Source organism: Methylobacterium sp. J-030 (assembly GCF_022829545.1).
GTDB lineage: Bacteria > Pseudomonadota > Alphaproteobacteria > Rhizobiales > Beijerinckiaceae > Methylobacterium.
Window position 1 is genome coordinate 1 of the sequence record NZ_JAKSYM010000175.1, and the last position, 55,695, is coordinate 55,695.

The 55,695-nt window shown below is 70.5% G+C and carries 51 protein-coding genes and 2 pseudogenes (1 of these 53 only partly in view); 25 read left to right on the forward strand and 28 right to left on the reverse strand.

The genetic code is table 11. The annotated features are described in order from the left end of the window. A pseudogene (locus tag MKK75_RS11755) lies at window positions 1–322 on the reverse strand (oxidase); the annotation flags it as partial. A 76-nt stretch (window positions 323–398) separates the two neighbouring features. After that, a complete protein-coding gene (locus tag MKK75_RS11760; protein WP_244042753.1) occupies window positions 399–1,703 on the reverse strand; it encodes an MFS transporter in 1,305 nt (434 codons plus the stop codon). A 279-nt stretch (window positions 1,704–1,982) separates the two neighbouring features. On the opposite strand from MKK75_RS11760, the gene MKK75_RS11765 reads away from it, so the two are divergent. The 6 genes from MKK75_RS11765 to MKK75_RS11790 are packed head-to-tail and all read left to right on the forward strand — an operon-like array spanning window position 1,983 to window position 7,812. Continuing rightward, the gene (locus MKK75_RS11765) at window positions 1,983–2,798 is read left to right on the forward strand and encodes an IclR family transcriptional regulator (protein WP_244042754.1); all 816 of its coding nucleotides are present in this window, start codon (window positions 1,983–1,985) and stop codon (window positions 2,796–2,798) included. 15 nt (window positions 2,799–2,813) lie between these two features. Beyond that, window positions 2,814–3,971, forward strand: coding sequence for a CaiB/BaiF CoA transferase family protein (locus tag MKK75_RS11770; protein ID WP_244042755.1), 1,158 nt, complete (start codon window positions 2,814–2,816; stop codon window positions 3,969–3,971). Window positions 3,972–3,982: 11 nt separating this feature from the next. Further along, window positions 3,983–4,699, forward strand: a complete 717-nt coding sequence (locus tag MKK75_RS11775) for an enoyl-CoA hydratase/isomerase family protein (RefSeq protein ID WP_244042756.1) — start codon at window positions 3,983–3,985, stop codon at window positions 4,697–4,699. Between the two features lie 25 nt (window positions 4,700–4,724). After that, window positions 4,725–5,552 carry a CoA transferase subunit A gene (locus tag MKK75_RS11780; RefSeq protein WP_244042757.1) on the forward strand — a complete coding sequence of 276 codons (828 nt, stop codon included), beginning with the start codon at window positions 4,725–4,727 and terminating at the stop codon, window positions 5,550–5,552. Further along, window positions 5,545–6,300, forward strand: coding sequence for a CoA transferase (locus MKK75_RS11785; protein WP_244042758.1), 756 nt, complete (start codon window positions 5,545–5,547; stop codon window positions 6,298–6,300). The genes MKK75_RS11780 and MKK75_RS11785 overlap by 8 nt, the downstream gene beginning before the upstream one ends. Window positions 6,301–6,336: 36 nt before the next feature. Further along, window positions 6,337–7,812, forward strand: a complete 1,476-nt coding sequence (locus tag MKK75_RS11790; protein ID WP_244042759.1) for a class I adenylate-forming enzyme family protein — start codon at window positions 6,337–6,339, stop codon at window positions 7,810–7,812. Window positions 7,813–7,867: 55 nt separating this feature from the next. Here MKK75_RS11790 and MKK75_RS11795 read toward each other — a convergent pair whose 3' ends face one another. The 8 genes from MKK75_RS11795 to MKK75_RS11830 form a co-directional block, all read right to left on the reverse strand. Further along, window positions 7,868–8,734: an IclR family transcriptional regulator gene (locus MKK75_RS11795; protein WP_244042760.1), complete on the reverse strand. Its 867-nt coding sequence runs from the start codon at window positions 8,732–8,734 to the stop codon at window positions 7,868–7,870. Window positions 8,735–8,816: 82 nt separating this feature from the next. Further along, a complete protein-coding gene (locus MKK75_RS11800; RefSeq protein ID WP_244042761.1) occupies window positions 8,817–9,422 on the reverse strand; it encodes a glutathione S-transferase in 606 nt (201 codons plus the stop codon). A gap of 26 nt (window positions 9,423–9,448) precedes the next feature. Then, window positions 9,449–10,027 carry a cysteine dioxygenase gene (locus MKK75_RS11805; RefSeq protein WP_244042762.1) on the reverse strand — a complete coding sequence of 193 codons (579 nt, stop codon included), beginning with the start codon at window positions 10,025–10,027 and terminating at the stop codon, window positions 9,449–9,451. A 66-nt stretch (window positions 10,028–10,093) separates the two neighbouring features. Then, window positions 10,094–10,834 carry an enoyl-CoA hydratase/isomerase family protein gene (locus tag MKK75_RS11810; protein WP_244042763.1) on the reverse strand — a complete coding sequence of 247 codons (741 nt, stop codon included), beginning with the start codon at window positions 10,832–10,834 and terminating at the stop codon, window positions 10,094–10,096. After that, window positions 10,831–12,381, reverse strand: coding sequence for a class I adenylate-forming enzyme family protein (locus MKK75_RS11815; RefSeq protein WP_244042764.1), 1,551 nt, complete (start codon window positions 12,379–12,381; stop codon window positions 10,831–10,833). Before MKK75_RS11815 ends, MKK75_RS11810 begins: the two co-directional genes overlap by 4 nt. A gap of 2 nt (window positions 12,382–12,383) precedes the next feature. Beyond that, a complete protein-coding gene (locus MKK75_RS11820) occupies window positions 12,384–13,346 on the reverse strand; it encodes a Bug family tripartite tricarboxylate transporter substrate binding protein (RefSeq protein ID WP_244042765.1) in 963 nt (320 codons plus the stop codon). Window positions 13,347–13,405: 59 nt separating this feature from the next. Then, window positions 13,406–14,605, reverse strand: coding sequence for a mandelate racemase/muconate lactonizing enzyme family protein (locus MKK75_RS11825; protein ID WP_244042766.1), 1,200 nt, complete (start codon window positions 14,603–14,605; stop codon window positions 13,406–13,408). A gap of 57 nt (window positions 14,606–14,662) precedes the next feature. Then, window positions 14,663–15,622 (reverse strand): D-2-hydroxyacid dehydrogenase, encoded by a 960-nt coding sequence (locus MKK75_RS11830; protein WP_244042767.1) that lies wholly within the window; start codon window positions 15,620–15,622, stop codon window positions 14,663–14,665. 298 nt (window positions 15,623–15,920) lie between these two features. Here MKK75_RS11830 and MKK75_RS11835 point away from each other — a divergent pair, with 298 nt between their 5' ends. The 4 genes from MKK75_RS11835 to acdA are packed head-to-tail and all read left to right on the forward strand — an operon-like array spanning window position 15,921 to window position 19,824. Further along, window positions 15,921–16,376 (forward strand): tripartite tricarboxylate transporter TctB family protein, encoded by a 456-nt coding sequence (locus tag MKK75_RS11835; RefSeq protein ID WP_244042768.1) that lies wholly within the window; start codon window positions 15,921–15,923, stop codon window positions 16,374–16,376. Window position 16,377: 1 nt separating this feature from the next. Beyond that, entirely contained in the window at window positions 16,378–17,958 is a 1,581-nt protein-coding gene (locus MKK75_RS11840; protein WP_244042769.1) for a tripartite tricarboxylate transporter permease, read from the forward strand. A gap of 55 nt (window positions 17,959–18,013) precedes the next feature. Beyond that, a complete protein-coding gene (locus MKK75_RS11845) occupies window positions 18,014–18,619 on the forward strand; it encodes a peroxidase-related enzyme (protein WP_244042817.1) in 606 nt (201 codons plus the stop codon). Further along, complete coding sequence (acdA, locus tag MKK75_RS11850; RefSeq protein ID WP_244042770.1) at window positions 18,616–19,824, forward strand: 3-sulfinopropanoyl-CoA desulfinase; 1,209 nt, start codon at window positions 18,616–18,618, stop codon at window positions 19,822–19,824. The genes MKK75_RS11845 and acdA overlap by 4 nt, the downstream gene beginning before the upstream one ends. Here acdA and MKK75_RS11855 read toward each other — a convergent pair. The 4 genes from MKK75_RS11855 to MKK75_RS11870 all read right to left on the reverse strand — a co-directional run bounded on the left by MKK75_RS11855 (window position 19,757) and on the right by MKK75_RS11870 (window position 24,260). Next, on the reverse strand, window positions 19,757–21,031 hold the full coding sequence (locus MKK75_RS11855) for a YbfB/YjiJ family MFS transporter (protein ID WP_244042771.1): 1,275 nt from the start codon (window positions 21,029–21,031) through the stop codon (window positions 19,757–19,759). The genes acdA and MKK75_RS11855 overlap by 68 nt on opposite strands. A 19-nt stretch (window positions 21,032–21,050) precedes the next feature. Further along, window positions 21,051–22,205, reverse strand: coding sequence for an LLM class flavin-dependent oxidoreductase (locus tag MKK75_RS11860; RefSeq protein WP_244042772.1), 1,155 nt, complete (start codon window positions 22,203–22,205; stop codon window positions 21,051–21,053). A gap of 40 nt (window positions 22,206–22,245) precedes the next feature. Further along, the gene (locus tag MKK75_RS11865; RefSeq protein ID WP_244042773.1) at window positions 22,246–23,634 is read right to left on the reverse strand and encodes an MFS transporter; all 1,389 of its coding nucleotides are present in this window, start codon (window positions 23,632–23,634) and stop codon (window positions 22,246–22,248) included. 122 nt (window positions 23,635–23,756) lie between these two features. Next, window positions 23,757–24,260, reverse strand: coding sequence for a flavin reductase family protein (locus tag MKK75_RS11870; protein ID WP_244042774.1), 504 nt, complete (start codon window positions 24,258–24,260; stop codon window positions 23,757–23,759). A gap of 335 nt (window positions 24,261–24,595) precedes the next feature. Between MKK75_RS11870 and MKK75_RS11875 the strand changes: the two genes are divergently transcribed. Then, window positions 24,596–25,489 carry a LysR family transcriptional regulator gene (locus MKK75_RS11875; RefSeq protein ID WP_244042775.1) on the forward strand — a complete coding sequence of 298 codons (894 nt, stop codon included), beginning with the start codon at window positions 24,596–24,598 and terminating at the stop codon, window positions 25,487–25,489. Window positions 25,490–25,822: 333 nt separating this feature from the next. After that, on the forward strand, window positions 25,823–26,386 hold the full coding sequence (locus tag MKK75_RS11880) for an SAM-dependent methyltransferase (RefSeq protein ID WP_244042818.1): 564 nt from the start codon (window positions 25,823–25,825) through the stop codon (window positions 26,384–26,386). Here the strand turns inward: MKK75_RS11880 and MKK75_RS11885 are convergent, their stop codons facing one another. Together MKK75_RS11885 and MKK75_RS11890 are read right to left on the reverse strand one after the other, a co-directional pair. Continuing rightward, complete coding sequence (locus MKK75_RS11885; RefSeq protein WP_244042776.1) at window positions 26,387–27,715, reverse strand: APC family permease; 1,329 nt, start codon at window positions 27,713–27,715, stop codon at window positions 26,387–26,389. Between the two features lie 146 nt (window positions 27,716–27,861). Then, window positions 27,862–28,185, reverse strand: a complete 324-nt coding sequence (locus MKK75_RS11890) for a hypothetical protein (protein WP_244042777.1) — start codon at window positions 28,183–28,185, stop codon at window positions 27,862–27,864. Window positions 28,186–28,510: 325 nt separating this feature from the next. On the opposite strand from MKK75_RS11890, the gene MKK75_RS11895 reads away from it, so the two are divergent. After that, complete coding sequence (locus MKK75_RS11895; RefSeq protein WP_244042778.1) at window positions 28,511–28,789, forward strand: hypothetical protein; 279 nt, start codon at window positions 28,511–28,513, stop codon at window positions 28,787–28,789. A 100-nt stretch (window positions 28,790–28,889) separates the two neighbouring features. Here MKK75_RS11895 and MKK75_RS11900 read toward each other — a convergent pair whose 3' ends face one another. From MKK75_RS11900 to MKK75_RS11920, 5 genes are all read right to left on the reverse strand, one after another. Further along, complete coding sequence (locus tag MKK75_RS11900; RefSeq protein ID WP_244042779.1) at window positions 28,890–29,579, reverse strand: SDR family NAD(P)-dependent oxidoreductase; 690 nt, start codon at window positions 29,577–29,579, stop codon at window positions 28,890–28,892. After that, a complete protein-coding gene (locus MKK75_RS11905; protein WP_244042780.1) occupies window positions 29,576–30,643 on the reverse strand; it encodes a phosphoesterase in 1,068 nt (355 codons plus the stop codon). The genes MKK75_RS11900 and MKK75_RS11905 overlap by 4 nt, the downstream gene beginning before the upstream one ends. Window positions 30,644–30,803: 160 nt before the next feature. Continuing rightward, window positions 30,804–30,995, reverse strand: a complete 192-nt coding sequence (locus MKK75_RS11910) for a helix-hairpin-helix domain-containing protein (RefSeq protein ID WP_244042781.1) — start codon at window positions 30,993–30,995, stop codon at window positions 30,804–30,806. Window positions 30,996–31,131: 136 nt separating this feature from the next. Continuing rightward, on the reverse strand, window positions 31,132–32,031 hold the full coding sequence (locus tag MKK75_RS11915; RefSeq protein ID WP_244042782.1) for an NAD(P)H-hydrate dehydratase: 900 nt from the start codon (window positions 32,029–32,031) through the stop codon (window positions 31,132–31,134). Continuing rightward, window positions 32,028–32,792 (reverse strand): histidine phosphatase family protein, encoded by a 765-nt coding sequence (locus MKK75_RS11920; protein ID WP_244042783.1) that lies wholly within the window; start codon window positions 32,790–32,792, stop codon window positions 32,028–32,030. Before MKK75_RS11920 ends, MKK75_RS11915 begins: the two co-directional genes overlap by 4 nt. 488 nt (window positions 32,793–33,280) lie before the next feature. Between MKK75_RS11920 and MKK75_RS11925 the strand changes: the two genes are divergently transcribed. From MKK75_RS11925 to MKK75_RS11945, 5 genes are all read left to right on the forward strand, one after another. Next, complete coding sequence (locus MKK75_RS11925; RefSeq protein WP_244042784.1) at window positions 33,281–33,703, forward strand: DUF2852 domain-containing protein; 423 nt, start codon at window positions 33,281–33,283, stop codon at window positions 33,701–33,703. A 326-nt stretch (window positions 33,704–34,029) separates the two neighbouring features. Beyond that, complete coding sequence (locus MKK75_RS11930) at window positions 34,030–35,244, forward strand: ABC transporter substrate-binding protein (protein ID WP_244042785.1); 1,215 nt, start codon at window positions 34,030–34,032, stop codon at window positions 35,242–35,244. 30 nt (window positions 35,245–35,274) lie between these two features. After that, window positions 35,275–36,033, forward strand: coding sequence for an SDR family oxidoreductase (locus tag MKK75_RS11935; protein ID WP_244042786.1), 759 nt, complete (start codon window positions 35,275–35,277; stop codon window positions 36,031–36,033). A 149-nt stretch (window positions 36,034–36,182) separates the two neighbouring features. Beyond that, window positions 36,183–36,644 carry a hypothetical protein gene (locus tag MKK75_RS11940; protein ID WP_244042787.1) on the forward strand — a complete coding sequence of 154 codons (462 nt, stop codon included), beginning with the start codon at window positions 36,183–36,185 and terminating at the stop codon, window positions 36,642–36,644. After that, entirely contained in the window at window positions 36,644–37,819 is a 1,176-nt protein-coding gene (locus tag MKK75_RS11945; protein ID WP_244042788.1) for a glutathionylspermidine synthase family protein, read from the forward strand. The genes MKK75_RS11940 and MKK75_RS11945 overlap by 1 nt, the downstream gene beginning before the upstream one ends. A 212-nt stretch (window positions 37,820–38,031) precedes the next feature. On the opposite strand, the gene MKK75_RS11950 is transcribed toward MKK75_RS11945, so the two are convergent. Genes MKK75_RS11950 through MKK75_RS11960 form a run of 3 tightly spaced genes read right to left on the reverse strand, consistent with a single transcriptional unit; the run spans window position 38,032 to window position 42,240 of the window. After that, window positions 38,032–39,648 carry an efflux transporter outer membrane subunit gene (locus tag MKK75_RS11950; protein WP_244042789.1) on the reverse strand — a complete coding sequence of 539 codons (1,617 nt, stop codon included), beginning with the start codon at window positions 39,646–39,648 and terminating at the stop codon, window positions 38,032–38,034. Between the two features lies 1 nt (window position 39,649). Continuing rightward, window positions 39,650–41,224: a DHA2 family efflux MFS transporter permease subunit gene (locus MKK75_RS11955; RefSeq protein WP_244042790.1), complete on the reverse strand. Its 1,575-nt coding sequence runs from the start codon at window positions 41,222–41,224 to the stop codon at window positions 39,650–39,652. Next, the gene (locus tag MKK75_RS11960) at window positions 41,221–42,240 is read right to left on the reverse strand and encodes an HlyD family secretion protein (RefSeq protein ID WP_244042791.1); all 1,020 of its coding nucleotides are present in this window, start codon (window positions 42,238–42,240) and stop codon (window positions 41,221–41,223) included. The genes MKK75_RS11955 and MKK75_RS11960 overlap by 4 nt, the downstream gene beginning before the upstream one ends. 549 nt (window positions 42,241–42,789) lie before the next feature. Between MKK75_RS11960 and MKK75_RS11965 the strand changes: the two genes are divergently transcribed. Continuing rightward, complete coding sequence (locus tag MKK75_RS11965; protein ID WP_244042792.1) at window positions 42,790–43,467, forward strand: TetR/AcrR family transcriptional regulator; 678 nt, start codon at window positions 42,790–42,792, stop codon at window positions 43,465–43,467. A gap of 112 nt (window positions 43,468–43,579) precedes the next feature. Then, window positions 43,580–44,089: pseudogene (locus MKK75_RS35700) on the forward strand (leucine zipper domain-containing protein). Here MKK75_RS35700 and MKK75_RS11975 read toward each other — a convergent pair. Together MKK75_RS11975 and MKK75_RS11980 are read right to left on the reverse strand one after the other, a co-directional pair. Next, window positions 44,073–46,340 (reverse strand): TonB-dependent siderophore receptor, encoded by a 2,268-nt coding sequence (locus MKK75_RS11975; RefSeq protein ID WP_244042793.1) that lies wholly within the window; start codon window positions 46,338–46,340, stop codon window positions 44,073–44,075. The pseudogene MKK75_RS35700 and the gene MKK75_RS11975 sit on opposite strands and share 17 nt — an antisense overlap. An 816-nt stretch (window positions 46,341–47,156) precedes the next feature. Next, window positions 47,157–48,401: an alpha/beta hydrolase gene (locus MKK75_RS11980; protein WP_244042794.1), complete on the reverse strand. Its 1,245-nt coding sequence runs from the start codon at window positions 48,399–48,401 to the stop codon at window positions 47,157–47,159. Window positions 48,402–48,665: 264 nt separating this feature from the next. Between MKK75_RS11980 and MKK75_RS11985 the strand changes: the two genes are divergently transcribed. Then, window positions 48,666–48,830 (forward strand): hypothetical protein, encoded by a 165-nt coding sequence (locus tag MKK75_RS11985; protein ID WP_244042795.1) that lies wholly within the window; start codon window positions 48,666–48,668, stop codon window positions 48,828–48,830. A 100-nt stretch (window positions 48,831–48,930) separates the two neighbouring features. On the opposite strand, the gene MKK75_RS11990 is transcribed toward MKK75_RS11985, so the two are convergent. Together MKK75_RS11990 and MKK75_RS11995 are read right to left on the reverse strand one after the other, a co-directional pair. Further along, on the reverse strand, window positions 48,931–50,568 hold the full coding sequence (locus MKK75_RS11990; RefSeq protein ID WP_244042796.1) for an acyl-CoA synthetase: 1,638 nt from the start codon (window positions 50,566–50,568) through the stop codon (window positions 48,931–48,933). Between the two features lie 176 nt (window positions 50,569–50,744). Beyond that, entirely contained in the window at window positions 50,745–51,332 is a 588-nt protein-coding gene (locus MKK75_RS11995; protein WP_244042797.1) for a PAS domain-containing protein, read from the reverse strand. Window positions 51,333–51,675: 343 nt separating this feature from the next. Here MKK75_RS11995 and MKK75_RS12000 point away from each other — a divergent pair, with 343 nt between their 5' ends. The 4 genes from MKK75_RS12000 to MKK75_RS12015 form a co-directional block, all read left to right on the forward strand. Then, the gene (locus MKK75_RS12000; RefSeq protein WP_244000953.1) at window positions 51,676–52,323 is read left to right on the forward strand and encodes a ParA family protein; all 648 of its coding nucleotides are present in this window, start codon (window positions 51,676–51,678) and stop codon (window positions 52,321–52,323) included. Next, on the forward strand, window positions 52,307–52,645 hold the full coding sequence (locus tag MKK75_RS12005) for a ribbon-helix-helix domain-containing protein (protein ID WP_244042798.1): 339 nt from the start codon (window positions 52,307–52,309) through the stop codon (window positions 52,643–52,645). Before MKK75_RS12000 ends, MKK75_RS12005 begins: the two co-directional genes overlap by 17 nt. A 386-nt stretch (window positions 52,646–53,031) precedes the next feature. Next, window positions 53,032–54,438 (forward strand): septal ring lytic transglycosylase RlpA family protein, encoded by a 1,407-nt coding sequence (locus tag MKK75_RS12010; RefSeq protein ID WP_244042799.1) that lies wholly within the window; start codon window positions 53,032–53,034, stop codon window positions 54,436–54,438. Window positions 54,439–54,590: 152 nt separating this feature from the next. Further along, on the forward strand, window positions 54,591–55,695 hold the 5' portion of the coding sequence (locus MKK75_RS12015; protein ID WP_244042800.1) for a D-alanyl-D-alanine carboxypeptidase family protein. It continues 125 nt past the right edge of the window; the window shows 1,105 of its 1,230 coding nt (coding positions 1–1,105); its start codon is at window positions 54,591–54,593; its stop codon lies beyond the right edge, outside the window.

Here is a 55,695-nt window from a genome sequence, read left to right on the forward strand (position 1 = left end):
GCCGCTCGACATGGCCCGTCACCGCGACCCGGAACGTCTGCGGGTCGATCGCGGTGGGGATGTCGGCGAGGTGGTAGCGGACGAAGAACGCGTCGTTGGGCGTGATCGCGCCCTCGTCGAACACCCCAAACGGCGTCTCCAACTGCGGCGGGCGCGCGGTCATCTGTAGGAGCGGGCGCTTGCCCGGATAGGCCACCAGCCGACGCGCCCCGTTGCCAAACGGCAGCATCGCGGTCTCGTCCGCCGACGCGCGAAGCGGCGCCAGGACCCGGCTGCCCGCCCCCGCGGCCAGCGCGGTCAGAAGAGTGCGCCTGTCCATCATGGTTCGCGTCGCTCCCGGTGGCGTGCCGTTCAGGATCTGATACCGGCATTGCCGGCGTTTGCGTACGGGTCCGCGCTCAAGCCGGCGTGACAGCCGCCCCGCGCCGCGAGATCTGCACGTTGCGGTAGAGGGTCAGCGCGCCGACGATCGAGAAAAGCGCCGCGCAGGCGAGCCACAGACCCGGCATGGCGCGGTTCCCCGTCGCGTGGATCAGATAGGTGCATACCGCCGGCGTGAAGCCGCCGAAGATGGCCTGCGCGAGGCTGTAGGCCAGCGAGAAGCCGGTGGCGCGCACCTCGGCCGGCATGATCTCGGTCAGCGTGACGACCATCACGCCCTGGTAGCCGCCGTACAGGAACGACATCCACATCAGGGCGGCCAGCAGCCGGAGGAACGACGGGTCCGACACGAGCCAAGCCATCACCGGATAGGCCGTGAGGGCGATCAGCACCGAGAAGGTCAGCAGCACCGGCAGACGCCCGATCCGGTCCGACACCGCCCCCATGACGGGCACCCAGATGAAGTTCGCGACGCCGACGCAGATGGTGACCACGAAGCTGTCATGGGCGCTCAAACCCAGCACCTGACGGGCATAGGTCGGCGTGTAGGCCGTGATCATGTAGAAGAAGACGCTCGTCAGCGTGACGAGCAGGACCGCCTTGAGCACGATCGCCCAGTTCTGCAGGAGCGACCGGTAGATCTCGCCGAGCGTGGCGCGGCGATGCCGGGCGCGCTTGGCGAACGCCTCGCTCTCGTGCATCGAGCGCCGGATCCAGAACAGGACCGGGATGATCAGGCAGCCGATCAGGAACGGGATGCGCCATCCCCAGGCGAGCATCTGCTCCTCCGTGAGGACGCCGCGCAGCGTCACGCCGATGATGGCGGCGAAGATCACCGCGACCTGCTGGCTGGCCGATTGCCAGCTCACGTAGAAGCCGCGGTTCCCGGGTGTGGCGATCTCCGACAGGTAGACCGAGACGCCGCCCGATTCCGCCCCCGCCGAGAACCCCTGCAGCAGGCGGCCGGTCAGGACGAGGATGGGGGCGGCGATGCCGACCGACGCGTAGGTCGGCGTGAACGTGATCAGCACGACGCCCACCGACATGATGGCGAGGCTCATGACCAGGCCGGCCCGCCGGCCGTGCCGGTCGATATAGGCGCCCAGCACGATGGCGCCGAGCGGGCGCATCAGGAAACCGATCCCGAAGGTCGCCAGCGACAGCATCAACGAGACGTACTCGTTGTCGTTGGGGAAGACGGCCTTCGCCACCGCGGCGGCGTAGAAGCCGTAGACCATGAAGTCGAACATCTCGAGGAAGTTGCCGCTGACGACGCGGAACACGTCCCCCTTGGTGGGCGGGCGTTGAGCCGAAGCGTCCATGGTTCCTCTCCCGTCGGCAGAGCGGTCGCTGTCCGCAGACGCCGACCACGTGTTCGAGACGGTGCCAGATATTCTATTATTTAGAACACCGTCTCATTTGACGATAGGCTAGGAAGGCGGCTGGCCATAGTCAACATCGAATCTGCGGACCCGACGATCTTCGCGGGTGCGCGTGGCCGACGATCGACCCGAGGCGGCGCAGGTCGGCGGACGCGCTCTTGACGCAGGACGGCGCAAAGCGATAGGTCTTGATGGAACGCTGTTTCGGATATTAGAACGATGGACAGCACGCTTCTCAAGGGATTGATGGTCCTGGAGCACTTGGCCGGCAGCGAGACGCCCCGCGGTGTCAGCGAGCTGGCGCGCGCGCTCGGCCTGACGAAGAGCAACGTCCACCGCACGCTCCAGACGCTGGTGGCCGCCGGCTACGTGCGCGCCCATCCCGGCGGAACCTACGCCTGCACGCTCAAGCTGTTCGAGCTCGCCAGTCCCGTGGTGGCGCGGATCGACGTCCGGCAGGTCGCCGAGCCCTACATGCGGACGCTGGCCGAGCACACGCAGGAGACGATCCACCTCGCCCTGCTCGACAGGGCGGACGTCATCTACCTGCACAAGATCGAGAGCCCTCAGCCGGTCCGCGCCTATTCGTCGATCGGCGGCCGCGCCCCGGCCTACTGCGTGGCCTCCGGCAAGGCGCTTCTGGCCTACCAGGACGAGGCGCTGGCCCATCTGCCGGAGGCGCTCCCGATCCACACGCCGCGCACGATCCCGTCCCTGGACCTGCTGCGGCGGGAGCTGGAGCAGGTCCGGATCCAGGGCTTCGCGATCAATCGCGGGGAGTGGCGCGAGGGCGTCTGCGGCCTCGCCGCGATCGTCCACGATGCCATGGGCCGGCCCGCGGCCGCGCTCGGCATCTCCGGTCCGGCCGATCGCCTGAATCCGACGGCGTTGCGCCGCTTCAGCGACGTGGTCGTCGATGCGGCGCGCGGCCTGTCGCGCGCCCTCGGCTACAACCCCATCGCCGTCTCATCCCATCCCGCGCCGCGACACGCCCGAGGCCCCGTGCCCGCGCGTGCGCCGGTGACGGTTGACTGACCGAGGAGCAAGCCCGTGCGCCCGTTATCCGGTATCCGCGTGATCGAGTTCTGCAGCGTCGCGGCCGGGCCGTTCTGCGCCATGCTGCTCGCCGACATGGGGGCCGACGTCGTCAAGGTCGAGAACCCGGACGGCGGCGATTCGATGCGGGCTTGGCCGCCCCTCAATCAGGGATTCAGCGAGAACTTCGCCTCGCTCAACCGCAACAAGCGCTCCGTGACGCTGGACCTGAAGGATCCGGCCGACAAGGCACGCGCCCTGGATCTGATCGGCTCCGCCGACGTGGTGCTGGAGAACAACCGGCCGGGCGTGATGAAGCGGCTCGGCCTCGACTACGCGAGCGTCGGCGCCGGGCGGCCCGGCCTCGTCTACTGCTCGATCTCGGCCTTCGGCCAGGAGGGGCCGCGCTCGGCCGAGGCCGGGTTCGACCTGACGCTCCAGGCGATGAGCGGCGTCATGAGCGTCACGGGCGAGCCCGGCGCGCCGCCGGTGAAGTGCGGCGTGCCGATCTCGGATTTCGGCACCGGCCTCTACGCGGCCTACGCGATCGCGGCGGCTCTGCTCCAGGTGCGGGCGGGCGGGACCGGCGCGCACATCGACGCCTCGATGTTCGGGGCCTCGCTGGCGATGGGCGCGCTCCAGACCAGCGAATATTTCGGCAGCGGCCGCGATCCGAAGCGCCTGGGCTCGGCCCACCCGCGCAACGCGCCCTACCAGGCCTTCCGCGCCCAGGACGGGTACTTCGCCATGGCGGCGGGCAACAACGCGCTCTACCGCGCCGCCTGCGCGGCGATCGGGCGCGACGACCTCGCCGAGGATCCGCGCTTCGCCTCGACCGCCCTGCGGGCGCAGAACCAGGGCGATCTCCTGGCGATCCTCGAGCGCGACTTCGCCGACCTCACCTGCGCCGACCTGCTCGCCCGGTTCCGCGCCGCGGGCGTGCCCTGCGCACCGATCAACGGCTACGCCGACGCCCTGGCCGACCCGCAGGTCGAGCACATGGGCTGGGTCCAGCCCCTGACCCTCGCCTCCGGGGCCGAGACCCGCACCTTCGTGTCGCCGCTCAAGTTCTCGGGCGAGGGCTTCCCGATCTACCGGGAGCCGCCGGCGCTGGGCCAGCACAATGCCGAGCTGTTCGGCGCGGCCGCGCCGGCCCGCGCGCGCACCGCCTAGGGAGCCGCGCCATGGACGAACTCCTGACGGACCGCAGCGGCGACACGCTGACCCTGACGCTCAACCGCCCCGAGAAGATGAACGCCCTGTCGGCCGCCCTGGTCGACGCGCTCCTCGACGCCGTGGCGGCGGCGGCCGGAGACGGGACCCGGCTCCTCGTGCTCAAGGGCGCGGGCCGCAACTTCAGCGCCGGGTTCGATTTCGGCGGCTGCGCGGACCAGTCGGAGGGCGATCTGCTGCTCCGCTTCGTGCGGATCGAGCAGCTCCTCCAGGCGCTGGCCCACGCGCCCTTCGACACGCTGGCGCTGGCGCACGGGCGCAACTTCGGCGCCGGGGTCGACGTGGTCTGCGCCTGCGGCCGGCGGGTCGGCGACCCGGCCGCCACCTTCCGCATGCCCGGCCTGTCCTTCGGGCTGGTGCTCGGAACCCGGCGCTACGCCGAGCGGGTCGGCGGCTCCAAGGCCCGGCTGGTCCTGCAGGCGGGCCGGGTGTTCGATGCCCCGGAGGCCCTGGCCGACGGCTTCCTCACCGCCGTCGCGGCGACCGAGTCCTGGCCCGACACCGTCGCGGCCGCGTCGGAGGCGGCCACGCGCCTGTCCCCCTGGGCCGGGGCCGCCCTCAACCGCGCCACCGTCCGCGACACCCGCGCGGACGACCTCGCCGACCTCGTCGCCTCGGCCGCGCGCCCGGGGCTGAAGGACCGCATCCGCGCCTACCGCGCGGCCTGACACGTTTCCGACCGGAGGACGCCCCGTGAGCGCCGGAACCCAGAAGATCATCCCCCTCGCGGACCTCGCCGCCCGGGTGCCGGACGGCAGCTCCCTGGCGCTCGGCGGCAGCTTCCTGCACCGCGGCCCCTTCGCGTTCGTGCGCGAACTGATCCGCCAGGGGCGCCGCGACCTCGAAGTCGTGAAGCAGTCGCCCGGCTACGACATCGACATCCTGTGCCGCGCCGGCGCCCTGTCCCGGGCCAAGGCCGGGATCGTCGCCATGGAGGGCAATTTCGGCCTCGCGCCCTGGTATCGCCGGGCGATCGAGTCCGGGCACGTCCGCCTGGAGGAGCATGCCTGCGCCAGCCTGACGGCCGGCCTGCGGGCGGCCGCCTTCGGCGTGCCGTTCATGCCCTGCGGCGGGATCCACGGCTCCGATCTCCCGGCCCTCAACGGCTGGAAGACGATCGAGGACCCCTACGGCAGCGGCGAGGCGGTCTACGCCATCCCGCGCATCCAGCCGGACTTCGCGGTGATCCAGGCCAACGAGGTCAGCGAGTCGGGGGACGTGCGCGTCTACGGGACCTCGCATTGGGACCGGATCATGAGCCGCTCGGCCAAGCGCGTGCTCGTGGTGGCCGAGCGTGTCGCGCCGGACGCCTCCTTCCGCGACCAGCCGGAACTGACGCTGGTGCCCCACTTCCTCGTCGAGGCGGTGAGCATCGTGCCGAACGGGGCGTGGCCCGGGTCGCTCTGGCCCGATTACGCGATCGATTACCCGGCCGTGGAGGCCTACATGGCCGACGATCCGGGCGTGCTCGACGCCCACCTCGCCGCCGGCCCCGAGGCGCGGGAGGCGGCCCATGTCTGAGGCTGTATCCGGTGCGCGCGGGGATTGGTCGGGCTTCTCCTACATCGTCACCAACCTCGCCCGGTTCGTGCGGCCGAACGAGATCACCTTCAGCGGCGTGAACTCGGCCCTGCCGATGCTGGCCTGCCTGCTCGCCAAGCGGGCTTACCCGTTCGCCTTCACCTACATCAACGTCGCCGGCGGGGTCGATCCGAACCCGTCGGCGGTGCCGATCTCCTCCTCCGACCCGGTGCTCGCCGAGGGCTCCCGGGCGATCTTCGCCAACGAGGATTTCTACGACCTCTGCACGCGCGGCCTGATGGACCTGTGCTTCCTCGGCGCCGCCCAGGTCGATGGGCTGGGCCGCACCAACGTCTCCTGCATCGGCGACTGGCACGCCCCGCGGGTGCGGCTGCCGGGCGGGGGCGGGGGCGCCGTGATGCTGCCCACCGCCCGCCGGGCGGTGACGTGGCGGACCGAGCATTCCCGGCGCACCCTGGTCGAGACCCTCGACTTCGTCACCGCGGCCGGCGGCATGCACGGCGTGGTCACGCCGATCGCCGTCTTCACCAAGCGCGAGGGCCGGCTCGTGCTGGCCTCCTGGCATCCGGAGGCGAGCCTCGACGAGGTCCGCGACCGCACCGGCTTCGCCTTCGCGGCGGACGGCGCCGCGCCGACGCCGCCGCCGACCCCGGAGGAGCGGGCGGCGCTGGCGGCCCTCGACCCGGAGGGCCGGTTCGAGGCCGATGCGGGCATCCGCCTGCGCTGAAGGCGGGGCCAACCAACGGGACAGGAGATCGCCGCCATGATGGCTGCCAGGTCGGACTCGATCAGCGCGCGGCTGCGCGCCGCCATCGCGGGTCACGCCGAGGCGGGCCGCACGGCCCTCGTGGGCCCGGAGCCCGTGTCGTACGCCGCGCTCGGCGCGCGCATCGACGCCGCCGCGGGCGCGGTCCGGGACTGGGGCGTCGCCCGGGGCGACCGGGTCGGGCTGATCGCGCCCAAGGGCGCGGCGGCGATCGCGGCCTATTTCGGCGCCCTGCAGGCCGGCGCCTGCGTCTGCTTCCTCGAACCCGGGCTCGCGCCGGAGGTGGTGGCCGAGCAGGCCGCGCTCGTCGGCATGCGGCACCTGATCGTGGCCGAGGCCGACGCGGCGCACGCCGCCGCGCCCGCCTTTGCCGGCCTGGACGTCCGGACGCTGGACAGCCTCGGCGGCGGCGCGGCGTTCGTGGCCGAGATCGGCCCGCGGGACGAGGCCATGCTGCTGTTCACCTCGGGGAGCACCGGCCGGCCGAAGGGCGTGCTGCTGCGCCACGCGGGGCTCATCTGCAACGCCGTCGGCGTGCTCCGCCACACCGGCACGGGGCCCGCGGACCGGCTCCTCCACGTCATGCCGCTGCACCACACGAACGGCGTCAACAACCAGTTGATCGTGCCCCTCCTGGCCGGGGCCGGGATCGTGCTGATGGAGCGCTTCCAGGCCGAGGCCGCCCTCGGCGCGCTGCGGTCCGGCGGCATCACCTACATGACCGGCGTGCCGACGATCTACGCGCGGATGCTGCCCCTGCTGCGCCCGGGCGAGCGCTTCCCGGGCCTGCGCTTCCTGCGCTGCGGCTCGGCACCGATCACCCCGACCCTGCACCAGCAGATCGAGGACGCCTTCGGCGTGCCGCTCCTCGTCTCCTACGGCCTGTCGGAGGCCACCTGCACCTCGACCATGAACCCGCCGGATCGGCGCCGGATCGGCACGATCGGCACCGTGCTGGAAGGCCAGAATGTGGACCTGTTCGATCCCGTCACGGATCGCCCGGTCGAATCCGGCCGGGAGGGGGAGATCCGCATCGCCGGCCCCGCCCTGATGGCGGGCTATCTCGGCAGCGCGGATCAGCCGATCGTGGACGGCTGGCTGCGCACGGGCGATCTCGGCCGCTTCGACGCCGACGGGTTCCTGTCCATCACCGGCCGGATCAAGGACGTGATCATCCGCGGCGGCGAGAACATCTCGCCCGCGCTGATCGAGCGGCAGCTCGCCGCCCATCCGGCGATCCGCGATTGCTGCGTGGTCGGCGCCCCCGACGCGGATCTCGGCGAGGTGCCGGTGGCCTTCGTGGTGCTGCGCGAGGGCACGGGCCTCGACGAGGGGGCGTTGAAGGATTTCGTGCGGGGCTCGCTCGCGCGGATCTACGTGCCCGCGCAAATCCGCCGCCTCGACGTCCTGCCGGTCAACGGGGTCGGCAAGACCGACCGCAAGGCGCTGCGCGGCCTGCTGGCCGCCCCGTGACGCGCGGGCCGTCCGCCGATCTCCGACCGCGCCGCGTCCCGGAGGTCCGCCGCGCTCAGGATCCGGCCGTCCGCGACCGGCCCGGACCCGGCGGCGGTACGGCGGACGCCTGACAGGGTTTGAGCGTCGCGGCGGTCCGGCGGCCGGAGCCCGGTCGCCCCGGCAGGGCCGGCATGCGCAGGGCCGGGTTGTGGCCGAGCGCGCGCGAGAGGTCCCGGGCGGTGTCCACCACGACGGCGCTGAAACGGCGCAGCACGGCGAGCTTCAGGCGGTCGGCGGGACCCGAGATGCTGATCGCGGCCACCGGCTTGCCCATCCTGTCCTGCACGATGGCGCCGAGCCCGCAGACCGAGTCCCGCCACTCGCCGCGGTTGATCGCGAAGCCCCGGGCCCGGACCTGCTCCAGTTCGCCGCGCAGCCGTTCCAGGGAGCCGATCGAGCGCGGCGTGAAGGTCGGCAGCGGGTCGTGGAAATGCCGCAGGGCCTCGTCCTCCTGGTAGGCGAGCAGGGCCTTGCCGGAGGCGACGCAATGGGCCGGCGCGCGGCCGCCGATCGACGAATAGGCCCGGACCGGGTGCGGACTCTCGACCTTGTGCAGGTAGATGACCTCGGTCCGGTCCAGCAGCGAGAGGTGGATGGTCTCCTGGGTCACCGCCGCGAGGGCATGCATGAACGGGTCGGCGACCTGCCGGACGTCGATCCGCGCGACCACGGGGCTCGCGAGTTCGAACAGCTTCAGGGTGCAGGCGTAGCCGCCGGGCTCGGCGCGGACGTAGCCCGCCGCCGCAAGCGTCTGGAGCGTGCGGTGGACGTTGCTCTTCGTCAGGCCGAGCGCGCGCGCGAGATCCGTCAGGCCCCGCGGCGCTTCGCTCTGCGCGAGATGTTCGAGAACCGTCAGTCCCTTGAGGAGTGTGGTGTCCACCGTACCGCCGTTCGCCTTCCCGGCACTCACCTTGTGCCGGCGTGAGGCCCGTCAAGACCGGGTCTCGACGGGCAGGAACCTGTCAATCGCGCGGCTGCGTCGCCACCAGGGACGGGCGTTCCGCGAAGGCCGCATACCACGCGGCCGCGGCCGGATGGTCGCCGCGCCAGTCGCGCGACGGATAGCGGAAATCCAGGTAGCCCAGCGCGCAGGCGAGCGTGATCGTGGCGATGTCGACCCGGTCGCCGAATTCGGGCGCGGTCCTGTCGAGCACCGCGAGGACGTCGGTGACCTTGCTCATCTGCCCGTCGGTCCAGTCGCTCCAGCGCAGGGCCTCGGGCCGCACGGCCCCCTCGTAGCGCGCCAGGAGCGCCGCGTTGAGCAGCCCGTCGCCCATGGCCGCCCCGGCCAGATTGCGCCAGCGCGTGGCGCCGGTTCCGAACAGGGCGCCGCCGCCCTGGGCGTCGAGGTATTCGCAGATCACGCGGCTGTCGAACAGGGCGAGGCCGTCGTCGGTGATCAGCGTCGGCACCTGTCCGAGGGGGTTCTCGGCGCGGATCGCGGCGTCGCGCTTGACCGGATGCGCCGCGGCGGGCTGCCGCTCCAGCCGGTCGACCAGCCCGAGTTCATGGGCCGCGATCATCACCTTCCGCACGAAGGGCGACGACGGAGAGTAGAAGAGCTTCATGTGAGAGACCTTGTTTGCCAGTACGATCACTGCATCGACCAGATATTGGGCACGACGTCGCTGTTGTATCCGGAGACGAACGGCTTACTTGTCCCCGTATCCGCATCGTAGACGTTGCGATGGACGCGGCCGATGTTCGCTCCATAGACGTGGATGCTGATCGAGGCGCGATCCGCGAAGGCGTTGGCCACCTGGTGGATGTCGCCGTGCGTCGGCGAGACGACGTCGATCTGGCCCGGATGGAGCATCTCGGTCCCGGCCTCCGTCAGCGCGTCCCCGGTCCGCTCGAAGCGCCGGGAGCGCTCCTCGCCCCGGAGCATGCCGACGAGGCCCCAGACCGTGTGGTCGTGGATCGGGGTCTTCTGTCCCGGTCCCCAGACGAAGCTGACGATGGAGAACCGCTCGAGCGGATCGCAGTGCAGCAGGTACTGACGGTAGAACTGCGCGTGCGGAACGGTCGCGAAGTCGGGCAGCCAGTCATCCTGGGCGATCAATCGCCCGAGGATGTCCTGCCCGCCCGCGATCATGGCCTCGGGATCCGCGATCGACCGGTCGGCCAGGCGGGTAAGGTCCTGAACGCAATCCCTGAGGCGTCGGATGCTCATCGAAATCTCCTGTCGCTCGTGCGGGTTAGGCCGGCCACGGGGCCGGGATGGTCGACGGTCGAAGGCTCACGAACCGGTATAGGTCGGCGTCCGCTTCTCCCGGGCGGCGGCGAAGCCCTCGCGGAAGTCCTGGCTCGCCGCCACGGCCTCGACCGAGCGCATCGCGTGGCTGACGCGCTCGATCGGCGAGCGCGGCACCGTCTCGGCCGACAGCTCCTTGAGCATGGCGAGGACGAGGGGCGCGTTGTCGGCGAGCCGCCGCGCGTAGGCCCTGGCGGCGTCCATCACCTCTCCGGGCGGGACGATCCTGTTCACGAGGCCGACCTGATAGGCGCGCTCGACGGAGAACTCCTCGCCGAGCAGCATGATCTCCATGGCGACCTTGTGGGGGATCCGCCCGGCGAGGCCCGCGATCAGCCCGCCCGCGAAGCCGAGCTTCGGCTCGGGGTACATGAAGCGCGTGCCGGAGCCGGCGACGCAGAGGTCGCACATCTGCACGAGGGTCATCGCCCCGCCGATGCACCAGCCGTTGACCGCCGCGATCACCGGCTTGGTCACCGGGATGTCGAGGCCGGGCAGGAAGCGCCGGTAGTTCGGGAACGCGTCGGAGGTCGTGTCCTTGCCGACCGAGAAGGCGCGCTCGCCCGCCCCGGTCAGGATGGCGACGCGGTCGTCGCCCGCGCTGAACCGGCGCCACGCCTCGGCGAGCGCCGTCTCGATGCCCGGGTTGATGGCGTTGAGCTTGTCCGGCCGGTTCAGGGTGATGGTGGCGATGCCGTCGGCGGAATCGTAGAGAAGGTCGCTCATGGAAGCCTGTCCCTGGCCAGAGTCTGCAACTGTGCCTTGAGGACCTTCCCGTTCGCCGCCAGCGGCAGCGCGGGAAGGACGATGAGGGCGGTCGGGTGCTTGTAGGGCGACAGCGCCGCGCGCAGGTGGTCGCCGAGATCGTCGGGGACCGCCGAGCCCGGGCCGCTCAGTTCGAGGAAGGCGACGATCTCCTCGTTGCCCTCGACCGCACGGCCGATCACCGCGGATTGCGCGACCGCGGGGTGGCGGTTCAGCGCCGTCTCGACCTCAAGCGGGTAGACGTTGAACCCCGACCGGATGATCACGTCCTTGGTCCGGCCGACGATGAACACCCGGCCGTCCGGCCCGATGCGCGCGAGGTCCTGGGTGTTGAACCATCCGTCCTCCGTCAGGCACCGGGCGGTGAGGTCGGGATCCCGGAAGTAGCCGGTGGTGACGTTGGGCCCGCGCACCCACAGCTCGCCGGTGCCGCCCGCCTCCACCGCGCCGCCATCCACGGCGGCGACCCGCACCTCCACCCCCGGCAGGGGCGGCCCGACCGAATCGTCGGGCGTGCCGTCCTCGAAGCGGGTCCAGCAGATCGCGGCGGCCTCGGTCAGCCCGTAGCCGTTGTGGAGGGTGGTGCCGAAGAGATCCTCCACCTTGCGCTTGACCGTGAGGTCGATCGGGCAGCCCCCGGCGGCCGTGAAGCGCAGGCTGGCCGGAGCCCGCCAGCCGCGGGCCCGCCCGCGGCTGGCGAGCTTGGCGAACATCGCCGTCGCGCCCTGGAGCGCGGTGATCTGCAGGGCGTCGATCGCGTCGAGGCACTCGTCCGCCGCGAACCGGGCCCGCAGGTGAAGCGCCCCGCCGTTGCGCAGGGTCCCGAGGAAGACCGAGGCCAGCCCCATGATGTGGGTGATCGGCAGGATGCCGTAGACCCGGTCGGCCGGGCCGATGCGGCGCAGCCGCTCCATCATCGTGGCGATGAAGACGAGGCTCTCGTCCTTCAGGATCACGCCCTTGGGCGTGCCGGTCGTGCCGGTCGTGTAGATCATCACGCCGCCTTCCTCGCCCCGCCCGTCCGGCTCGGGGCGAGACTCGGGGCGAGAGACGAAGGCGAAGCTGCCGACCGCCGGATCCGCCCCGGGCTCCGCGGCGAACCCGGCCGCGTGGCGGGCCGCGTCCTCGGAGCCCTCGGTGACGAAGATCACGGCGCGCGGCCGGCAATGCGCGACGATGCCGGCGACCTCCGGTCCCACCCGCCGGGCGTTCTCGAGCACGAGCCGGGCGCCGGCCCGATTGACGGCAAGCAGGAGCGCGGCCAGCGCAACGCCGTTCTCGCCCACGACCATCACCCGGTCGCCCGGCGCGACGCCGCGCGCGCCGAGCTGGCGCGCGAGGCGCTCGACCGCCTGGACGAGGGCCGCGTAGGTCAGCGTGCGCGTCCCGTCCGCCACCGCGAGGGCGTCCGGCGTCCGGGCCGCGGCGGCACGGATCAGGTCCACGAACCGCACCGGCCCCGCGCCGGGATCGATCTGAACGTCGTCGCAGATCTGCGCTGCGCTCATGGTCAATACTCCAGCTTCAGGCCGATCGTCTTGATCAGCGCGCCCCACTTCGCGGTCTCGGAATCGATGAAGGCGGCATAGTCGGGCCCGCACCGGACCTTGGTCTCGGCGCCGAGGCCGGCGAGCTTCTCCTGCACGCCGGGATCGGCGAACGCCGCCGCGATCGCGGTGCGGAGCTGCGCGACCACCGGCTCCGGCGTGGCCTTGGGCGCCCAGAGCCCGTACCAGGAGGTGATGTCGAAGCCGGGGATCGCGGCCTCGGCCACGGTCGGGATGTCGGGCGTCACCGCAGAGCGCGTGCCCGAGCTGATGGCCAGCGCCCGGAGCTTGCCGCCCTTCACCTGACCCAGCGCCCCGTTGTCGAACATGTAGGCGATCCGGTTCGCCATCAGGTCGAGCTGCGCGGGGCCGCTGCCCTTGTAGGGCACGTGGACGACATCGATCCCCGCCATCGCCTTGAACATCTCCCCGGTGAGGTGCGGGCTGGCTCCGACCCCGGTCGACGCGAAGGTGAGCGTGCCGGGACTGGCCTTGGCGGCCTTGATCAGGTCCGCGACGGATTTGTACGGCGCGGTCGCCCCGACGACGAGGAAGTTCGGGACGCTGACCACTTGGCAGAGCGGGGTCAGGTCCTTGTGCAGGTCGTACGGGACCTTGTTGTAGAGCACCGGGATGATCGCGTTGGCGATCGAGCCCATCAGCAGGGTGTAGCCGTCCCCGGGCGCCTTCGCCACGATGTCGGAGCCGATGATGCTGCCGGCGCCGGGGCGGTTGTCGACGATGAACGACTGGTTGAATTTCTGCCCGAGCTTGTCGGCGAGCAGGCGCCCGGCCACGTCGGTGATGCCCCCCGGCGGGAAGGGCACGACGATGCGCACCGTGTGATCGGGATAGGTGCCCTCCGCCTGCGCAGGCCCCGCGATGATCGCCGCGCAGAGCGCGAGCGCCGAAACAAACCTTTTCATCTTCCCTCCCAGGCAATGTTTTTGTTCTGTTTCGAAGATTTGGTTCTATCTCGCGGCAACTAGCTCCTTTTGTACTGGAGAAGGCCGCCGGAGACCTTGGGCGGATGCGCCAGGATCGCCTCCTCGATCGGCTCGGTTCCCCAGCCCGGACGGTCCGGAACCACCAGATGTCCGGCCTCGAATTCCGGCTCGTGCGAGAACAGCTCCCGGTCCCAGGCGAGGCGGTCGACGTCGACCTCCATGATCCGCAGGTTCGGGACGGCGGCCGCGAAGTGCAGGTTCATCATCGTGCTGAGGTGGCCGTAGAAATTGTGCGGCGCGACGTTGACGTCGTGCGCCTCCGCCAGGGCGGCGATCTTCATCGACTGCCAGGCCCCGTTCCACGGGACATCCACGATCGCCACGTCCATCGCCTGCTCCTGGAAGAACGGCAGGAACTGGCGCAGGCCGATCAGCGTCTCGCAGGAGGCGATCGGGTTCCGACTGTGCGACCGCACATAGGCCAGCGCCTTGGGATTGAAGCTGTCGATCTCGATCCAGAACAGATCGAGGTCCTCGAGGGCCCGCACGATCCGCAGGAGACCTTCCGGCTTGGCGTTGAAGTTCAGGTCGATCAGGAGCTCCACGTCCGGCCCGGCGCCCGCGCGCAGGGCCTCCAGATGCGTCCGGATGCTGCGGATGAGCGCGGGATCGACGTTGAGTTCGGGGTAGAACGGGACCGCGAAGCCCGGTCGCCACGCCCGCAGCGGCCCGTCATCGTGCAGGAAGAGGTTGGTCTTGCAGGCGGAGAAGCCCCGCTCCCGCACCTCCGCGCCGACGGCCTGCACCCCGGCGAGATCCGTGATCGCGGGCGGGAAGAAGCTCGGATGGTTGATCCGCCACGTCGGCGCGTGGGACCAGTAGACCTTGACCCGGTCGCGGATCTTGCCCCCGAGCAGTTCGTGGCAGGGAATGCCGAGGGTCTTGGCCTTGGCGTCGAGCAGCGCGTTCTCGATCGCCCCGATGCCCTCGCCGACGACGCCGCCCGGGGCGGGCCGCGTCAGGCAGGACGCCTCCGCGAAGAACCGCTCGTGATGGCGGACATCCTGGCCGACGAGGCGCCGGCCGAGCTGCTCGATCACGGAGGTCACACCGGGCGATCCGAAGCCCTCGTCGAACTCGCTCCAGCCGGCGACCCCGTCCTCGGTCGTGATCTTGACGAAGCGGTAGTTGCGCCAGCCGGCATCGCAGCAGAAGGTCTTGATCTCGCGGATGTGCATGCGCGTCCTCCTGGATAGCGGTTGACGGGGCCGGCTCGCCGCGACCCCGGGGCGGCGTCAGACGATCTGATTGCGCAGGTCCGCGCGGCCGCTCGCGAGCCGCGACAGGTTGTCGACGAGGATGTCGACGACGCGCGCCTCGCAGGCGCGGGATTCGCCGGCCGTGTGGCTGGTCATGACGACGTTCTCGAAGCCCCAGAGGGGTGAGGACTCGGGCAGCGGCTCCTGCGCGAAGCAGTCGAGCCCGGCCCCCGCGAGCGCGCCGTCCCGCAGGGCCCGGATCAGGGCGGCCTCATCGACGACCCGTCCGCGCGCGACGTTGATCAGGAAGGCCGACGGCCGCATCGCCGCCAGGGCCGCCGCGTCGATCAGCCCCTCGGTCTCCGGCGTGAGCGGGCAGGCCAGCACGACGACGTCGGCGCGGCCCAGCGCCTCCGCGAGCCGGTCCGGGGGAAACACCGCCTCGAACGGGGGCGCCGCGTCGGCGGCGCTGCGGCGGACGCCGACGACGCGCATGCCGAACGCGGCCGCCAGCGCGGCGATCCGGGATCCGATGCCGCCGAGACCGACGACGACCATGGTCTTCCCGGCGAGTTCCATCTCGCGCCGCTCAGGATCCGCGATCAGGCCGCGCCAGCGCCGGGACGCCTGATGATCGCGGGCCGTGTGCAGGTGACGCGTCAGCGAGAGGATCATGGCGAGGGCGTGTTCGGCGACCGCGCCGGCATTGCCGCCCTGGGCGCTCGCCAGCCGTATGCCCCGCTCGCGGAGCCGGGCGCGGTCGAACACCTCGGTCCCGGCGCTGATCGCCTGGATGAAGCGGAGTCTCTCGGCGCGATCGACCCACGCATCCCGCCAGAAGCGCGAGACGACCAGGACGTCGGCCTCGGCGATGCGCGCCTCCACCTCCGGCAGCGTGCGGACCTCCAGGCAGGCATGATCCGGGCAGCGCGCGCGGAAGACGTCCCCGAGCTGGTAGGCCGGATGTCCGAACAGCACTGTAAGCCGATCGCGCATGACGCTCCCGCTCAGGCATGGCTGCATTTTTGTTCCGCAGCGGTCGCCAGCTTCTTGACACCCAATTTCGATGCTGTCTATCCTAATAATTGAAATTTCGTTCTACATAATGGAACGAAACGGATTTCACGGGACACGTCGAAGCGCCAGCCGATCCGGCGCCGAAAGGGCCGCCACGGCCGCGGCGACCCAGGCGTCGCGTCGGAAAAGATGTCTGAACGGAACGGCTTATCACCGGATCCGGATCGGCCGTCGCGTCAGCGAGACGACCCATGAGGGTCGCGGGCGAGGAGGAATCATGAACGGCGTGACTGCGCGGCGAGACTTGCTGGCCGGCGGCCTGCTCGCCCTGATCGGGGCCGGCGTCGTCGTCGATGCCCGGGGGCACGCGATCGGCACCCTGGGGCACATGCAGGCAGGATATTTCCCCTTGGTGCTGGGGATCCTCCTGATCGTCCTCGGGGTGCTCACGAGTCTGTCCGGCCTCCTCGCCGAGGAGACGGACCACGAGGCCGCCCATCCGCTCGATCTGCGCGGATGCGCGGCGATCATTCTCAGCGTCGTCGCCTTCGTTCTGTTGAGCGAATACGCGGGCTTGCTGCCGGCCACGTTCCTGTCCGCGCTCGTCGCCGCGGCCGGCGACCGCAAGATGTCTGTCACCGGCGCGCTGGTCCTCGCGGCGACGCTGTCGCTGATGGCCGCGCTGCTCTTCTCCTACGCGCTGAACATGCCGCTCCCGCTCGTGAGGCTGTGAAATGCTGGCGACCGCTCTCAACGACCTGTGGCACGGCTTCGGCGTCGCCTTCGAGCCGCAGAACCTGATGTGGTGCTTCGTCGGTGTCCTGTTCGGCAACATCGTCGGCGTCCTGCCCGGCATGGGCGTGCTCGCGGCGATCTCGGTTCTGCTGCCGCTGACCTTCGCGATGAAGCCGGTCGCGGCGATCCTGATGCTCGCCGGCATCTACTACGGCGCCCAGTACGGCGGCGCGATCTGCTCGATCCTGCTGAACCTGCCCTGCCATCCGCCGCACGCGGTGACGTGTCTCGACGGCTACCCGATGACCCAGCAGGGCAAGGGCGCGACGGCGCTCGGCATCACGATGCTGTCGTCGTTCGTCGGCGCCTCGTTCGGCATCGTCGAGATGATCTTCTTCGCCCCCGTGCTGGTCGGCTTCGCGCTGCATTTCGGCCCGGAGGACATCTGTGCCCTGATGCTGCTCGGGCTGCTCGCCGGCTCGACCCTGTCCAAGGGTTCCCCCCTCAAGGGCGTCGCGATGACGGTCCTCGGCCTGATCCTCGGGATCGTCGGGTCGGATCCGAATTCCGGCGAGCAGCGCCTCACCCTCGGCATCCCGCAGCTCGCCGACGGGATCGAGATCGTGGCGCTGGCCCTCGGGCTGTTCGGGATCGCCGAGTTCCTGAAGAGCGTGAACAACGTGCCGACCCTGAACGTGCGGGGCACGCAGGTGCGCCTGCGGGACATGCGCCCGAGCCGGGCCGAGCTCAAGCGGGCGGCCCCCGCGATGATCCGCGGCACGCTGATCGGCAGCCTCTGCGCGCTGATTCCCGGCACCGGGCCCACGATCGCGTCGTTCGTCGCCTATGCCAGCGAGAAGAATCTCTCGCGCAACAAGGCGGATTTCGGCCGGGGCGAGATCCGGGGCGTGGCCGCACCCGAGGCGGCCACGCACGCCTCCGTGCAGGGCGACTTCATCCCGACCTTCAGCCTCGGCATCCCGGGCGACTCGGTGATGGCGCTGCTGCTCGGCGCGCTCATCGTCCAGGGCATCCAGCCGGGTCCGCAGCTGATCACCGAGCACCCGGACATCTTCTGGGGGCTGATCGCCAGCTTCTGGATCGGCAACATCCTCCTGATCGTGATGAACGTGCCGCTGATCGGCATCTGGGTGAAGATGCTCGCGATTCCCTATCGCTACCTCTATCCGAGCGCGCTGTTCTTCATCTGCATGGGCGTCTACGGCGTCAGCAACGATCTCTTCCTGGTCTGCGAGACGCTCGCGATCGGCATCGGCGGCTACGGGCTGCTCCGGCTCGGCTTCCATCCGGCCCCGATCCTCCTGGGCTTCGTGCTCGGGCCGCGCTTCGAGGAGAATTTCCGGCGGGCGATGCTGCTGTCGCGGGGCGATCTGAACGTCTTCATCGAGAGCCCGATCAGCGCCACCTTCCTCGGTCTCGCCGTCCTCCTGGTGACCGCGCAGGTGGTCCTGTACCTGCGCCGACGCCTGCGCCGACACTTGCCCCCTGGCCATGCCCCCGGCGTGCTGCGCAGCCCCGTCCTCCCGGCGTGCGAGGCCGTTCCGCCGACCCAGATCTGATGCGGCTCAGCGCAGCCCGAGACGGAGACCCGACAGCATGTCCCAGGCAGCCCCGATGGGGAACGGAAACGACGGGCGGAGCGCGCCTCCGCCCGCCCTGGCGGTGGAGGATCTGCCGCCGGACATCCGGACGCGGATCTCGGCCGCCGAGGAGAAGCTCGGGTTCGTCCCGAACGTCTTCCTGATGCTGGCGCATCGCCCCGCGGAGTTCCGCGCCTTCATGGCCTACCACGACACCCTGATGGACAAGGACGGCGGGCTGACCAAGGCCGAGCGCGAGATGATCGTCGTGGCGACGTCGGCGGCCAATCAGTGTCAGTACTGCGTGGTGGCGCACGGGGCGATCCTGCGGATCCGCGCCCGGGACGCGTTCATCGCCGATCAGGTCGCCACGAACTACCGCAAGGCCGACATCTCCGCCCGTCAGCGGGCGATGCTCGACTTCGCCCTGACGGTCTCGCAGCAGGCCCACACCGTGGGCGAACCGGACAAGGCCGCCCTGCGCGCCCACGGATTCGACGCGGACGACATCTGGGACATCGCCGCCATCGCGGCCTTCTTCGGCCTGTCGAACCGGCTCGCCAACGTGGCCGACCTTCGCCCGAACACGGCCTTCTACGGGATGGGGCGCGACTTCGGCCGGGCTCGGGAGGCACCATGAGTGACGGGCGGACGCTGACGGAGCTGAAGGAGGCCGCCCGCGACCTGGCGGAACGGGAGTTCCGTCCCCGCGCCGCGGAGGTCGATCGGACGGAGGCCTATCCGTGGGCCAGCGTCGAGAAGCTCGTCGCGGCAGGCTTCATGGGCATGACGATTCCGGCCGCGTACGGCGGCGGCGGGCATTCCTACCGCGCCGCCGTCACGGTCATCGAGGAGATGGCCCGGTGCTGCGGCACGATGGGCCGGATCACGGTCGAGGCCAACATGGGCGCGATCGGCGCCATCATGGCGTACGGCTCGGAGACGCAGAAGCGCCGGGCCGCCGCCCTGGTCCTTGCGGGGGACAAGCCCGCCATCTGCATCACCGAGCCGGAGGCCGGGAGCGCGGCCTCGGAGATGACCACCCGCGCCGTCAAGCGCGGCGATACCTACGTCATCAACGGGGCGAAGCACTGGATCACCGGCGGCGGCGTCTCGAAGCTGCATCTGGTCTTCGCCAAGCTCATGGAGGACGGGGTCGAGCGCGGCATCGCGGGCTTCCTGGCGGTGCGCGGCGAGACGCCGGGTCTGGTGGTCGGCCCCCGCGAGCCCGCCATGGGCCTGCGCGGCATCCCGGAGACGCAGATCCGGTTCGACGACATGGAGATCGCCGCGGACATGATCGTGGTGCCGCCGGGCGGCGTCCGGCGGGGCTTCGCCGGTCTGATGCGGGCCTACAACGCCCAGCGGGTGGGGGCCGCCACGGTGGCCCTCGGCATCGCCCAGGGCGCCTACGAGGCGGCCCTCGCCCATGCCCGCGCGCGCCGGCAGTTCGGCCGGCCGATCGCGGAGTTCCAGGGGCTGCAATGGATGCTCGCCGACATGTCGATCGGGCTGCGCGCGTCGCGGGCGCTGATCCACGCGGCGGCGTCCGACACGGTCGACGGGTTTCCCGAACTCTGCGCCGCCGCCCAGGCGAAGATCCTGGCCTCGGAGACGGCCCAGACCGTCACCGCCAATGCCCTGCAGATCCACGGCGCCCAGGGCTACTCGCGCAACCTCCCGCTCGAGCGCCATGTCCGGGATGCCCGCATGTTCACGATCGCGGGCGGGACGGCGCAGATCCTGCGCACGCAGGTGGCGGCCTCCATCCTGGGCATCAAGACGCCCCAGACCCGCGACGGCTATCTCGGGACCGCGCCGGAGAGCGCCGCCGCGGCGGAGTGAGCGCCGCGGGCTCGCGGTCCGCCGCGACGGCGCCCGGCAGCGACAGGACCAGGGCCGCGGCGATCAGGAGCGCGGCCGCCGCGGCCAGCGACGGGACGGTGAAGCTTCCGGTCAGATCGGCCAGGACGCCCGCCGCCACCGGGCCGATGACCTGACCGGTGCCGAACGCCGCCATCATCACCGCGACGATGCGCTGACGATTCCCCGCCCGCAGCCGCCGCGCGCCGTCGATGCCGAGCCAGGTGAGGGCGACGAACGTCCCGCCGAGGGCGAGGGCCGCGTAGAGGAGGCCCGGCACCTGGGCCGTCAGGACGCTGACCAGCACCCCCGAGGCCTCGACCAGGCAGGCGAGCGCGAAACTGGTCCGGAAGCCCAGGCGCCGCTCGACCCGGCCCCAGAGCGCCACGGAGGGCGCGGCGGCGAGACCGACGCAGAGCCAGACATAGGCCTCGGCCGCCGCCAAGTGCGGCGCGGTCCGCACGATCGCCACCACGAAGGTGGCGGTGATCACGTAGCCGAAGCCGAACAGGCCGTAGGCGACCACGAGCCGGGTGATCGACGGGGCGGCCGCGGCGTCCGCCGGGGCCGGGGACGCGGCCGGAGGGGCCCCCGGGATCAGCCAGAGGATCGGTCCCGCGAGCCCCAGGGCCAGCACCCCGCTGATCACCCAGAGGGCACGCCAGTCGCAGCCGGCTTCCCGGGCGACGGACACGACCGCCGCCGACAGCGCGATCCCGCTCCCGACGCCCGCGTAGTGGAGCGCGGCGCCGTCGGAGCGCCCGGTCCGCGTCAGCCGGTCCATGACCAGGGTCGTGGCGAGGACGAAGCCGAGGGCGCTCGCCGCGCCGCCGACGAAGCGCAGGGTGACGAATGCGGCGAGCGTCGCGCATCCGCCCATGGCCATGAGCGTGGCGACGCAGGTCGCCAGGGCGCCGCCGAGCCAGAGCCTGCGCCCCCGGAGCAGCAGCGGGTGCGCCGCGGCGAGGGCGCCGGCGAGGTAGCCCGCGAAGTTGGCGGACCCGATCAGGCCCGTCTGGGCCCGGGTGAGGCCGAGCCCGTCCGCCATGGCGGGCAGGATCGGCGTATAGACGAAGCGGCCGATCCCGATCGCGACGGCCAGCGTCAGGAAGCCGGCGGCGAGGGCCGGCGACGGCAGCCGGCCCCCGGCTTCCCCCGCGACCGGGAGGGGCGCGGCGGATCCGTTCACCAAGACCGACCGCCGCGGTTCATGCCCGCAGACCGGCCTGCTTCATCATCGGGATGACCGCCGCGCCGAAATAGGCGAGGTCCGGCAGGTAGTCGAAGAAGTTGACCTGCACGCCGTCGCAGCCGGCCGCCTGCAGCTTCACGAAGCCCTCGACGATCTGCTCGGGCGTGCCGACGAGGTGGACGTTCCCGCCGATCACCCACTGGGCGCGGCTGTGCCCGCGCCAGGACTTGGTGTCCCCGCCCGCGAAGGTCTGGACGAAGTTGTCGGCCGCGACCGGGTCCTCGTGCTCCAGGATGCGCCGGTAGGCCTCCTGCGCCTCCTTCTCGGTCGGGCGGCAGATCACGTGGGGGTTGATGATCGTCTTGACCTGCCGGCCGTAGGAGGCGGCGAGGTCCTTGATCCGGGCGTTGACCGGCGGCAGGGTCTCGTAGGCCTTGGCGGGCTCGGCGCCGCCGGGGCTCGTGATGAAGATCAGGTCCGAGTGCTTGGCCGCATAGGCGAGCCCGGCGCCCGACGAGGCCGCGTTGACCAGGAAGGGCCGGCGGGTCCCCGGGCGCGGCGCCAGGAAGGCGTTCTCGGTCTTCCACCAGCGCCCCGCGAAGGTCAGGTTCTCGTCCTCGGCCCAGAGGCGTTCGAGGAGCGTCGTGAACTCGTCGGCCATGTCGTAGCGCAGGTCGTGCTCGATCATGTCGAGGCCGAACATCCGGTACTCGCTCGGCTTGTAGCCCGTGACGACGTTCACGCCCCAGCGGCCGCCGCTGATGTGGTCGAGGGCGGCCCCGAACTTGGCGAGATGCAGGGGGTGCCACGCGTAGAGGATGTGCACCGTGTTGATGAGGACGATCCGCTTCGTCATCGCCGCCAGCGCGGTGTTGACGATGATCGGATCGAGCTCGTGCTCGCGGAAGCGCATCTCGCCGCCGTAGCCGCCCTTGCTCATCCATTGGGCCAGCCCGAAGGCGAGGTCGAAGCCGAGATCCTCGGCCTGCCGGGTGCATTGGGCGAGGTAGTCGAAGGTCCAGGAGGTCGCGCGCGGGGCCCGCGACGGGCTCCAGGCGCCCTCCTGCATCGGCAGGAACAGCCCGAGGATGAGCTTGTTCGGCGCGAGGCGCTCCAGCGGCGAGGCCGGTGCGTCGTGGGCGTGCGGCGCGAGGGGGTTCTGCGTGAGCATGCGCGTCACCTTCATCGAACGGGCGGTGGTCGGGTGAGGGTCAGGAGAGCGTGGGCTTCGCGCTCGGCGCGACGAGGGACTGGCCCGTGTCCGGATCGGGCGCGCGGGGCGCGACCGAGATGTAGTCCTCCTTCGAGCGGTCCTTGAGCAGCGCCGCCGAGATCAGGCTGATCGCCGCGATGATCGCGAGGTAGCAGCTGATCGCCGTGGAGGTGCCGTAGGTGTGCATCAGCCACGTCGCGATGATCGGCGCCGGCCCGCCCGAGGTCAGGGAGGCGAGCTGATAGCCGATCGAGGCGCCGCTGTAGCGCACGTTCGGCGGGAAGCTCTCGGCGATGAAGGCGGCCTGCGGCCCGTACTGCATGTCGTGGACGACGAGGGAGGCGATGACCGTCAGGGCGATCACGGCCGGGATCGCGCTGTTGATCAGCCAGTAATACGGGAAGGCGAAGACCAGCATCGTGAAGGCGCCGATCAGGTACATCCGCTTCCGGCCGATGCGGTCCGACAGGTAGCCGAACAGCGGCGTCGTGATCAGCGAGGTCGCGGCGGCGGCCAGCACGCAGTTGAACAGGAACGACCGCTCAAGCTTCAGCACGCCGGTGCCGTAGGAGAGCAGGTAGGTGGTGAAGAGGACGAACGGCGCCTGCTGTCCGGTGCGGATCAGGCAGGTGAGCAGGATATCCTTCCAGTACAGCCGCAGGGCGTCGAGAACCGGCGCCTTGGCGACCTGCCTCTTGGCCTTCAAGTCCTCGAAGACCGGCGTCTCCAGCACCCCCAGGCGGATGTAGAGGCCGACGGCGATCAGGACGCCGCTCAGAAGGAAGGGGATGCGCCAGCCGACCGTCTCGAACCACTCGGTCGAGCCGGCATGGGTGACGATCGTGAGCACGAGGACGGCCAGAAGCATGCCGAGCGGCGAGCCGAATTGCGGCCAGCTCCCGGCGAGGCCGCGCCGCTTGTTGAACTGCCCCCATTCGGTCGCGACCGCGATGGCCCCGCCCCACTCGCCGCCGACGCCGACGCCCTGCAGGATCCGCAGGGTGGTCAGGGCGACCGCGCCCCAGATGCCGATCGAGTCGTAGGTCGGGATCAGGCCGATCAGGACGGTGCTCACCCCCATCAGCAGCAGCGTGACCACGAGCGTGGCCTTGCGGCCGATCCGGTCGCCGAAATGACCGAAGATCGCCGCCCCGAAGGGACGCGCCACGAACCCGAGGAAGAAGGTCGAGAAGGAGAGGAGCGTCGCCGCGAACGGGTCGTGCGCGGGAAAGTAGAGCTTTCCGAAGACGAGCGCGGCGACGAGGCCGTAGAGGTAGAAATCGTACCACTCGATCATCGTGCCGACCGTGGCGGCGATCACGGCGCGGCGCGCGTGCTTCGCCTGCCCGGGATCCAGGCCGGGCCGGCTGTCTGCTGCAGAAGCCATCGTTTCCACCCTCGTGTTGGCGTTCCGAGCGGTTGCGCTCTTTTTCGTTGGCTCAGGCGACTCCCCTGCCGATTCCCGCTGGCGTTGCGGGCCGGCTGCCTGGGGAGAGGGTCGGTCTGCCGTCAGGCGTAGTGCAGGGCCATGTCCTCCAGCCGGCAGAAGCGGCCCGCATGGTAGAGGAGCGGAGACTTGCTCGCGACCGCGCAGGTCACGATCCGCCCGATGAAGATCGTGTGCGTGCCGAAATCCGTCTCCTGCACGACGGCGCATTCGAGCGTGGCGTCGGCGTCGCGGAGCAGGGGACAGCCGGTCTGGCCGATCCGGTAGTCGATGTCGGCGAACGGATCCGGCTTCTTGGCGGCGAAGTGCCCGGCCAGTTCCTCCTGATCGCTCGACAGCACGTTGACCGCGAAGGTGCCGGATCGGCTGATCACCGGATGCGAGCGGTTCGACCTGTTGACGATGACGAGGAGGCTCGGCGGATCGGCCGAGACGCTGCAGACGGCGGTGGCGGTCATGCCGTTCATCACGGCTCCGTCGACGGATGTGATGACGTTCACGGAGGCCGCGAACCGCCGCATCACCGATTTGAACTGATCGCCCGATATGCTCCGGGGTGGGATCATCACAACACATCCTTCCTGCGGTCGAGACGCGCACAGCATTCGGCCGATCCCGTGCTCCGCGCAGCGTACCGTGGGGGCGGTGCGGCGATGTTCGAAGACCGGCGGTCATCTCTACGAAAGACACGATAACGGAGGCTGGACTCCAGAGAAGCGAATTCTTTCGCAGGTCGGCGTTCGAAAACATCGAACCATCGCGTTAACGTTGACGCCCGATCGATATTCTGCAGGACTGAGCCCGCGTCGCGGAGCCTATTCCGGCGCGTCCGGCATGCCTCCGTGTCGGCAAGCCCCGCCTCCGAATCCCGTGGGATCACACCGTCGAGGGCTGCCCGGTCGTGAACATCAAACAGCTCGAGACCTTTCTCGAGATCGCGCGATGCGGCAGCTTCACGGCCGCCGCCGACCGGCTGAACGCGACGCCGTCGACGATCTCGGCCCGCATCCAGGAACTGGAGCAGGATCTCGGGGTCTCGCTGTTCGATCGCTCCCAGCGCCGGGTCCGGCTGACCGCCAAGGGCCGGGAACTGCAGGTCTATGCCGAGCGCGCCATCACGGCCTGCAGCGAGATCCGGATGCGGGTCGGCAGCGGCGACGCCCTGTCCGGCCTCGTCCGCCTCGGCGTGGCCGAACTGGTCGCGACGACCTGGCTTCCAGGTTTCGTGGACCTGATCCACCGATCCTACCCGCGCCTGACCCTGGAACTGGAAGTCGCCCTGACGGCCGACCTCCAGACCCTCATGGCGAACGGCGCGATCGATCTGGCGTTGATGCCGGGCACGCGCTTCGACACGCATCTCGCCACGCGCTCCCTCGGGCGGGTGCGGTTCGCCTGGATGGCCGGCCCCGCCCTCGGCCTGCCGGACCGGACGATCGAGCCCGCGGACTTCCGGGCGATCCGCATCCTGTCGCTCGGCAAGAACAGCTTCCATCATCGCACCGTGGAGCATTGGCTCAACGAGCGGGGCGACGCGCCGCGCGTCGTCGATCTCTGCAACAGCATGGGCGCCGTCGCGTCGCTGACCCAGGCCGGCGTGGGCGTCAGCCTCCTGCCCGTCCACTGCTACCGGGCCGAGATCGCGTCCGGCGCGCTTCGGGTGCTGGACACGTGCCCGGAGGGGCCGCTGGTGGAGTTCCACGCGGTCTACGCGGCGGACGCCGCGACATCCATCCCGAGCCTGCTCACGGACCTCGCCGCCGCGTCGAGCACCTTCGCGGACGTTTCCGGATAGCGTCCGCGGATCGGGTCGGATCGGCCGCCGCGGCGTCGGGACCGGCGGGCGGACGCCCCGTCCGATCGCGGCTGAGCCCGGGCCATGGATCCGGGTCGATGCCCCGAGGCTCGGAACCGTCCCGAGTCCATGCGGTTCTTCCATCGGACCATGACTGGCGCCCCGGGGCAGATCGTGCGTGACCGCAGGCCAGTCTCACGCCGCTTCCTGCTCCAATCCGGAGGCGTGGCGGCCACCGGCATCCTCCTCGGGATCCGAGGCGCCGCAGGCGCGGAGGCGAACGCCCCGACGGGTCGTCGGCCGACCACCCTCGATCCCGATTACTTCAAGGGCATGTACGCCACCGAGTCGGACCCTTGGAAGTTCGCCACGAGCCCGTACGAGCGCGACAAGTACGCGGCCACGCTCGCCGCCCTGCCGCGCACCCACTACGCGTCCGCCCTGGATGTCGGATGCTCCATCGGCGTGTTCACCCATCAGCTCTGCCCGCGCTGCGATGCGCTGATCGGGCTCGACGTGGTTCCCTCGGTGCTGGATGCGGCGCGGGCGCGCTGTGCCGATTGCCCGAACGCGCGCTTCATGCTCGCTGCCGTTCCGGGAACATGGCCGGCGGGGCAGTTCGACCTCATCGTGATCTCGGAGGTCGCCTACTACCTCGACCGCCCCGACCTCGCCCGCCTGGTGGCACGGGTCGAGGGGGCGGTCCTGCCGGAGGCGGACATCGTGCTGGTCCATTGGCTCGGCGTCACCCACTACCCGCTGTCCGGTGACGACGCGGCCGAGGGCTTCATTGCGGGCGCCCGCGATTTCGCCCGGGTCCTGACACAGGCGCGAACCGCCGAGTACCGTCTCGACGTGCTGCGGGTGACCAAGCCCGGCGCGTCGTCCGGTCGGTGATCACCGCCGCGCGTAGACGCGGGCGATACCGTACAGCGCGAGGCCGAGGAGCATCACCGCGAGGCCGCCCAGCGATTGCATCGGCCGCGCGGTGACGAGGTGGACCAGCATGAACGCGGTCACGCCGAGGAAGAGGATCGGCGTGACGGGATAGCCCCAGGCGCGATACGGCCGTGGCAGGTCCGGCCGCGTGATCCGCAGCTTGATCAGGCCGAGCACCGCCAGGAACGAGCACAGGATGAGGCTGAACTGGATGAACTCCAGGACCGCCTCGTAGCTCTGCGTCAGCAGCAGGAGGCTGGCCACACCGCACTGGAGGAGGATCGCGCGCGCCGGCACGCCGCCGCGCGTGCGACGCGCGAAGACGCGCAACAGCCGCACATCCTCGCCCATCGTGACCGTGACGCTGGGGCCGATCCACATCATCGCGCCGATCGTCGGGATCAGGCCGACACAGATCACCGCGCCGGCGAGGCGGCCGCCCTCCGCGCCGAAGACATGGCGGCCGCTGATCATCGCGACGTCGATCTGCCCGGCGAGTGCGGGCAGCGGGGTGGTGTGGAGGAACACCGCATTCAGCGCGACGTAGAGCACGATCACGAGGCTCGTCCCGAGAAACAGCGCCCTGGGCAGGGTCGAATGCGGGTCGGCCAGATCGCCGGCGATGTACGTCGCGGCGTTCCAGCCCGAATAGGCATACATCACGAAGACGAGGCTGACGGCGAAGCCGGCGGTGAACACCTGCGCCGGATCGAACGCGCGCGGCGAGAAGCTGATCGCCGGCCCGCCCTTCGAAGCGAGGCCGGCGCCGATGAAGGCCACGATCAGCACCAGCTTCAGCAGCGTCGAACCGATCTGGAACGCCGCCCCGAAGCGCCCGCCCGTCAGGCGGATGGCGGTGACGACCCAGATGACCGCAAGCCCGAGGGGAACCGCCGGTGCAGCCGGGTGGAAGGCTTTCGCGTATTGGCCGAACGCCATCGCGGCCAGCGCCACGGGCGCGGCGAAGCCGACGGTGGCCGAGAGCCAGCCCGCCATGAAGCCGAGGGCCGGTCCGTAAGCGCGGGTGAGGAAGTTGTATTCGCCGCTCGAGCGGGGAAACATCGTGGCCAGTTCGGCGTAGCTGAACGCCCCGCAGAGCGCGACGAGCCCGCCGACGCCCCACAGCAACAGCAGCCCGAAGCCGGACTGGATGTCCGTCACCTGGAACCCGAGGCTGGTGAACACCCCGACGCCGATCATGTCGGCGACCACGAGGGCCGTTGCCGCCGGCGTCGTGACGCTCGGCGCCGGCCGTTCGGTCGATGGGCCGGGCGCGACGTCAGTCATGGCTCATGCCCGAGATGGTTGATGCCCGCCCGGCTCCATGCCGAGGCGGATCCGCCGATGCCGCACCGCGCGCCCAGGCCGATCCGCCATCGCGATTCCCGCTCCCGACGCACGGCCCGGGCGGACCGCGCGGGACGGGGATCCGCCTATTCGGCCTTGCGATGCCCGCGCCCGTGTTGATCCTTGGCAGCACCGATCGCCGCGGCGGCGTCCTTCTCGGCTTTCCCCGCCGTTGCCGTGCTCGTCGCCGCGTCGTCGGTGGCGCCGGCCGGCGCGCTGGAGGCGGCCGATTTCGGGTGTCCCTTGCCCTCCGTCGGCGTCTCGACCTTACCGCCCTCCAAGACGGCCGGGTGGCCGGCATCGGCCTTGGCGCTTCCCGCCGCCTGGACCTCGGCCGCCTTCTTCTCCTGCGCACTCATCGTCGAATGCTGCTGACCGTCGCCGGACCGGCCCTTTGCGGGGTTCGACATCGTGACCTCCTCCTGTCGTGGTCACGCGGCAACCGGTGACCGCGGTCGCGGTTCGACCGAAGCCGTCCCGTGCGACGAATGGCCGAACGTGGTCCGCCCCCCGGGCAGGATGAGACGGTGCGCCGGGCCTGCCCCGCGCCGACGCGACGGCCGCCACGCGGCGGTGGCGACGACGGGCTGCGCGTTTTTGCCCCAAGTCTCCGGCGATCTGCGAAGCCGCGTCAGGACCTAGTTCAGTCCGCGAGCCCTCTCGCCGGCTGCCTCCGGTTCTCCGCCGGCCGAGCTTCCGCCAGGCGCAGATTCTCCCTCGTCCGAGGCTACAGCCATGCGCCTTCTTCCTGTCGGTCTGATCGCCCTCGCCATGACGGCAACGCCCGCTTTCGCGTTGAACGCCGGGGATTCCATGCAGGATTGGGCCGGGGCCTCGTCTGCGGACAAGGAGACCCTCCTGCGCAAGCTGGACGCGGCGAGCGGCGGGGATGCGTCCCGGGAGCGCGTGCGCTCTTGCCTCGACGACACGTCACGCGCGACCGGCCACGCGAATCTGCCGATCTCCGAGGTGGCGAAGGCTTGCTCCGAACAGGATGCCCGAGAGAATATCTGATCCCCTCGCGTCGTTCGTGCCGCCCGGCCAGCGGCAGCCGCGTCGCCCGCGGGTCTGATCCTCACGGGTCGACGCGGGCCGCTCCGGGCGGCCGCACCGGCTACCACGGCACCGTCGCGCCCGTGTAGTCGAGGAACCTGCAGCCGCGCAGGCCGCGCTGGTCCTCGACGACGGCGACGGTTCCGCGGACGCTGGTATCCACATCGAGCGTCGCGCGACGGCCACCGAGATCCGTTCGCACCCATCCCGGGTGCATGAGGAGGACGCCCCATCGCGCCCCGGAATGCTGGCCCGCGAAGGACCGCGCCAAGGTGTTCAGGGCCGCCTTGCTCGCCCTGTAGCTCCCCCAACCGCCGCCGCGATTGAGGGAAACCGAACCCAGCTTCGAGGTCATCAGGACGATGAGGCCATCCTCGGCGATGCACCGGTGGAACGCCTCGGCCAGACGAATCGGGCTCAGGGCGTTCGTCTGGTAGATCGCGGTTGCGACGTCGCGGGGCATCTGCCCCGCGGGAATGCCCGCCTGCGTCGCGACACCGGCCACGACGAAGACGACGTCGAACGCCGGCCTGTCGGTGCAGGACCTCTTGAGCCCGGCGACGGCGGCGTCATCGTCGATATCGATCCCGGTTACGATGCGCAGGGGGCCGGCATTCACCAGGTCCGTGAGGGCAGCGGACGGCGTGCGGACGGTGGCGGTCACATCCCATCCGCGTTCGAGGAAGCGTCGGACGAGGCCCAGGCCAAGGCCCCGCGAAGCCCCGACGATCAGGGCGCGACGCCCGCTCATGCCGCCTGCGCCTCCGGTCCGAAACCGAGCGCGGCCACGAAGCGATTCCAAGTGTCCGCACGGACCTGGCCGCCGGTGGCCCGGCGATGCCCCTGGGCGAACTGATCGTCCGGCCCGAGTTCCGGCGCACGCTCTCGGAGGAACGTGATCAGGTCCGGGACTGACGCGCTGCGGGCTGCGAAGTGCACGTAGCCGGGGCGGAAACCCAGATTGGCGCCGATCACCACCTGCCGCCGCAGCCGGCCGGTCCAGGATTGCGCCAGGAGCGGATGAATCTGGCAGGGCGATCGGCAGAGCACCAGGGCCACCGGCCCGGCGAAGCGTGGGGGGACGCCCCGCGCTGCATCCAGGGCGGCTCGGACCTCGGTGCGGGCTGCGCGCAGCGTCGTGGCATCCGGATCGGTGCCCGCGATGACCGCCGCAGGGCCCGGCGCGCGCAAGAGCAGCCGCAGGGCTGGCCCCGCATCTCCGGACGCCGAGCGTCGGGGTGCGTTGAGAAGGCTCACGGCCTCGCGGAGCGCCTTGGCGGTGTGGGTCTTCCGCAGGGGTGCCATGACGTCGGGGAAGTCGCTGCTGGCGCCACGCGCGCCGAGATCGCCGACGAGGCCGATTCCGGCGAGCCAGGCGAGATCACGCGCCTCACCCAGCGCCGCCGCACAGGCATGGGCGAGGAGGCTGGAGGTCGGAATCGGCAGGTCCTCGTGACCACTGATGACCGTCGTTCCGGCGGAATCGGGCAGGGAGCGGGGAACATGGTGATCGACCAGCACCGTCGGCACGCCGGGCACGATGTCCCCCGCCTGAATCCCGAGGTCGGTTACCACGATCCCCCCCGGACGACGGGACGCGAGCGATTCCCGGGTCGCGGGCGACCACGCCGACGCGCCCCGGCCGATCACCTGCACGTCGACAGGGCCATATCCGGCACGCGCGAGGGCGCGGCCGAAGATCGCCCCGGCCGACACGCCGTCGGCATCGTCGTGGCAGAGGACCACCGGCGGATTTGAGCCGAAGCCCGTGAGTGCACGGGCGAAGGCGGCCCCATGGGCGGCTAAGTCCGTCATTGTCCGTCGATCCCGGTGCAAGTGCCGTCTCCCCGGCCTCCCGCGCCATCGCGGACCGGCCGGAGCTTGTCTCGAACAACCGCGGGCCGCCGGGCTTGGCGTGGCCGGCGACGATCGGCCACCCGGCGATGGGGAGCATTCCGGTGCCGAAGGCGGGCGTTCAGTCGGCCGCGACCGAGACCTGGTCCGCGATACCGTCGGTCTTGCCGCTCAGGCCCGGCACCTCATCGAGCTGTCGCAGGCTGGTGAACCGACCGCGTTCCTCGCGGTAGCGCACGATCTCGAATCCGTGGCCCTTCAGAGCCGGCACGCTGTCCAGTTCGTCCGCCGTCGCCGTGTTCAGATCGATCACCGTATGCCCCCTCCGCTGCGGACCAACGCGTCTCGGCTCCCCCGGCCGCTCCGGGAGATCGTCCCGCCTCGGGCGGAGGCCGCGCGTCGGGCTGCCTCCCCGAGGTAGGTGGATTGCGCCGGCGTGCGAAGGCGGCTCATGCATCCTGCGCTCGGCCGGTCGCCGCGTGCAGAAGTCTCGGCACCTCGCCCGACAATTCCCGGGCGAGGAAGCCGACCGGGCCGACCGACGCCGCCAGGCGCTTTCCGGCCTCCCCGTGCAGGAAGACGCTCCACAGGGCAGCCGTCAGCGGCTCCGCGCCGCGGGCGAGCAGACCGGCGACGAGGCCCGCGAGCGCGTCCCCGGAGCCGGACGTGGCCAACCCGACGCCGCCGCCTTCGTAGAGCCAGCGGGCGCCATGCGGGTCCACGATCCAGGTCCGGGCTCCCTTCATCACCACGACCACCTGGAGCAGGTCGGCGGCGGCCAGCGCCGCGTCGAGGGGATCCGCCTCCACGGCGTCCCGGCTCCGATCCAGCAATTGCGCCATCTCGCCGGCATGGGGCGTGATCACCACCCGGCCCGCATGGCCGCGAACCGCATCAGCATGCGCGGCGAGGGCGCAAATGGCGGCGGCATCGAGGACGAAGCTGGCCGTTGGGAGCGCCTGCAGAAGTTCGACGGCCATCGCGGTCGTCGGCTTGCTGCCGATCAGGCCGGGCCCGACCAGGAGGGCATCGCAGCCCGCCGCCCCCGTGCGCAGGCATTCCAGGGCCCGCTCACCGTCGATGCCGCCGTCGGAGGTCTCGGGGAGGCCGATCACCATGGCCTCCGGCACGGCCAGGGCCATGCCGACGGCCGCGCTCTCGGCCGTGGCGATCTTCAGCTTGCCGGCCCCGGCACGCAGCGCCGCCACGCCGGCCAACAGAGCGGCACCCGGGACCGAGGCCGAGCCTCCGAGGATGAGCGCGCTGCCGCGGTCATCCTTGCTGCCCTCCCGGGGGATCGGGAGCGGGCGCCCCGTGAGACTCGCGGCCGTCAGCAGGGTGGGATTCATCGGGCTGCCACGTTCGCGTCGGGCTCGGAGGTGACGGCAGCGCCGGCGTCGGCGATCGGGGCGACGACGTTGTATCGCTCCAGTGCCAGCGCCCCGGTGCGCGCCGCACGGGGATCCAGGGCGTATTCCGTGACCGAGCAGTTGGCGACATCGCCCGCGGCGTCGATGGCGAGGATCTCCGCCTCGGTCATGTCCTCGATCAGGTAGCGCAGGCACAGCACCACGACCTGATGCGCGACGATCAGAACCCGCCGCTCAGCGTGATGCAGCGCGATCGTATCGAGGGCGCTGCGGAGGCGCAGGATCACGTCGCACCAGCTCTCGCCGGATGGGGGCCGATGATAGAATTTGCCGAGGCGCCGTCTCATCGCGGCCTGCTCAGGATGCAACGCCTCGACCCCAGTCCGCGTCAGCCGGTCGAGGATGCCGAGTTCCCGCTCGCGCAGGCGCTCGTCGATCGTGGGGGGCGGTGCGTCCGGCGCCACGCCGCCGGCGGCGTGGATGCGTCCGGCGGTCTGCCTGGCCCGGAGGTAGGGCGACGTCAGCACGATGTCGGGCCTGGTGCCGGCCGGCAATCCGGCAAACCAGCGTCCGACGGCGTCGGCCTGGCGCCCGCCCTGCGTGCTGAGGGGAACATCCACATCCCGCTCGGCGATGTCGATCCGCGCCGCGTTCGCGCTGTGGGCCGCATCGGCCGCGACGTTGCCGGCGCTCTGGCCGTGCCGCACGATCCATAGCCGGCTCGGCCAGCGCTGCCGCATGGAATGAGTGTCCCTCAGGCGTTAGAGCGCTCTCCGCCGAACTGGGCACCGGTTCGGCACTCACAACATAGGCTTAGAGCCGCGCACGAGTCGGGCACGGCTCTCGGCAACGCCCGCCATGCCTGTCGGTTCGCAACGGCCGCCGGCCTGAGGCGGACGGTCGCGCGGCCCCCGCCCTCTGTTCCTGCGGAGCCCACCTCCTCCGCAACCGGGATGGGGATTGCCCCGGCCTCAGGGCGTGCGGTCGCGGGCGGTCGTTCCGTCGCCGGCCGCCGCCAACGGATTACCGCCCATTCGATTCCCGTTCCGCCGACGGCTCGAGGCGGCCCCTCCGCGACGGCATCGGCGATGAACGGGGCCGGGATGGCCGCCCGAACCCCGCCGGAAAGCTTAACCCATTCTGAACCGACCGGTTCAGGCTGCATCGGGGACGCGCCGGCATGCTCCGGCCATCGTCAACGGCGCCCATCGGCGCGAGGAACTCGCACATGCCCATCATGCCCTTCATCGATGATGCCCTCTATGTCGGCGGCTTTGCCGGCCTCGTCGTCGTGGCGCGGCAGGCCCTCGGCCGGTACGATCTCAGGCTGCCCGGCCTCTCCACCCTCGAACGCCTGCGCCGGCCTTTCGGGCGTGGCGCTGCGCCCGGCGGACGGCCCAGGTTCACATCGGTCCGTACCAGCGGCAACACCGCCTTCGACGCGTGGCGCGATGGCGAGATCCGCCGGATCGAGGCGCAGCGCCACGCCCTCGAAACCCGCCTCCAGGATTTTGAGATCTTCGTCGACAGGCTGAAGCGCGCGAAGGATCGCACCACCTTCGAGCGCTTCATGGCGGAACATCCCATCGAGGCAGGGTCGGTCGTCGACATCGCCGGAACTGCCGATCACCCCGATCGCCGACCCGGGTAGCTGCGCCGACGGTTGCACCGGCGGTGCGGGCGGAGCCGGGCTGTTGCCGGACTGCGCTCAGGTCCCGCAGCCCCAGAGGCCCGGCATCGTCGGGACCGAGGCCGCCGCCATCCGTCAGCTCCATGCCGTGCGGTGACGCGGCGTTCACGCGCGCCGCATCACCGGCGGCGGCTTTTCCAGGGCCCGCCTGCGTGCCTCCCCGGGGCTGGAAGCCGCCACCCTTCGCCCCGCCGGCGCCGCATCGCGTCGCGGAACGGCGCTTGACGCTGGGATACCGCGCGTGCCCTCCTGTCCGGAATAAGAATTTCCGCGGAGGACGGTCTGCCATGGCGTTGATCCGGTGCTGCATGCTCTCAGCCGCGATCAGCCTGGCCGCCCTGACATGGCCGGCCATGGCTCAGCCGCTCCGCGTCAAGGTCGGCATCCTGAACGACATGTCCGGCGTCTACGCGGATACGGGCGGCAAAGGCTCCGTCGTCGCCGCCCAGATGGCGGTCGAGGATTTCACCAAGACGAACGCCGACCTGCAGGTCGAGATCGTCTCGGCCGACCACCAGAACAAGCCGGATGTCGGCGCCGCCATCGCCCGCCAGTGGTACGATCGCGACGGCGTGGACGCGATCCTCGACGTACCGACCTCCTCGGTGGCCCTGGCGGTGAGCCAGGTGACCCGCGAGAAGAACAAGATCTTCATCGATTCGGGGGCCGGAACCACGGAGCTGACCGGCAAGCAATGCTCGCCGAACACGATCCAGTGGACCTACGACACCTACGCCCTGGCACACGGCACGGCCGGCGCCATGCTCAGGCGCGGGGGCGACACGTGGTACTTCCTGACGGCCGACTACGCCTTCGGCCTGTCCCTGCAGAACGAGGCCACCGCGGTGGTCGACAAGGGCGGCGGCCGGGTCCTGGGCGCCGCCCGGGTCCCGTTCCCCGCGACCGACTTCTCCTCGTTCCTTCTGCAGGCGCAGGCTTCGGGCGCGAAGGTGGTGGGGCTGGCCAATGCGGGCGGCGACACGGTCAACGCCGTCAAGCAGGCGCACGAGTTCGGCCTGACCGATGGCGGCCAGAGGCTCGCCGCGCTGCTGATCTACGCCGTCGACGTCCACGCGATCGGCCTGAAGACCGCGCAGGGCCTGGTGCTGACGGAGTCGTTCTACTGGGACCTCAACCCGGGGACGCGGGCATTCTCCGAACGCTTCTACAAGCGCAACGGCGACAGCATGCCGACGATGAACCACGCGGGCGTGTACGCCGGGCTTCTGCACTACCTGAAGGCGGTGGCGGCGACGAAATCGACGGATCCGCAGGCGACGATGGCCTGGATGAAGGCCAACCCGACGGACGACCCGCTGTTCGGCCAGGGGGTCGTCCGGGCGGACGGACGCAAGATCCACCCGATGTACCTGTTCGAAGTGAAGGCGCCGTCCGAGTCGAAGGGTCCATGGGACCTCTACAAGCTCCTCGACACGATACCCGCCGAGCAGGCCTTCCGCCCTTTGGCCGAGGGCGGCTGCCCCCTCGCCGGCCAGCGGTAGGGATCAGCCGCAGGGAGAGGATCGACCGACATGATGCGTGATATCGCGGGGCAGGTCGCCTGGATCACGGGGGCCGGATCGGGCATCGGACAGGCGGCGGCCCTGGCCCTGGCGCAGGCCGGGATGCGGGTCGCGCTCACGGGTCGGGGACGGGACGCCCTCGAGCGCACCGCGGACCGCGTCCGCGCGGCGGGCGGCGAGGCGCTGGTCGCTCCGGCCGATATGGGCGTGGCCGACGCCGTGCAGCATGCCTGGGGGGCCGTTCATGCCGCCTGCGGACGCTGCGATCTGCTGGTGAACGCGGCGGGTCTCAACGTGCCGCAGCGGGGTTGGAGCGAGATCACGCCGTCGGGCATCGACGCCGTGGTCGGCGCCAACCTCAACGGCCCTTTCTACGCGTCTCGGGCGGTGCTGCCGACGATGCGCGCCCAGCGCAGCGGCCTGATCATCCACGTCTCCTCGTGGGCTGGCCGCTACGTATCCAAGCTGACGGGGCCCGCGTATTCCGCGGCCAAGCACGGGCTGGTGGCGCTCTCGGAGAGCCTGAACCAGGAGGAATGCGGACACGGCATCCGGTCCTGCTGCATCTGTCCCGGCGAGGTCGCGACGCCCCTCCTCGACAAGCGGCCGGTTCCCGTCACGGCGGAAGACCGGGGGCGGATGCTGCAGGTGGAGGATCTCGCCGCGACGATCCTCTTCGTCGCCCGCCTGCCGGCCTCCGTCTGCGTCAACGAGATCCTGATCAGTCCCACCTGGAACCGCGGCTATCTCGAGGGCGTGAAGCTCTGAACCCGGTCGTCGCCGGTCGCTGATGAAGCATTAAGGCTGACCTGTTCGGGCAGAGGCCAAACTCGGTTTTTCGGCGCCGGAACTGCATTCGGAGCAAGACGGTAACCAGCACTTCGGTAAGATCCTCACCGAAATCGGAGGGATCCCCAATGCTGCAGCGCGGCGCGCGCCCGATCTTCGGCCGTCGCGCCGCCGCGTCGCCGCGCCCGACGCCCTCGGGTGAGGGCGATAGGCCGGCCCTCAAGCGATCGCATCAGGTCGCCCTCGTGCTGGTCGGCTCGACAGCGCTCGCCGGCTGGCAGTACAGCCGGGCCGCCGCCCCGCTCAGCCTCGAACCGCAGCATGCGGCGGCGGGCTCGGCCCAACCGGGCTGCGATCGCGGCGGGGACTCCACCGCGCCGGGATGCGGCGACGGGCGATCCCCCGCCGCGGATCCGGCCGGCCGGAGCACCGGGCCCGCGTCGTCCGGCGGACACGGCGGGGTCTACGGGTTCTTCCATCGCGGCGGGTCGTCCGCCGAGTCCGGCGGGCGCGCCTCTACGGGCATCACGACGTTCGGTGGCTTCGGCGGATCGGGCCGTGCGGCGGCCGCCCACGGGGCGGGTGGCTGATGCGCCGCCAACCCCTGACCCCGCGCGGGAATTGGCGCGCGGTCGCCGCCGAGCTCGGCTACGACTTCCACACCAGCGACGACGGTCACACCGTCTGGTGCGAGGACGCCGCCTACGCCTTCACCCTCGCGCAGATCGAGGAAGACCTCGAGGCGCCGACCGCCGCGCTCCACGGGCTCTGCCTCGACCTCGCCGCCGAGATTGCGGAGAGCCCTGCGTTGATGCGGCGGCTCGGTATCCCGGACTGGGCGCACGGCTTGGTCACGCGCAGCCATCGCGCGCGCGACCCGCACCTCTACGGACGCTTCGATCTGGCCTACGACGGCACCGGGCCGGCGAAGCTCCTGGAGTACAACGCCGACACGCCGACCGCCCTGTTCGAGTCGGCGGTGTTCCAGTGGCGCTGGCTGACGGATCTCCGTGCGAGCGGCGCATTGCCGGCGGCCGCCGACCAGTTCAACTCGACGCATGAGCGCCTGCTCGCGCGCCTAGTCGAGATCCGGGGCCGGGCCGGCGATGCGCTGCATCTCACCTGCATGACCGAGTTCCCCGAGGACAGAGGGACGATCGGCTACCTGGCGGACTGCGCCGCTCAGGCCGGGCTGAGAGTCAGCCTTGTCGACGTGTCGGACATCGGCCTGCGTCGGGAGGATGGCCGCCAGGTCTTCGTCGACCGGAGCGGCGAGCCGGTGCGGCTGCTGTTCAAGCTCTACCCCTGGGAGTGGCTGCTGCGCGATGGCTTCGGACCGGCGATCGCCGCCAGCGGCACGACCCTCGTCGAGCCCCCGTGGAAGATGGTCCTGAGCAACAAGGGGATCCTCCCCCTGCTGTGGGAGCGCCACCCGGGCCATCCGAACCTGCTGCCGGCCTACTTCGAGGATGACCCGCGCAGGTTCGAGCTCGGCACGAGCTTCGCCCGCAAGCCCCTCCTGGGCCGCGAGGGCGCCAACGTCACCATCATCATGGACGGCCAGGTCGCTGCGGCCGAGGACGGTCCGTACGCGGGCAGCGGGTACGTTCGGCAGGCGCTGGCACCCGTGCCTGTGTTCGCGGGGCGCCGCGCGGTGATCGGCTCCTGGGTCGTCGGCAATGAGCCGACCGGGATAATGATCCGCGAGAGCACCGGCCCGATCTCGAACGACACGTCGCAGATCAGGCCGCACTTCATCGCATAGCGATCGACCGGGGTGAGAGGCCTGAGGCGTCGGGCAGCGGATGTCCGCGACGGGTGGGAGCGGTCGTTGGCTCGACGCCCGGAAGCGGCGGCAATCCCGATCGCCGACGCGCTCGGCCCTGGGTCGCGCCAGTCAACGCGACGTCGCGCTGGCGCCTGCAAGTCGGCCGCCGCTTGGCCGCCGACTTGCAGGCGCTTGGCCGCCCGGGCCGGCTAGCGCGGAACCGGGTCGGCCCCCGCATGCGTGAGGTCGGCGGCCGGGATTGAGACCCGGGACAGGTCGAGCGGCGGCGTCGGACCAGCCGGAAAGGTCGACTCCCAACCGCCGCCCAGCGCCTTCGACAGCGCCACGAAGTCGGTCGACATCGCCGCCGTCGCCTGGACGAGGTTGGTCTCGGCCTGCAGCACAGTCTGCGAGGCCTGGAGGACCGTGGTGAAGATCTCGACGCCCTGCGTGTAGCGCGCCCGGGCCAGCGCCAGCGCCTGCCGCGCGTCCGCCACCTGCCGGGCTAGCCGCGCCCGGCGGCCCTCGTCGCCCCTCAGGGCGGCGAGCGCGTTGACGACGTCGTGCCAGCCCTGGAGCACCGCCTTCTGGTAGGCGATCGCCGCCTCCTGCTGGCGGGCCCGCTGGAGCACGAGATTCGACTTCAGCCGCCCGCCCTCGAACAGCGGGATGGAGATCGAGGGTCCGACATTCATGTACTGCAGGGACGACCCCCGGAAGATCTTGCCCGGATCGATGGCGTTGACGACCGGGCTCGCCGTGAGCGTCACGCTCGGGAAGAACTGCGCCTCGGCGACACCGATCTCGGCGACCGCCGCGTGCAGGTTGGCCTCCGCCCGCCGGATGTCGGGCCGGCGCAGCACGAGGCTCGACGGCACGCCCACGGGGATCCGGGGCGGCACCGGCGGGATCGCGCGGCCGGTGACCAGCTCCTGCGACAGGGCGAGCGGCGGCTCGCCCAGCAGCAGCGCGATGGCGTTGATCTGCTGGATCTCCTGCTGCTGGAGCTGCGGCAGCTGCGCCTGGATCGCCTCGACCTGCTGGGCGGCGTTCGACGTGTCGAGGCCGGTAACGAGCCCGCGCTGCTGGCGGATCCGCACCACGTCGAGGATCTGCGCGTTGACCTTGATGTTGGCGAGGTCGATCCGGATCTGCTCCTGCGTCCCGCGCAGTTGCACGTAGTCGCGCGCGAGCTCCGCCTGGCTCGAGACCAGCGCGTCGCGCCGCTGTTCCGCGGAGGCATCCGCCTGCGCCTGCGCGGCCTCGACGGAGCGGCGGACCTTGCCCCAGAGGTCGAGTTCCCAGGAGGCGTCGAAGCCCAGGGTGTAGCTCTCGAAGCCGTTGGTCAGCGGCGCCGTCAGGCTGCTGGAGGAGGCGGTGGCGGCGCTCCCCCCCGTCGCGCCGCCGAGCGAGCTCGACAGGAGGCTGATCGTCCCGTTCTTGCTGAACTGTTCCCGGTAGGCGCTGCCCTGGCCGTTGAGCGTCGGCAGCCCGGCCGCCGCCGCGGTGCCGAGCTGGGCCCGGCTCTGGAACAGGCGCGCCGTCGCGGCCTGCACGTCGAGGTTCTGCGCGGCGACGCGATCCTCGAGCTGCGCCAGGATCGGGTCACGGAAGGCGAGCCACCATGTCACCGCCGGCTCCGCCGCGCTGGTGCGGGCCAGCAGCGGCAAAGGGGTCCGGGCGGGCAGGCCGGTGTCGAGATAGTCGCTCGATTCCGCGAGCGGCGCGGCCGGCGGCAGGAAGTTCGGCCCGACCGTGCAGGCCGCGAGGCCGGACAGCGCGAGGGCCGCGCCGCCGCGCAGCCACCGGGTCGTGCGGGGGGTCATGTCAGTGTCCTCCCCCGCCGCCCTGCGCGGTCTTCGCCGAGATCAGGAAGCAGAGCGGCACGACCATCAGGGCGACGACCGCCGTGTATTGGAAGACGTTGCTGTAGGCCAGGACCTGCGCCTGCTTCATGTAGGTCTGGTAGGTGTGCGCCACGGCCTGCTGGTGCACCGAGGACGCGGCGCGGCCGAGCGAGCGGAGGGTGTGCTCGCTCTCCTGGATCAGCGTGTTGTAGCCGTAGCGCAGCGGCGTCATGAACCCCGACAGGTGCGCCTGATCGGCCTGGGTGCGCTCGGTGATGGCCGCGGTCGAGAGGGAGATCCCCAGGGACCCGAACACGTTGCGGAACATCGAGAACAGGGCCGCGCCGTCGCTGCGGTATTTTGACGGCAGGGTCAGGTAGGCGATGGTCGAGATCGGCACGAACAGGAAGCCGAGCGCCGCGGTCTGGAGGGACCGCATCAGCACCAGGGTCCCGTAGTCGATGTCGGGCGCGAGCCGGCTGGAATAGAACAGGGCCCCGGCCATCAGGGCGAAGCCGAACATCACGATGAAGCGCGTCTGCACGACCTTCATGATCTGGCCGACGATGGGGATCAGGATGATCACCACGATCCCGCCCGGGGACAGGATCAGGCCGGATTTCAGCGCGGTGTAGCCCAGCACGTTCTGGGCGAATTGCGGGATCACCACCGCGCTGGCGTAGAGCGCGAAGCCCATGGCGCCGATGAGCACGCAGCCCATGGTGAAGTTCTTGTCCCTGAACACGTCGAGGTCGATGATCGGCTTCTTCGCGGTCAGCAGCCAGCAGATCGCCCCGAACACGCCCAGGAAGCCGATGACCGACATGGTCCGGATGAAGGGCGAGCCGAGCCACGCGTCGTCCTCGCCGCGGTCGAACACGATCTGCATGCAGCCGATGCCGATCACGATCAGCGCAAGCCCGACATAGTCGATGCCGCGCTTGGTCTTGCGCTTCGCCTCCTCGGAGGGCGGATCCTGCACGAGGATCGCATTGGCGATCACCGCCACGATCCCCACCGGCACGTTGACGAAGAAGATCCAGCGCCAGTCGAGATGCTCGATCAGGTAGCCGCCCAGCGTCGGCCCGAGCACGGGCGCCACGATGGTGGCGACCGCGGTCACCCCGAAGGCCGCCCCGCGCTTGGCGGGCGGGAAGGTGTCGAGGATGATCGCCTGCTGGCTCGGTTGCAGGCCGCCGCCGAAGAATCCCTGCATCAGGCGGAACACGATGATCTGCCCGAGGCTCTGCGCGATGCCGCACAGGAACGACGACACCGTGAACATCCCGATGCAGACCAGGAAGTAGCGCTTGCGCCCGATCGTGTCGGAGAGCCAGCCGGCGATGGTGAGCACGATCGCGTTGGCGACGAGGTAGGCGGTCAGCGTGTAGGTCGCTTCGTCGCCGGAGGCGGCGAGCGACCCGGCGATGTAGGGCAGCGCCACGTTGACGATCGTGGTGTCGAGGATCTCCATGAAGGCGGCGAGCGTCACCGTGACGGCGATCAGCCAGGGATTGTAGGCCGGCTTCCAGCCCTGGTTCGGATCGCCGCTCATTTCAGCATCACCGTCGGCTCCACGCTGATGCCGAGGGGCAGCGGCTCGTCCTTCCGGAGGCCGGAATCGATCACGATCTTCACGGGCACCCGCTGCACGATCTTGATGAAGTTGCCGGTGGCGTTCTCGGCCGGGAAAGCCGAGAACTTCGAGCCCGAGCCGCGCTGGATCGAATCGACGTGGCCGTGGAGGGCAAGGTCGGGATAGGCGTCCACCGCGATCGTGACCGGCTGGCCGGGGTGCATGCCGTCGAGTTCGGTCTCCTTGAAGTTGGCGGTGACCCAGACGTCGGTGGTGACGAGGGACATGACCTGCTGGCCCGCCGTGAGGTAGTCGCCGGCATTGACGTTGCGCCGCGTCACCCAGCCGTCCTGCGGGGCGCGCACCACGCTCCACGCAACGTTGAGGTTCGCCTGGTCGAGCTGGCCCTGGGCCTGCTCGGCCTGCCCCTGGAGCTGGTCGACCTGCTGCTCGGACTGGCCGATATTCTGCTGGACCGGCATCGCCTGGATGACCCGGGCCTCGGCCTGCTCCACCTGCGCCTTCGCCTGCTGGTAGTTCGCCGCCGTCGTGTCCACGTCCTGCTGGGTGGTGGCGAGCTTCGGCAGGCTCTTCTGCCGGTCGTAATTCGCCTGCTGCAGGGCGAGGTTGGCCTTGGCCGAGGCGAGGTTCGCCTGCGCCAGCGCCAGGGCGGCCGGGAAGTTCTTCCTGGCGATCTCGACGCCGAGCTTCTGGTTGGCGATCTGCGCCTTGTTCGCATCGAGCTGACCCTGGGCCTGCTCCTGCCGATAGACGTACTGCCGCGGATCGATGTGGAACAGCGGGTCGCCCGTGTGGACGAACTGGTTGTCGGTGACGTCGAGGGCGACCACCTGCCCGGCCACCTGGGGCGCGATGCTGACGATGTTGCCGTCCGTGTAGGCGTCGTCGGTCGAGGCCTTTCCGCGGGTGGTCAGCCAGAAATAGAGGCCGCCGCCGACCATCAGCAGGAGGACGAGGGCGGCGATGCCGAACACGAGCGGCCGGCGCTTGCGCCGCCGTTCGGCATCCTGATCCTTGCCGGCCCGGTCCCCGTCCGCGTTCTTTGCTCGGCTGTCCCCGTCGGCGTCGGAGCCACCGTCCGCCCCCCCGGCTCGGCGGGGCCTGACAATCCGCCCGCGTCCCCGGCGAGCGTCATCGGCTGATCGGACGTCATCGTCTCGCCCCCGATCCGCTTCGTCATCCGCAGAGGCGTCGTCCGGACAATCATCGGCCCGTCCCCGTTCGCGCGTTGCGGGTTCCGCCGGTCGATCGCTCGGCCGCCGGTCATCGCGATCGTCCGCCCGCGCTGCGCGACGTGCGGGCGGTGCGCTGTCTTCGGAGCCAAGATCGATGAAGTCGCGGCGCTCGCGCGGGCGGCTACGGGAGCGCAGGCGCCTATCCGCCTCATCGTCGGTCATGGAACGCGTTCGCAACTCTCTTGACCGCGGGACCGGCAGGAACACTCGATCACGCGGCCGGCTTGCCTTAGGGACAGTCGCCATAACCGAACCCAGCGGTTCGGATGTGCGGGAGTGGACGGAGCGATGTCAAGCGCCGGAGGAACGGACCGGAGGGCTGCGCGCGGGCCGATCCCGCGCGGGGCGCGGCGCCGCGCAGAGATCGCCAGCGCTGCCGAGCACGTATTCCTGCAGCACGGCTTCGCTGAGACGACAATGCAGATGGTCGCCCTGGCGGCCGGCTCATCCAAGGAGACGCTCTATAGGCATTTTGGCAGCAAGGAAGAGCTGTTCATCGAAGTCGTAGACAACCGGAATAATGAAGTACGACAAGTCCTCGACGCGAACTTGGAGAGCGACGGCGCCGTTCCGGTCGTCCTGCGCTCGGTGGGCGTCGCACTTTTGGAATGCATGTGCAGCCCGACCGTGGTGGCGCTGGCTCGCATGATCGTGAACGAGACTCACAGGCACCCGGCGCTCGGGGAGGCCTTCTACGCGATGGCGCCGGGCCGTACCCTGCAGAAGCTGACCGTCTACCTGGCGGAGGCCCGGGCGCGGGGGGAGTTCACCGGCGGCGACCCGGCGCGGGCTGCGGAGATCTTCACCGGCAGCATCATGGGCAAGTTCGTCCCGCTGATGCTGTTCACGCCGCACGCGTTCGGCATCGATCCGGATCAGATCAGAGACCATGTCGCCGAAGCCGTGGCCGTGTTCGTCAAAAGTTATGCAACCAAAGACTATCGACGGTTTGACGACAAGTCTTGAATGATTCACGCGATCATCCGGATCGATCGATCAGCAAAGCCTTGCTGTCGGAACGTTCCGCATGTCGCGTGACTGATCTGGTGACGGCGGAGGGATCCGGACCGATAGCCGGATGAACCTCCATCCGAATGCCCGTTGACGCCGTCGGGTCGAGGGCGGCCGGTGCGGGTTGCCGGCGCCGCGCGTGGCCGGGACGACGGGCGTGTGCGTGAAGACCGTGGGCGGGTGGATCGCGCGCTTCGCGGCCGGGGGCCTGGCCGGACTGCAGGACCGCTCGTCCCGGCCGCACACCGCAAGGGCGCTCTGCGCCGGATTGGGCACCGGTTCGGCGCACGACAGCGCGTCACGACACAGGCTGAGAGCCGCGCGCGATGGCAACGCGATCGGTCCACGACATGGGACAGGGATGCCTCGGAGCGGCTTGTCCAACCCGCGACCTCATCCTGAGACGCCGGCGCGGAGCGCAGGCCTCGAAGGGGCCCTTCAGCGGCCGCGCGATCCCCGGAGCCCTCCGTCGAGGCTCGCCGCGATCGCCCCTCAGGATGGGGGCGTGGAGGGATCCACCGGATCGCATCGTCCCGGGGAGCGGAGCCGGCCCGCTCACCTCACCACTTGTAGCTGACCTTCGCCAGCACCCGCCGGGCATCGCCGTAGAAGCAGGACACGTTCGACTGGCAGGAGGCGACGTAGCGCCGGTCGCCGATGTTCGAGGCGTTCACCTGGAAGCGCCAGTTCTCGTAATCGTAGTGCACCTGCGCGTCGAACAGCACGTAGTCGGGCACCCGCAGGGTGTTGGCCACGTCCGCGAACGAGCTGCCGACGTAGCGCACGCCGCCGCCGAAGCCGAAGCCGCGCCACGGACCGACCGGGATGGTGTAGTCGGCAAACAGCGAGGCGAGGGTCTTCGGGACGTTGACCGGCGTCTTGCCGACCCGCGCCGGATCGGCATCCCGCAGGGTGGTGAAGTCGAACTTGGTGAACGAGGCGACGAGGTTGAGCCCGTCGGCGATGTTGGCCACCAGCTGCGCCTCGAAACCGGCGGAGCGCACCTCGCCGACCTGCGTCTGGAAGATCGTGTTCAGCGGGTTGGGGGTGAGCACGTTGTTGCGGTGGATGTCGAAGCCGGCGAGCGTCAGGAAGTAGCCCTGGCCGGGCGGCTCGAACTTGACGCCGCCCTCGACCTGATCGCCGGTATCGGGCTTGAACGCCCGGTTGTTGATGTCCGTGCCGATCTCGGGCTGGAACGAGGTCGCGTACATGATGTAGGGCGCGAGGCCGAAGTCGAAATTGTAGATCGCCGCCGCGCGATAGGTGAAGGCGCTGTCGTTGCGGCCGTTGGTGTTGGCCGGCGTCAGACGGTCGTAGACGGTGTTCTGGACGAAGTCCTGGCGCCCGCCGAGGATCAGGGTCAGCTCCGGCGTGAGCTTGATCTGGTCCTGGAAGTAGAGGCCGACCTGCTGGAACGAGTCGGCGTTGATCAGGTAGGGCGAGGCCGAGACCGCCTGCGGGCCGTAAGACGGCGCGAGGATGTTGAGGTCGGGGCCGGGGAAGCCCGAGGCCTGGTTGTCGTGGATCTGGATGTTCCGGTACTCCACGCCCATCAGGAAGTCGTGGCGGAAGAACCCGTCCGAGAACTTGGCCTCGGCCTGGGTGTCGACGTCGAGCTGCGCGACCTTGGCGGAATCCCGGAACAGGTAGCGGCCGAGCTGGGTCTGCAGCGGATCGGTGTAGCCGAGCTGGCCGATATACGAGTTCTGGTAGCTCTGCGTGTAGGCGTAGCGGGCGTTCTGGCGGACCGCCCAGGTATCGTCGAAGACGTGCTCGAACTCGTAGCCGATGAAGGCCTGGTCGCGCTGGTAGGTGTTGAAGCCGGCATCGCCCACGTTGAGCGAACGCGGGATGCGCAGGCCGAGCACGGTCGGCCGCACCGTGCCGTAATAGGGCAGGAAGTTCGCCGTCACCGCCGTGTTGTCGTGCTGGAAGCTCGACAGCACCGTGAACTTGGTCGACCCGTCCGGCTTATAGGTGAAGGCCGGGGCGATGTAGTAGCTGTCGTCCGGCGCCCCCTGGACCTGCGTGCCGCCGTTGCGGGCATAGCCGGTGAGCCGGGTGAACCAGTGACCCTCCGCGTCGGCCGGACCGCCGACGTCGAAGGCGGCGTAGCGCTGGTCGAAGGAGCCGCCGCCGACCTCGACATACCCGAACGGGTTCTCGGTCGGGCGCTTGCTGATCTGGTTGATCAGGCCGCCGGGATTGCCGGCGCCGAACAGCACCGCGGAGGGGCCGCGCAGCACCTCGATCCGCTCCAGCCCGAACGTGTCCACCCGGCTGTAGGCGAAGCCGTAGTTCAGGAGCTGCAGGCCGTTGAGGTAGAGGCCGTAATCGCTGACCACGAAGCCGCGGAGCTGGAAGAAGTCGAGGCGCGTGTCGGCACCGAAGGTGCCCGCGTAGGTGCCGGCGACGTACTGGGTCGCCTGCGTCAGCGTCTGGGCGTTCTGCGTGTCGAGCTGCTGGCGGCCGACCACGGTGATCGATTGCGGCGTCTCGATCAGAGGGGTGTTGGTCTTGGTGGCGGTGGCCGAGCGCCGGGCGACGTAGCCGTCGATCGGGCCGGTCGGGCTCTCCACCGCCCGCGCGCCCGCCCCGGCCCGGGCCGCAACCGGGGCGCCGCCGCCCCGGCTCTCGACGCTCAGTTCCTCGAGCTGGACGCTGCCCCCGGCCGGGGGGTTTCCGGACGCGCCGCGGCGCGGCGGGGTCGCGTCCTGCGCGAGCGCCGGGCTCGCGGCCTGGGCCAGGACGGTCAGGGAGGCGCCCGCGAGCAGGACGCGCAGGGTGACGCCGATTGCTTCGGGGCGGGGGTAAGCAACTCTCATGGGACCTGGCCGTGTGCGACGCCGCGGGCAGCCGACCGCATTCGCCGGAAGCGGCCCCGGCGCTGCTGTCACGCTGTTTAGAATTGTGCTAAAGTACTGTCGGGATTGCGTTTTCTTAAACGTGACGTACGCGCAGCCGTGCTGGGCCGCAAGCCGCCCTCGCGCTTCCGGCGAGGGCTGTTGCCGCGGCGACACGCTCTGGTAGCGAGCTTGCGAAGACCCGGATCGCCGCCGGATCGGTCGGACGGGTGGCCGCGCGTCTCCCTTCCCCCTTTGCGGGGGCGGGGACCCGCGCCCCGTTTGCGCCCCCGTCGTCGCGCGCGACGGGGGAATCAGGTCGTCTTACTGCGTCGCGAAAGCCTCGAGCCCAGCCCGTTCAAGGTGTTGTGCGGAGATCCGACGCTGTTGCCGCGCGCCGCTTCGGCACCGGCCCGCGTATCGCGAACGCGGCCCGTTCCCGGGCGCACGCAGCGAAAGCGGAATGCGACCCGGGATCCAGCACACGATGTCGCGCAGCGTCGATCGGGATCGACCTGTGCCGCTGACGCGGCGCTTCGTGTGCTGGATCCCGGATCAGGTTCCGCTTCGCTCCACCTGTCCGGGAAAGGGGTGGGTGTCACGCGTCGGGGGCGCCGATCCCGTGCCCTGCGCTTGGCCAAACACCTCGAAAGGGCTGGCCTCAAACCCTTCGAGGTCGAGCACGTCTCCGGGTGCGCATCCGTAAACCGGAACACCCGGACCGCAGAGGGGGGCGAAATTATTTGACGCGATTAAGCGTAGGGTAGCAGGATCGAGGCGTCCGAACCGGCCCAGGCCCTACTTCACCCGCCCCGCGAGCCACGTGGCCAGCAGGTCGGCCACGGCATCGCTGTTGGTCTCCAGCATCATCATATGGCCGTTGCCGCGCAGGTCCCGGTCGGCGAGCTGGATCACGTCGGGCTTGGCGCCGGCCTGGGTCAGGAAGGCGGCCGTGCAGGAATCGTAGGTGGCGTGAAACGAGGCCTCCGCGGTCACCAGCACGGTCGGCACCTTCGCGAGGTTCGGCAGGGTCCGGACGGGCTCGCCCTGGAGCCAGCAGCGCACCTGCCCGTCCGCCGCCTTCGTCTGCTGCGCCACCACCAGATCCTCGGGGGCTTTGACGGGGGGCGCGAAGGTCAGCGGCATGCGGGTCAACCCGTAGGCGCGGGCGCGCCCGTCGCCGCTCTTCTCCCAGAAATCCTTGCCGCCGCGGAACTGCACGTCGAAGAAGGGCGGCCCGCTCGGCTCGACCGCCACATGCGCCTTCACAAGGTCGGGCCGGGCATCCGAGGCCGCCCAGCCGAACAAAGCCGCCTGGCCGTGGGTGAGCAGGATCGTCGGCCCGATCTTGTCGAGGAGCGCGACCAGCGCGGGATCGACCAGCTCCTCGGTCTGCTGGCTGTTGGCCAGGAACGGCACTTGGCTGGCGAAGAACTGGTCGAAGCCGGCATTGCCCTGCACGCCGGGCCCGTCCGGCCAGCGGGTGTGGAGCTTGGCCTGCGGATACAGGTCGTAGACTTCGGGCGCCGTGTGGGTCCGCTCCAGGCTGCGGGTGCCGAGGCGGTCGTAGGGGCCGTAGACCTCCGGGTTGGTGCCCGAGCGCCCGCGCCCGACCTGATCGACCACGTAGACCTGAAAGCCCTTCTCGACGAAGCGCTGCACCCAGCCCGGGCGCCCGTCCGCGGTGGCGAGGAAGTTCACGCCGGTCTGGGCGAGCCCGTGCACCATCACCACCGGATAGGGCTGCGTGATCCGGGCCGGGGTCCGCGACTGCACGAACATCTGGCCGACCATCACGGTCTTGTCGCCGAGCTTCTGATAGCGGCCGCCGATGTAGAAATAGCCCGCCCGGGTCACCGGCTCGGCCGGGGCCGGGCCGGCGGGCGCGGATGCCGGGCCCTGGCTCGGCCCCTGGGCCGATCGCTGCACCGGCACCTCGGCCGGCACCGTCCCCTGCGCGCGGGCGGCTCCCGCGGCGACGGCCGATACCTGAACGGCGAGCAGCGCTGCGAGGGCGCCGTTCGCGATGCCGTTGCCGGCCATGCCGTCTCTCCCGGGTGCACCCTGCTCCGCGCGGGCGCTTATTGCGGGAAACGCAACGCTCGACCACCGGGAAAGCTGCACACGGACCGGTTGCAGGGTCCCTGACGAGCCCAAACCCAGGTGCATGCCAGGCGCGACCTTGGCGGTGCTGGCGCCGCGGGATCCGCGCGCCCATCTTCAGTCGGTGACGGCGCCGTGATCGCCGTCCGCGCCCGGAATTCCTTGCGGATCTCCCCGGGCGAGCCTCAACCAAGGATATCCGTCGTGGATCCCGCAACAGCCAAGACCCTGGTCTCAGCCGCCCTGGTCGCCTCCATCTCCCTGTTCAGCCTGGTGTCGTTTCAGGCGCTCTTCGCCCAGATCGCGGCCGATCTGCGGGCCGTGCGCGTCCCGGTGCGGACCGACCGTCGGGATAAGCCGCAGGCCTGAGCGGCCCGAGGTCCGGGGTTCCCCAGGGCTCCGCCCTGGACCCGCGAAAGGGCTCGCCCTTTCGAAACCGGACCTTCGTTCACGCGCGCCGGACAGGCGCTCAGGCCTCGTCCTGACGGGCCCGCTCCCGCAGGATGAACTTCTGCACCTTGCCGGTGGAGGTCTTGGGCAATTCGCCGAACACCACGTGGCGGGGGAGCTTGTAGGACGCGAGCCGACCCCGGCACCATTGGATCAGCTCGTCGGCGCTGGGCGAGGCCCCGGGCTTCAGCTCCACGAAGGCGCAGGGCGTCTCGCCCCATTTCGCGTCGGGCTTGGCCACCACGGCGGCGCCCGCCACCGCCGGGTGCTTGAACAGGGCGTCCTCGACCTCGATCGACGAGATGTTCTCGCCCCCTGAGATGATGATGTCCTTCGAGCGGTCCTTGAGCTGGACGTAGCCGTCCGGGTGCTTCACCCCGAGGTCGCCGGTGCGGAACCAGCCGCCCCTGAAGGCGGCCTGCGTGGCCGCCGGGTTCTTGAGGTAGCCGCGCATCACCACGTTGCCGCGCATCATCACCTCGCCGATCGTGCGCCCGTCCGCCGGCACCGGCTCCAGCGTGTCGGGATCGCGCACGTCGAGGGCCTCCAGCACCGGATAGCGCACGCCCTGGCGGGCCTTCTTGGCTGCCCGCTGGTCGGCCGCGAGCGCGTCCCAGTCGGCGTGCCACGCGTTCACCACCGCCGGCCCGTAGCTCTCGGTCAGCCCGTAGAGGTGGGTCACGTCGAACCCGGCCTCCGACATGCCGGCGAGCACCGCCTCCGGGGGTGGCGCGGCGGCCGTGAAGAAGGCCACGCGCTGCGGCAGGTCCCGGCGCTCGGAATCGGCGGCGTTGATCAGCATCTGCATCACGATCGGCGCGCCGCAGAGATGGGTGACCCCGTGCTCGGCCATCAGCCGGTACAGCGCGTCCGCCCGCACCTGCCGCAGGCAGACATGGGTGCCGGCCACGATCGACAGGGTCCAGGGGAAGCACCAGCCGTTGCAGTGGAACATCGGCAGGGTCCAGAGATAGACCGGGTGCTGCCCGAGCCCGCCCGTGACCACGTTGCCGAGCGCCAGCAAAGCCGCGCCGCGGTGGTGATAGACCACGCCCTTCGGGTCGCCCGTGGTGCCAGACGTGTAGTTCAGCGTGATCGCGTCCCACTCGTCGCCGGGCAGGGACCAATCGTGCTCCGGGTCGCCGCCGGCCAGGAAGGTCTCGTAGTCGGTCTCGCCGAGCCTCTCGCCGGGGCCGTCATAGACCGGGTCGTCGACGTCGATCACGAACGGCCGGGTCGCCAGACCCGCGAGCGCCGCGGCGGCCGTGCGGGAAAACTCCCGGTCGGTGATCAGCACCTTGGCCTCGCCGTGCTCCAGGCAGAAGCCGATCGCGGCGGCGTCGAGGCGGGTGTTGAGGGTGTTGAGCACCGCCCCGGTCATCGGCACGCCGTAGTGGCACTCGATCATCTCGGGGGTGTTGGCGAGCAGCGCCGCCACCGTGTCGCCGCGACCGATCCCCCGGGCCGCGAGCGCCCCGGCGAGGCGGCGGGCGCGGGCGTAGAGGTCCCGGTAGGGCCGCCGCAGGGTGCCGTGGACCACCGCGACGTGGTCGGGAAACACCCGCGCGGCCCGGTCGAGGTAGAGCAGGGGGGTCAGCGGCTGGTGGTTGGCCGGCACGCGATCGAGGTCGCGGTCGTAGATCGTGTCGCGGGCCATCCCGTCCTCCCGGTTCCGGCAAGTCTTTGCCGAGACAGTAGCTTGCCGACGGGGGCGGATCGAGTCGGGGTTTCGAAAGGTCGAGACCTTTCGCGGGTCCAGGGCAGGGCCCTGGCGTTCGTCAGGGCCTTGCCCTGACAACCCACCCGAGGGCTGAGCCCTTTGGAAACCCGGCCCTAATGCCGCGATTCGTCCTCGGGCTCCGGCAGGAAGCGGGCGAGTTCGAAGCCGATCTCGATCATCAGGTGCTCGATCCGGTCCGTGAGCGCCGGCCGGTGCAGGGCGCGGGCGAGTTCGCGCAGGGCGATGACGTGCTCCGCCATCCGGTTCACCACGCGCTCGCTCTGCACGAGATTGGCCGCCTGCTCCTCGGTCCGGTCGATGGCGATGCCGCGCCCCCGCATGGCCCGGCCTTCGGAATCGTGCTCGATCCGGCCGCGCATCAGCAGCGTGCGGATGCCGGCACGGGTCTCCCGGGTCCGGAACTCCGCCTCCACGGAACCCCCGATCACCGCGGCCGCGTGCAGGTAGCTCTCGATCCGGACGCGATCCTCGGGATGCGTGCGGTCGAGGAAGGTTTCGAGGGAGACGCCGCGCGCGGCGGCCGCCGGGTCGAGGCCGAGCAGCCCCGCCAGGGAAGCCGAGAGTTCCAACTGCCCGGCCCAATGGTCGTGGACCCACGTGCCGACCACGCCTGAAGCGTCGAGGGCGGATTGCGGGATCGGGCCTTCGGCCACGCCATCGCCCGCGGGAACATCCGGCATCTTTAAACTTGAGGTTTTCAACCTCCACTGCCTCCTTGGTGTTGCAACGCGTAAGCTAAAGTATCGCCGCGCTTATGGGAAGTCTGTGAACCCATTTCAGGCCGAAAATCTTAACCTAAAGTTGATGCCGCCCGGGAGACGGCGGATTGCCCTGCGCGGATCGGGCCCCGCGGGATCTTAACGCCCCATTAACCATATCGGACACACCGTGCGTCGGGGTCTCCACGGGTTCCGGATCGCAGACGGGCGCGAATCGATCACCTGAGGTTGGCCTCGCAGGCGCAGTGACCGGGAGTCGCACGCGCCCGGACGGACGCGCAGGGCCTTCTGGAGGACGCCCAGGATGAAAGCGATCACCTTCGTCACGCAGAAGGGCGGCAGCGGCAAGAGCACGCTGTGCATCTCCCTGGCGGTGGCCGCCCGGGAGGCGGGCCACACGGTCTGCATCCTGGAGATGGACCGTCAGGCCACGATCTCGGACTGGCTCGACCACCGCACCGTCGACGGCCCCGAGGTGGCGCAGATCGACGCCACGCAGATCGACGCCGTGATGGAGCGCCTGCGCGACTCCGCCTACGATTACGTGTTCATCGATACGCCCGGCGTCGATTCGACCGGCACGCTCTCAGCGATTCGCGCGGCCGATCTCTGCATCATCCCGTGCCGGCCGACCCCCGCGGACCTGCGGGCGTTCAAGCCGACGCTGGCGGCGGTCTACCGGCTGGAGAAGAAGTTCGCCTTCGTGCTGAACCAGACGCCGCCGCGCTCCTACCGGGTCCGCGACGCCTCGGACGGGCTCGCGGTGCTCGGCATCCTGCCCGACGTGAACATCGTGGCCCGCACCGACCACCAGGACGCGATCGGCCTCGGCCAGGGCGTCACCGAGTTCAACCCCAAGGGCCAGGCCGCCGGGGAGGTCCGCCGCCTCTGGTCCTGGATCGAGCGCCGCACGCAGTCCCTGAGGACGGGCCAGCATGTCCAAGCCGCCTAAGCTCAGCCTCGCGGCGATCGTCGCCTCGGCGAGCCCGCAGGCCAAGCCCCTCGCCCGATCCGCTCCGGCGCCCCGGCCGCAGGGTGCGGAGATCGTGTCGCTGACCCTGGCGCCCCCGGCGCCGAAGCCAGCGGCCACGCTCAAGCAGCGCGCCCGGCAGATGTCGGTCTACCTGGAGCCGGCGGTCTACGACCAGCTCCGCGACCTCGCCTACGCCGAGCGCACCAAGATGCATGCTTTGATGCTGGAGGGCCTGGACCTCCTGTTCAAGCAGCGCGGTGCCCGCTCGATCGCGCACTTGACCGAGACGCAGGGCCGCTGAGGGCCGGCGGCCCCGCAGCAGATCCGTCTTCCTTTGCGGGCTCGCAAGTTCGCACCTCCCCGTTTGAGAATGGGCGCGATCGCATCCGCATCTCTCGCTCACCCCTCTGCGGGGGAGGGAGGGATGCGCGCCCGATGCGTGCCACCGGGAGAGCCGTTTCCTTTTTCAGACCGTATTCTGCCCATCGATCCTCAGATCGCGCACGACCCGCTCGGCCCCGCCGGACACCGCCCCTGAACCCCGACCGCCGGTAACGTTCAGGCTTCCTTTACGCGACCGATACAAGTGTGGGTGGACAGAGCCGGCGGCCCCGCTGCCCCCCTGGCACGGCCCGATCTGGTCCGCCGCCGGGCCCCGGTCACGCGTAGAGTTTGGTGATCCCCACGATGGTGCGCACGACGCTTCCCCGGCCTGCGCGCCTCGCCCTGCGGCTCCTGGCGGTCTCAGGGATGGCCCTGGCGACCGCCAACTGCGCCACCCAGCCCCAGCAGAAGTTCGCCGCCGGCGGCAACGGCGTCGACCCGAAATACGGGGTCAAGGCGAGCCCGCGCCTCTACAACGAAGGCGACGTCATCCCCAAGGGCGGCGGGCGGCGCTACACCGGCAAGCCCTACGTGGTCGCCGGCCAGACCTACGTGCCCAAGGAGGACCCGCGGGGCTACGTCCGGGAGGGCCTCGCCTCCTGGTACGGCTCCGCCTTCCATGGCCGCATGACCGCCAACGGCGAGGTGTTCGACCGACACTCGATCGCGGCCGCCCATCCCACCCTGCCGCTGCCGAGCTACGCCCGGGTGACCAACCTCGACAACGGCTACTCGATGGTGGTGCGCGTCAACGACCGCGGCCCCTACCATGCCGGCCGGGTCATGGACGTCTCCGAGGAGGCGGCCGGCGCCCTGGGCTTCCACCGCCAGGGCACCGCGCATGTGCGGGTCGAGTATGTCGGCAGGGCCTCGGTCGCGGGCAGCGACGACCGCAAGCTGCTCGCCAGCCTGCGCACCGACGGCCGCCCGGCCGGCCGCTCCGCCGTGATGGTGGCCGATCTCGGCCCATCGGAGGAGACCGAGCGCTACGCGCGCTCCGCCCCCGCGCCGCTGGCGTTCAAGCCCGCCGAGGAGCGTCCCCAGGAGCTGGTCCAGGAGCGTCCGGAGCCCGAGGCGGCCCCGGCGCCGCGGCCCGCGCCGGTGCGCGCGCCGATCATGCTGGCCTCGGCCGCCGTGACGGTCCCGGCCGCGGTGCAGCCCACCGCCCCGCGGGTGCGCGAGTTCCGCCCGGCCCCGGTCGCCGCCGGAGGCGCCACCCTGAAGGTCGCGGGCCTGAACCCGGCCGCCATCACCGCCGCCCCGCCGGCGGCCGGTCACGGTACGGTCTCCAAGGCCGCGACAAACCGCCCCGCCCTGGCGGAGGCCGGCCGGCGGCCGGCTCCCGGCGCGGCGCGGCCCGGAACCGCGGCTCCGACGCGGCTCGCCCAAGCGCCCGCGACGATGCCGGGTTCGGCCAAGCTGGCCATGGCACGCCTCGCCGCCGCGCCGACGCCCGAAAAGGGCATGGCGGGCCAGGGGCTCGCCAGGGCCGCGCCGAACGGGTCGGTTCTGCACGCGACCGCCGCGCCGGCGATCCCGGCCAAGGTCGCCGCCAAAGCGGCGCCCGCCGGCACGGCGCAATCCAAGACGGCGCAATCCAAGACGGCGATGGTCAAGACCGCCATGGTCAAGACGACGCCGGCCAAGGATGCACCGATGAAGTCGGCGGCGGCCGGGACGCGGCCGTCCCGCATGGCCGGAATCTACTGACGCCGCGATCTCCGGTGATCCGGCAGCGGCCGAGGCATTTCGCGTTCGATCCGCCGCAGAAACTGGAATATGGTCACGCTTGTTATCCGGATACGGTCGGGGCTTCCTTGCGGGGTGTCCTCGACCGGATACAGGCGCGGGACGGAGCGGCGATGCGCAGGACCCTTCTCACCCTTCTCGCGGCCGCCTGCGCGCTGGGCGCCGGCCTCTCCGGCGCTGGCGCGCAGAGTTTCCAGACCGCGGCGCCGCACGCGATCCTGATCGACGCCGATTCCGGCTCGGTCCTGTTCGAGAAGGCCGCCGACGAGCGCTTCTCACCGGCCAGCATGGCCAAGCTGATGACCACCGACATCGTGTTCGAGGCGCTGAAATCCGGCCGCCTGTCCATGGACACGGAGTTCACCGTCACCGAGGACGCGTGGAAGCGCGGCGGGGCCGGGGGTGGCGGCTCGTCGATGTTCGCGCAGGTCAACAGCCGCATCAAGATGTCGGACCTGCTGCGCGGGCTGATCGTCCAGTCGGGCAACGATGCGGCCATCACCATCGCGGAGAACATGGCCGGCTCCGAGGACGCCTTCGCCGGGCTGATGAACCAGCGCGCCAAGGAGATCGGGCTGACGAACTCGACCTTCCGCAACGCCACCGGCTACTCGGCGCCCGACCAGAAGGTCACGGCCCGGGACATGGCCAAGCTCGCGCTGCACATCATCGACACCTACCCGGATTACTACAAGATCTTCGCCGAGAAGGAGTTCACCTGGAACAAGATCCGCCAGCAGAACCGCAACCCGCTCTTGGCCCTCGACATCGGCGCGGACGGGCTCAAGACCGGCTACCTGGAGGAATCCGGCTACGCGCTGACCGGCTCGGCGGTGCAGAACGGCCAGCGGCTGGTGCTGGTGGTCTCGGGCCTCAAGACCGCCCGGGACCGGGCCTCCGAGGGGCGCAAGCTGATGGAATGGGGGTTCCGCGCGTTCGAGCCCCGGCAGATCTTCGCGCCCGGCGAGACCGTGGCCGAGGCCTCGGTGTTCGGCGGCCAGTCGGGCTCGGTGCCGCTGGTGGCCAAGAAGCCGGTGCGGGTGCTGCTGCCCCGCGGCTCCAGCGACCGGGTGAGCGCCAAGGCGATCTATACCGGGCCGCTCGTCGCCCCGGTGGAGGAGGGTCAGCGGGTCGGTGTCCTGCGCGTCCAGCGCGGCGACACCGTCGCCCTCGACCAGCCGCTCTATGCCGGCGCCGCGGTGGAACCCGGCACGCTGC

Bases quoted from the DNA above. Each gene is read 5' to 3' on its own strand.
- MKK75_RS11760 (WP_244042753.1), bottom strand. From the start codon at position 1,703: ATGGACGCTTCGGCTCAACGCCCGCCCACCAAGGGGGACGTGTTCCGC.
- MKK75_RS11765 (WP_244042754.1), top strand. From the start codon at position 1,983: ATGGACAGCACGCTTCTCAAGGGATTGATGGTCCTGGAGCACTTGGCC.
- MKK75_RS11775 (WP_244042756.1), top strand. From the start codon at position 3,983: ATGGACGAACTCCTGACGGACCGCAGCGGCGACACGCTGACCCTGACG.
- MKK75_RS11785 (WP_244042758.1), top strand. From the start codon at position 5,545: ATGTCTGAGGCTGTATCCGGTGCGCGCGGGGATTGGTCGGGCTTCTCC.
- MKK75_RS11790 (WP_244042759.1), top strand. From the start codon at position 6,337: ATGATGGCTGCCAGGTCGGACTCGATCAGCGCGCGGCTGCGCGCCGCC.
- MKK75_RS11800 (WP_244042761.1), bottom strand. From the start codon at position 9,422: ATGAAGCTCTTCTACTCTCCGTCGTCGCCCTTCGTGCGGAAGGTGATG.
- MKK75_RS11805 (WP_244042762.1), bottom strand. From the start codon at position 10,027: ATGAGCATCCGACGCCTCAGGGATTGCGTTCAGGACCTTACCCGCCTG.
- MKK75_RS11810 (WP_244042763.1), bottom strand. From the start codon at position 10,834: ATGAGCGACCTTCTCTACGATTCCGCCGACGGCATCGCCACCATCACC.
- MKK75_RS11815 (WP_244042764.1), bottom strand. From the start codon at position 12,381: ATGAGCGCAGCGCAGATCTGCGACGACGTTCAGATCGATCCCGGCGCG.
- MKK75_RS11820 (WP_244042765.1), bottom strand. From the start codon at position 13,346: ATGAAAAGGTTTGTTTCGGCGCTCGCGCTCTGCGCGGCGATCATCGCG.
- MKK75_RS11825 (WP_244042766.1), bottom strand. From the start codon at position 14,605: ATGCACATCCGCGAGATCAAGACCTTCTGCTGCGATGCCGGCTGGCGC.
- MKK75_RS11830 (WP_244042767.1), bottom strand. From the start codon at position 15,622: ATGCGCGATCGGCTTACAGTGCTGTTCGGACATCCGGCCTACCAGCTC.
- MKK75_RS11835 (WP_244042768.1), top strand. From the start codon at position 15,921: ATGAACGGCGTGACTGCGCGGCGAGACTTGCTGGCCGGCGGCCTGCTC.
- MKK75_RS11840 (WP_244042769.1), top strand. From the start codon at position 16,378: ATGCTGGCGACCGCTCTCAACGACCTGTGGCACGGCTTCGGCGTCGCC.
- MKK75_RS11845 (WP_244042817.1), top strand. From the start codon at position 18,014: ATGGGGAACGGAAACGACGGGCGGAGCGCGCCTCCGCCCGCCCTGGCG.
- acdA (WP_244042770.1), top strand. From the start codon at position 18,616: ATGAGTGACGGGCGGACGCTGACGGAGCTGAAGGAGGCCGCCCGCGAC.
- MKK75_RS11860 (WP_244042772.1), bottom strand. From the start codon at position 22,205: ATGCTCACGCAGAACCCCCTCGCGCCGCACGCCCACGACGCACCGGCC.
- MKK75_RS11865 (WP_244042773.1), bottom strand. From the start codon at position 23,634: ATGGCTTCTGCAGCAGACAGCCGGCCCGGCCTGGATCCCGGGCAGGCG.
- MKK75_RS11870 (WP_244042774.1), bottom strand. From the start codon at position 24,260: ATGATCCCACCCCGGAGCATATCGGGCGATCAGTTCAAATCGGTGATG.
- MKK75_RS11880 (WP_244042818.1), top strand. From the start codon at position 25,823: ATGTACGCCACCGAGTCGGACCCTTGGAAGTTCGCCACGAGCCCGTAC.
- MKK75_RS11885 (WP_244042776.1), bottom strand. From the start codon at position 27,715: ATGACTGACGTCGCGCCCGGCCCATCGACCGAACGGCCGGCGCCGAGC.
- MKK75_RS11890 (WP_244042777.1), bottom strand. From the start codon at position 28,185: ATGTCGAACCCCGCAAAGGGCCGGTCCGGCGACGGTCAGCAGCATTCG.
- MKK75_RS11895 (WP_244042778.1), top strand. From the start codon at position 28,511: ATGCGCCTTCTTCCTGTCGGTCTGATCGCCCTCGCCATGACGGCAACG.
- MKK75_RS11900 (WP_244042779.1), bottom strand. From the start codon at position 29,579: ATGAGCGGGCGTCGCGCCCTGATCGTCGGGGCTTCGCGGGGCCTTGGC.
- MKK75_RS11905 (WP_244042780.1), bottom strand. From the start codon at position 30,643: ATGACGGACTTAGCCGCCCATGGGGCCGCCTTCGCCCGTGCACTCACG.
- MKK75_RS11915 (WP_244042782.1), bottom strand. From the start codon at position 32,031: ATGAATCCCACCCTGCTGACGGCCGCGAGTCTCACGGGGCGCCCGCTC.
- MKK75_RS11920 (WP_244042783.1), bottom strand. From the start codon at position 32,792: ATGCGGCAGCGCTGGCCGAGCCGGCTATGGATCGTGCGGCACGGCCAG.
- MKK75_RS11925 (WP_244042784.1), top strand. From the start codon at position 33,281: ATGCCCATCATGCCCTTCATCGATGATGCCCTCTATGTCGGCGGCTTT.
- MKK75_RS11930 (WP_244042785.1), top strand. From the start codon at position 34,030: ATGGCGTTGATCCGGTGCTGCATGCTCTCAGCCGCGATCAGCCTGGCC.
- MKK75_RS11935 (WP_244042786.1), top strand. From the start codon at position 35,275: ATGATGCGTGATATCGCGGGGCAGGTCGCCTGGATCACGGGGGCCGGA.
- MKK75_RS11940 (WP_244042787.1), top strand. From the start codon at position 36,183: ATGCTGCAGCGCGGCGCGCGCCCGATCTTCGGCCGTCGCGCCGCCGCG.
- MKK75_RS11945 (WP_244042788.1), top strand. From the start codon at position 36,644: ATGCGCCGCCAACCCCTGACCCCGCGCGGGAATTGGCGCGCGGTCGCC.
- MKK75_RS11950 (WP_244042789.1), bottom strand. From the start codon at position 39,648: ATGACCCCCCGCACGACCCGGTGGCTGCGCGGCGGCGCGGCCCTCGCG.
- MKK75_RS11955 (WP_244042790.1), bottom strand. From the start codon at position 41,224: ATGAGCGGCGATCCGAACCAGGGCTGGAAGCCGGCCTACAATCCCTGG.
- MKK75_RS11965 (WP_244042792.1), top strand. From the start codon at position 42,790: ATGTCAAGCGCCGGAGGAACGGACCGGAGGGCTGCGCGCGGGCCGATC.
- MKK75_RS11975 (WP_244042793.1), bottom strand. From the start codon at position 46,340: ATGAGAGTTGCTTACCCCCGCCCCGAAGCAATCGGCGTCACCCTGCGC.
- MKK75_RS11980 (WP_244042794.1), bottom strand. From the start codon at position 48,401: ATGGCCGGCAACGGCATCGCGAACGGCGCCCTCGCAGCGCTGCTCGCC.
- MKK75_RS11990 (WP_244042796.1), bottom strand. From the start codon at position 50,568: ATGGCCCGCGACACGATCTACGACCGCGACCTCGATCGCGTGCCGGCC.
- MKK75_RS11995 (WP_244042797.1), bottom strand. From the start codon at position 51,332: ATGCCGGATGTTCCCGCGGGCGATGGCGTGGCCGAAGGCCCGATCCCG.
- MKK75_RS12000 (WP_244000953.1), top strand. From the start codon at position 51,676: ATGAAAGCGATCACCTTCGTCACGCAGAAGGGCGGCAGCGGCAAGAGC.
- MKK75_RS12005 (WP_244042798.1), top strand. From the start codon at position 52,307: ATGTCCAAGCCGCCTAAGCTCAGCCTCGCGGCGATCGTCGCCTCGGCG.
- MKK75_RS12010 (WP_244042799.1), top strand. From the start codon at position 53,032: ATGGTGCGCACGACGCTTCCCCGGCCTGCGCGCCTCGCCCTGCGGCTC.